Here is a 44,908-nt window from a genome sequence, read left to right as displayed (position 1 = left end):
TTAACCCCTGTCAGCTCTAGTATCTCTTTTGTTGTCTTTCCTTCAATTTTCAATTCAATTACTTTCTCTTTGACTTCAAGAGAATACGCCATTTTTTTCTTCATCAAAAGCACCTCCGCTAAATTTATTATATAAAATAAATTCAACGGAGGTGCCTCTTTTTTATATTCTCATTCTTGGGGGTCAGTGCCAAAGTGTTTAGCTTCGAGAACCAAGTAGGTACTGTTCAACATCAGCTCATCCCTCGCTGTGTTTCACAGCAATAAGACGGATTATCCGGAAATTATCAAGAAACACTACGAGGGAACCGAGTAGATGTTGATTGATACCTACCTGGAGCTTTTCATATTTTTGAGATTGTTCGGCTTATTTCCGAGAACTTCAACTCTTAGTGCTTTTAGCACTTAGAAGTTGATGCTATCGGAACGAAGTGTAGTGAGCTTGCTGTCTCTACGAGTCTAGCGATTCTCGAGACAAAGCATTAGGTTCCTACAAGCTTGTCTACGGTTCTCACTCTGTTGCGATCTTCGAAGCATACAAAGACTGGAACGCCGTTTATTCGGATTTTATAGAAAGAAGAGTTCGGGCAGTTACTTATGTCCCAAACTCAGTTATTCCAAGTCTTACGATTTTATTCAATTGCTTGTCTTCTCAAAACAGGCAGAAGTAGAATTGAAAATCAGGGATTGAGCTCATTTTGAAGGCGTTTAAAGAGCTGCGTGGTTTTTTCGGACTCTTTATTTGTGTAGTAATACGTGTAATCTAGGGTTTCTATTTTTAAAAGAGGCTGCTGATTTTTGTACACTAGTAAGTATGCCGGTCTGTCAGCAATACGAAATTCACCAGTCAGATAATGTTCAGTTGCTGATCCATAAATACGGATACTATTTTCCGGCAGCTTATCTACTAATTGGACTGAGCGGATATCTGTTACAGGAATCTCACGAGTCCGTGTAAAAGGGGCAGTCATGGTTACTTCTGTTTTTGAAATTGCTAATTGAAACGGATCATTAGAAAAATCGTTGATTAATAAAGGGACACAGGAAATAATCAAAGCACCCACAATAATAATACCTGTTAAAATCATCGCAGCTTTTCCAGCTGGTCTGCCCAGATTTACGGACATGTTCATTCCTAATCGATCAGGAATGATAATCCGGGGATCATCTGGATTAATGTAAATTCCGTATCGCCAGTACTGATCTTCATCGCCATAGCGGTAATCAGAAGCCTGCATAATCAAATTATCTTGGGTTTTACGCAGCCGGAACAGTATAAAGAAAATGAAGCCGATATACGCAAACAATAAAACAAAGTAGGCAATCACAAGATATAAGGTTTTCTCGTAAGCTGCTTGAGTTGACAGGGCAGGGAGAAAGGACAGCGGGCTAAAAACAAGCACTGATGAAATCAAGAGCAGGGACCAATAGTAGCGCATGGCATCGTTAACTTGCTGGTTAATTTGCTCATCATCCGTCATTGGCTTTACTGGCAAACGTCTGATTAAATAATAGGAATAAATAAATATACCTAAAGTAATCAGTGAAATTCCACCAAAGATAATGACTTCAATGGCACTATTCAATATAAAAAAAGTATATAGGCAGCCAGCAAATGAAATAACTATTCCAGGAATAAACCAATAGGGCTTAATCAGCCGACGGTTTTTATTTTGAATCAGTTTGGTATCAATTAAAAGAGGCTTGGTTGGCAGTATCCAGTTATTTTTAATTTTGACGTCTGTCATTCTTCTAACGTAAAGAACCTGCATAAAATACATCACGCCGATTAAACCGAATATGGAGAGCAGAAAAAACAACATAGCCAGAGAATCATATGGGAGAAATAAAATCAAAAGATCAGCAAGAGAAAAAAGCAATGCGGTCTGAATCAGGCGCAGCTTATAAGTTTGACGTACTTGGGTCACCTGGGAATCCTGTAAATGTTCTTTAGGTAAAGTTGTTTCTAAAATAATATTTTTATGGGGATTGGCAACAATACGTCCAATCACAGCCATTAGAAGATTCATACTTAAAAGAATTAATAGAAAAATTAAATTCATACTCACGAGTAACACATCCTTTAGTTTTTAAAATTTGTGGAAATTTGGGTGACAATAGCATGGATGTCCAAATCATCCAGCTGATGAATCACTGCCTCTGCTAAAACCAGTTCTAATGAAGTGTACAGCTGCTTCATAAACTCTGGAGTAGCCTGAGGCAGCTCAGCCACTTTGGTACCGTTGCGCCGGTCGGTGACAATATAGCCCTCCGTTTTTAGAGCATTGTAGGCTTTAGATACAGTCATCATGTTAATTCCTATCTCATCTGCCATTTGTCTGACAGACGGCAACGGTTCATTCGGCAATAGCTTTCCGGCAGCTATTCCTAAAATTACTTGATTACGAATTTGCTGATAAATAGGTATATCACTTTTCATATCGATTTCCATTAGCATAAAAGACACCTCTTTTTATATCATTTGTATTAGTTAGTATAATACAAAAATCGGCAGTTGGCAATAATCTTTAGTTGTGGGATTTTGAATCGAAGCATATAATAAAAAAGAAGTGCTAGAGGGAAGGATGAAAAAAATGTCAGAAATCAAAAATGAAACAACTAAAGAATTTCGAACAGCTTTTGCTGAAAATAGAAAACAGCGTGCAGTACAAAATAGTGTAGTCAAAAACGGCATCACGCAGTCGGCAGAAACACAAGCTGCTAAAGTAGAAAATGTACAGGTGTTTTCTGTCGATTTGTCTACCGGAAGAGTAGCTAATCAGAAGCAAAGCGGACGCTGCTGGATGTTTGCTGCTTTGAATACATTTCGTCATAAAATGATTAACAGCTTTCAATTGAAGGATTTTGAATTGTCCCAAAACTATACATTTTTCTGGGATAAATATGAAAAATCAAATTATTTTTATGAAAATATCATTGCTACTGCTGCTCAGGAGCTGGATTCCCGGAAGGTTGCATTCCTGCTGGCAACCCCTCAACAGGATGGCGGTCAATGGGATATGATTGTCTCTTTATTCAAAAAATATGGTGTAGTGCCAAAAACAGCTATGCCGGAAAGTAAAAACAGTTCAAATTCCAGAGATTTGAATAATTATCTGAATAAAAAACTGCGCAAAGATGCTGTCATACTTAGAAAACTGATTGAAGCTGGGAAAACAACAGCTGAGGTACAAAAGGCAAAAACAAAGATGCTAGAGGAAATTTACAACTTTTTAGCTATCTCTTTAGGCACGCCACCGGAAAGCTTTGATTTTGAATACCGTGATGAAGAAAAAAACTATCATTTAGACAAAGACCTGACACCACAGAGCTTTTATGCTAAATACGTAGGTGTGGATTTAGATGAGTACGTCAGCATTATTAATGCACCCACACAGGATAAGCCTTACGAAAAAACCTATACTGTGGAAATGCTGGGAAATGTAGTAGGCGGCAAACCTGTAAAATATTTAAATGTTGATATGAGTACCTTTAAAGAGTTGGCAGCTAAGCAGCTGGAGCAGGGAGAATCGGTCTGGTTTGGCTGTGATGTAGGTCAATCTTCAACACGTGAGAGCGGGATTATGGCGTTGAATGCTTATGAAATCGATGAATTATTTGATATTGATTTTACAATGACTAAAGCAGAACGTTTAGATTATGGTGAGAGTCTGATGACTCATGCTATGGTCTTGACAGGTGTGGATGTCATTGATGGCAAAACAGTGAAATGGAAAGTGGAAAACAGCTGGGGAGAAAAGGTCGGCGAGAAAGGTTTCTTTGTTATGAGTGATGCCTGGATGGATGAGTACACTTACCAAATCGTTGTACGTAAAGAATATTTAAGTGACAAATTGCTAAAGGCATGGGAAGAAGAACCTAAAATGCTGGCACCCTGGGATCCGATGGGGGCATTGGCATAAGAGCAGATGTTTTAAAAGCAGAGGAAAGTGCATTTTACTATGCATTATCCTCTGTTTTTTAAAATAGAAGCGGGGCTTAATACACTCTTGCCTTATGAGTCATGGGTATTTAAGTAGACTCATTTCCTTACTAAGAAAATGGGTGGAAATAAATCTTGACTAAAAGAACATATGTTCTTATAATTGAAAGTGATAACAAAAGAAAGGATGGGGTACGATGATTGATCATTTCTCAATTACTGTTAAGGATATTGAAAGGAGTAAAGACTTCTATAAAAAAGTTTTAGCGCCTTTGCATGGAGAACTAAAACTGGCTTTTGACGGTGCAGCAAACTTCGGAAAAATAGATGAAGCGGGAGGACCGTTCTGGCTGGCACAAGGAGAGCCAAAACCAAATCATTTCGCATTTCGTGCGGATTCTAAAGAAGAGGTTGCTGCATTTTATACAGCTGGTTTAGAGGCTGGTGGAACAGACAATGGGAGACCAGGCTTAAGACCGGAATACCATGAAAAGTATTATGCTGCCTTTATCATTGATCCTGACGGATATAATATAGAGGCTGTTTACTATGGTGAGTAAGGAATAGTGCGCTAGTAATAAAGCCGGGTTCAGACATTGGAGGAAAATAGTCTGAACCCGGTTTCGTTCACATCGATAGATTATTGAACGTTCACATCAATGGCTTGATAGAATGCGTTGGTTGTGTCATAGACATTCCAGACAGCGTAGATGACATGGTAGCCAGTTCTATTGGAAGGAACAGTAACGGTATGGTTAACTGCTGAACCTGGGATTGTACCATTATCGTTCACTTGACCAATCAATTCAAAATCATTGATATTTAACGGCATGCTGGAGTCCCAGCCTTGTTTTGTCATGTAGTAATCCCAGGTAGATGTACGATGACGGGCGGTCAATGTCCAGGTAAGTGCTAGAGGACCTGTAGGAATTGTTGTTTTATGCCATCTGGTTGGAGACTGTTCGTCTAACGGGTCGAAGCCGCCAACACCAGCGCTTGCCAGTTTTCCAGGAATAAAGGTACCTTTCGCTGCTTCAATGCTTTGTGGTTCCCATTCTGCACGACCGACATTTGTATTAACTTTTCCACCGGCTGCGCTGCCGAAATAGGCTCTGCTTCCAGGACTGGAAACATATCCATGTGCTTCTGAAACGGTTGCTGCTGTTACTGTACCTACTGTGAATAACCCAAGTGCCAAGACTGCTTTCAACAATACTTTCTTCATTGTGTTGCCTCCTAGTAGTTTTTTTGTAGCGCTTACAATGACAACTTAACATGAATATTTCTTAAGTTCAAAAGATATGCTTTTATAATGTTTCGGATGGCTAATTTTAGCATAATAAGGACTTTAATTGATTTTCTGTTATATAAAATAGCTAAAGGATTAATGATACGGTTATCATGACTTTACTCTATTATGTGGGAAGACTGATAGATGGTACAGCTGAGGTTTAGAGTTTTGCTTGGAGAGTGTAATTTTTTTTATAAAACCTAAGTTATTTCCAAGCCTCTTAATATTTATATATTTCATACATATGTTATAATAGAAAAATGAGTTTTGAACTGAAAATGGCGTGAAGGAGAGAGAGCTATGGGAAAAAAATATGCAATGCCTTATGAGGTTGCTTATTATGACTGCGATATTACAAAGAGAATGACTTTGCCTTCGTTGTTGGCGGTCGTTATAAAGACATCGGAAGAACAAAGTGCTTTATTAAATAGAAGTGCTGATTTTGTGGCTGGCTTTGGCTTAGGCTGGGTAATTACCAATTATGAGCTGACAATCACGCGGTTGCCTAAAGTAGGAGAAAAGCTGACAGTTACTACGCAGGCAATTTCTTATAATAAATATTTTTGTTACCGGAATTTCTGGATACATGATGAAGCAGGTGAAGAGTGCGTCTTTATCCAATCAACCTTTGTGTTGATGAATACTGAAAATCGTAAGATGAGCAGTGTGCTTGAAGAGATTATCGCTCCTTATGAAAGCGAAAAAATCAAAAAAATTCATCGAAGTGAAAAAATTGAAAAAGTTGAAAATGGACAATCCGCCGTTTACCGTGTCCGCTATTTTGATATAGACGGTAACCAACATGTGAATAATGCGATCTATTTTAATTGGCTGCTGGATGTTTTGGGATATGATTTTCTTTCCCAGAACCAACCTGTTCGGGTTAACGTTAAATTTGATAAAGAAGTCGAATACGGACATGAAGTAGAAAGCCACTACGAGGTAATCGAAACAGAGAAAGGTCTGTTGTCCCGGCATGAAATTCGAATCGGTGATCAGTTATATTGTGAAGCAAATATTCACTGGGAAAAAGATTAATTCAGCCAGAAAAAGATAACAGAATTCTTTTTTGTTTACTTTTTATTATTTCTGAATAGTATAAAAGGATAAGGTTTAAACAAACGATAAAGGAGACAATAATGATTCGTTTAGGCTTGACTTCATTTAGCGAGCATGAAACATTAACTGGGAAAAAGCGAGCTTCCCTTTTTGAGTACGCTGGTCATTTACCTTTAGTGGAAATGGATACAGCTTATTATGGTATTCCAAAACAGGAATCAGTCCGCAACTGGACGGAATCAGTTCCAGCGAGCTTCCGATTTGTTATTAAAGCATACAGCGGGATTAGCTGCCAGGGAGACTGGAAGACCTATTATCAAAGTGAAGAAGAGATGGTAGAAGCCTTTCTTAATAGTATGAGACCAATGGTTGAGAGCGGCAAGCTGTTTGCTTTTCTAATTCAATTTTCTGCCAGCTTCGGCTGTACAAAGGAAAATGTGCAGTACCTTGAGAAAATTCGGTCATGGTTTGCAGATTATCCAGTAGCAATAGAGTTGAGAAACGGCAGCTGGTATCAGGCGGACTATGTGAAGCAGACACTGGCATTCATGAAGGCCCGACAATTTTCTTTAGTGATTGTTGACGAACCCCAAATTCCTACGAATCCAATTCCTTTTTATCCATTTATTACAAATGATCAGTTTGTACTTTTCCGTTTTCATGGCAGAAATGCTGCCGGCTGGCTGGCGAATGATAAGGAGTGGCGGAAAAAGCGAACTCTTTACCGATATAACCAAACGGAAATTGCGGAATTAAGTAAAGCTGTAGAAGAAATAGCATCCCAAGTAAAGGAAACGGCTGTTATTTTCAATAATAACTCCGGCGGGGATGCAGCTGACAATGCCTTAGCAATGAAAGCAGCACTTGGTATAGAGTATGAGGAACTAAATCCAACACAGATAGATTTGTTTTAAGGAGATTTATGATTAAGATAATTTTCTTTGATATTGACGGTACACTAGTAACAAAACATGCACGAGCACTTGATTCTACCAAGCGGGCGATTGCACTGGCCCAGAGTCAGGGGATTTTGTGCGGCGTAGCTACGGGAAGAGGACCTGTCCATTTGAGCGAACAAATTGATTCTTTAAACTTAGATGTTTTTTTAACTTATAATGGGCAGTTGGTTTATACAAATGAACAGACGATTTACGAACGGGCTTTTTCTAAAGAAATAGTTGAGGAGCTAGTTGATTTTGCCGATGAGGGCCGGCGGCAGATGATGTTTGGCGGACGTACACGAATGGAAGGTAGTTCATTGATGAGGTTTGGACAGAATCGGCTGGCGAAAAAGCTGGCCCGTTTTATTCCAAGCTGGTTTCCGGTAGAGTCCTTTAAAAATTTAATGGTTGGGTTAAAACCGAAAAAGGACCAATGCCGCTATCATGAAATGGATATTCTGAAAGAGAAGATTTATCAATGCGTGCTACTTAGTCCAGAAGAGGAGCTAGGGGACTTGAAGCAGCAGCTTTCCAATTGTACAATTACCCGTTCCAATCCATATGTTGTTGATATTATTCCTAAAGGCGGTTCGAAGCTCAAAGGGATTAAGAAATGTATCGAACATTTCGGCTTTTCGCTGGACGAGGTAATGGTGTTTGGAGATAATTGGAACGATGTGGAAATGCTTGAAGGTGCAGGTATTGGTGTTGCTATGGGAAATGCTCCGGAGGGAGTAAAATCATCCGCTGATTTTGTGACAAATACAAATGAAGCTCATGGCATCTATGAAGCTTTACGCCATTATAATGTGATTAAGGAGACAGCTGATGAAAATTGATAATCCATTTGATAAAACGGAAGAGTTTCATCAAACATTTGATAACCGCCGACCGCAAAAGCCGACGGCTTTTAGCAGCAAAGATGCTTCAGCACGCGCCGGCTTTAAAGCAGAAGAGCTGGTCGAGTTTTTATATGCATCAGCAGGCAACGATAAAGAAGCATTTCATCAGTTGGTGGAACAGCTGAAGCAGGATGTGGATGCAGCGGAAAAAAAGAAGGAGCAGAAGAAAAAGAAGGTTGAAGATCCTTTAGTTGATCAGGTAGATGCCTTGCTTGATTTACTGTATTTTACCTATGGTTCATTTTCTTTGCTGGGCGTGGATCCGACGAAGCTGTTTTCAATCGTTCATGAAGCAAATATGGGTAAGCTGTTTGCTGACGGAAAGCCCCGTTATCATGAAGTGACACATAAAGTTCTGAAACCAGAAGACTGGGAGGCAAATTACGCGCCGGAGCCTAAAATAAAGGCAGAACTGGAGCGCCAGATAGCTTATAAGCTAAAAAAACGAGACGGAGCAGACTAGTTAAGCCTAGTGAGCCGTCTCGTTTTCCTATCTATCTATTTATTTATTGAAAAATGTATTATAAAGCGCTCGAATAGCCTGTTTCTCCTGATCTTTCCGAATACCAAACATGATGCTGACCTCAGAGGAGCCTTGGTTAATCATTTCCAGATTGATTTCGTTTTCAGCTAATGCCATCGTACTATCTGCTGTAACCCCGATTCGCTGACGCATTCCTTCGCCGACAATCATAATCATGGATAACCCGCGGGTAATTCTCAACTCGTCAGGTTTTAAGACCTGATCCAGCTTTTGAATCAATGCTTCCTCAATCTCCGGGGATAATTGTCGTTCTCTCAGAATAATTGAAATATCATCAATTCCAGAAGGCATGTGTTCATAGCTGAGACCCATCTCTTCCAGTATCTGAAGAACCTTTCGTCCAAAGCCAAGTTCCCGGTTCATCAAATATTTACTAATATAAATATTGGCAAAGTTCTGATCGCTGGCAATCCCCACAACCGGTTCACTAGAAGTATCGCGTTTGGTGGTAATCAACGTACCTGGATGAGAAGGATTGTTAGTATTCTTAATAACAACAGGGATATGTGCTTTGTAGGCGGGCATCAATGCTTCATCATGGAGTACAGCAAAGCCTGCATAAGCCAGCTCACGCATTTCCCGATACGTCAGCGCCTTAATCGTTTTAGGCTGGCGAACAATTCCCGGATGGGCAACAAAGATGCCATCCACATCTGTAAAGTTCTCATAGAGGTCTGCTTGAACACCGGCTGCTACGATTGAACCAGTAATATCTGAGCCGCCTCGAGAGAATGTACAGATATCCCCTGCTTCGGTATAACCAAAAAAACCAGGGATTACAAATATTTCTTCTGTGTTTTTAAATTCTGCTATTTTATCGTAAGAAGAAGGCAGAATTCTAGCATTCCCCGGTTCATCTGAGACAATGATACCCAAATCCTGAGGGTTTTTATAAACGGCTGCCAAGCCCTGATCCTTGAAATAAGCTGCAACCAGCTTAGCATTGTTGTTTTCACCGCTAGCTAAAAAAGCATCAAACAAATGAGGGTTGTTCTCCTTTGGAAGCTGTGATAATGCAGTGATGGCACGACGAATATCACTCAATACTGCTTTGTTCATCTCTAATTCATTCATGATGTCCTCGTAGCGGGCAACAATTTTGTCTGCAATTTTTTGTGTTGCCTCGTTATTCAGGTATTTTTCATAATAATTAATCAGCAGATCGGTTACTTTGATGTCTTCACCGGAGCGCTTGCCGGGAGCGGAAACAACGACAAACTTTCGGCTTGCGTCATCTTTCACTATATTAAGTACCTTTTGCAGCTGCACTGCTGAAGCTAACGAGCTTCCGCCAAATTTAATCACTTTCACTATTCCCACTCCTTTGTTGTCAGTCCAATATTATTTCCACGATTATTTTAGCATGTATTAAAAAACAAGGAAGAACAAAGTGTTCATTTCTCATTGTTTTATAATATTAGTAGTAAAAGAATACCTAAAATCCTGATGAAAAGCAACAGCAAAAATAATTTGCCTATTCTTTCTTCAAGGATTTGATAAATCACTTCATTTTTCCCGTAAATTTTGATAAACTGGGAATAGTGAAATTTAGTAGGTACGAGTCATGTAGAAAATCGACAGAGTAATCTACAGCAAGTTAGAGGCAGAAATAATTTTCTTGTAAATCCTCATTTAAATTAGTGCTTGCGGGGCTGCTTTGTGATATAATTTTCTACAGTTGTTTTTTTTACGAAAATGATAAAGAATTTGTTTCAGTCTTTCAAGTAGTAATCCAGTTATTATTCATTGAGAGCTGCGTAATTTCTATTTATAAATGCTGAATAAACGGAGGAAATAATAATGAAGAACAATTTGATTATTATCGTGGTTCTAGTGATAATCATCGTTGCGGCTATCTTATATCTGATTGGACACTTCATGCGAAGGCAGAATCAAAGCAAGCTGAAAAGTCTTGAAAAAAGAAAAGAAGAGCTGTTTGACTTGCCTGTTATTGAAGAAGTCGATGAGATTAAGAAGATGCACATGGTTGGTCAAAGCCAGAACACCTTCCGTGAATGGAACCAGCGCTGGGCGGATATCTCAACACGTTCATTTGCTGAACTGGAAAGCCAGATTTTTGAAGTCGAGGAACTAAATGATTCCTTCCGTTATATGAAAGCAAAACGTGCGGTGAGTGAAGCCGAACAAACCATGGATGACATGGAATCTGAAGTGGAAGAAATCCGCAAAGGGTTGAAAGAACTTCGTGAAAGTGAAGAACGCAACTCGCTGGAAGTTCAAAAAGCATTGGATATCTATGAGGAAATCAGCAACCTTCTTCAGGAAGAAAAAGAAGGATTTGGCAGTGCCTATTCAGAACTGCAGAAGCAAGTGAAAAATATTGAAATTGAATTTACTCAGTTCGTCACATTAAATACATCCGGCGATCCTGTGGAAGCAAGAGAAGTGCTGGAAAGTGCGGAACGTCATACCTACGAACTGGATGATGTTATGAAACGGATTCCGCCGCTGCATGATGAATTAACTCGCGTATTCCCAGATCAGATTAAAGAAATCGAAGAAGGCTACAAACGTCTGTTGGATGATCACTTCGTATTTCCTGAACAGAACTTTTCAGACGAATTGAACCGCGTGAAGAAACGTGTAAAAAATTCTACTGTTGATTTAGAAAAAGCCGAGGTGGCAGCTGTAGAGGTGGCTAACAGAGATACCGCAGCAGCAATCGACGGATTGTATGAAATCATGGAAAGAGAAATCAATTCCAGAAAATATGTTGTTAATAACCGTAAGACAATCGGTGATTACATCGCCCATGTCCTTCGGAATAACCGTCAGCTGATGATTGAGCTGGATCATACATCCCAAAGCTATACCTTGAATCACAATGAATTGGGGCGTTCAAGAGGCTTCCAGTCAGAGATTGAAGAGTTGATTCGCCGATATGAAGATTATGAACCAAAGATGGAAGAGCATACTGTACCGTATTCTGAAGTACAAGCATTCTTCAAAGACTGTTACCGTGTACTTGCTGATATTGAGAATCAGCAGATGGAAATTGATTTATCTCTGAAAGAGCTTCGTAAAGAAGAAAAAATTGCACAGGAAAAAGTGGATCAATATGAATTCCGCCTGCGCAATCTAAAACGGTTTGTTGAGAAGAAACGTCTGCCGGGTTTACCTGCTGATTATCTTGAGTTCTTCTTTATGGCGACTGACCGAATTGAAGAGCTAAGTAAATCATTGAACCGAATTCGTATTAATATCGAAGAGATCAATAAGCTATCAGATCTTTGTAAAGAAGATTTGGATTTATTAGATAAGAAAACCAATGATTTGGTAAACTCTGCTGCATTGACTGAGCAAATGATGCAGTATGCGAACCGCTACCGTCATACAAATGAAGCAATCAATGAGGCGATGGAGCGAACTTTAGAGTTATTTTCTAAAGATTATCGCTATCAGGATGCATTGGACGTTATAGGAACTGCTCTTGAACGGGTAGAGCCAGGTGCGTTCAGACGTATTGAAGATATTTACTTTAAGAATTTGGATGCCGTTTAGTCTAAGCAATATGAAAACAGGACAAGTATGTTGTCCTGTTTTTTTATACAACAAAGTTAGGTGGAGAGAATGAAAAGAAAAGTAATGTTGGTATTTCTTTGTTTTATCGGGTTATTTTTTTCTGGTTCTAAAACTGGAAATACAAAGATGACAACCTTAACAATAGGACATACTAGCCACGCAGAAACCGATCTACATGCAGCTGCAGAATCTGTAAAGAAAAAATTTAGTGATTTTAGAGGCTGTACGTTAACAGAGCTTGTCTACGAAGAAGAGAAAGCCGTCGCTGAAATAAAGACTTACTTGAAATCCGGAGGCGGATCAGGGAGCGGTTTGTCATCTAAAGATATTATCGTTTTTACTTCAACGTTTGAAGTGGATGGAGATGGTGCAGAGAATACATTGAATCCTAATTCCACTTATACAAACTGGTTGTGGTTTGTTGTGAAAGCTAAAAACAGCGGCAAGTGGGAGGTCCAGGATTTTGGTTACTGAAATTCACGGCAGACTGTAAAACATTGAAGAATAGAAGGAAACAAGCTATAATGAGAAAGAATTTTTTGGAAGAAGGGTAATGAAATGATTTATTTTGATAATAGTGCGACAACCGTAATTGACCCGCAGGCGTTAGATGCTTATGTGAAGACCAGTCAGCGGATTATAGGGAATCCTTCTAGTCTGCATGACTTGGGAAATCAAGCCTATCGGTTACTTGAGCAAGCAAGAAAGCAAGTTGGCGATATATTAGGGGTAGAATCAGAGGAAATTTATTTTACCGGCAGCGGAACAGAAGGCGATAACTGGGTGCTGAAAGGAACAGCAATTGAAAAAGCTGCTTTTGGAAAGCATATCATCATTTCAGGAATCGAACATCCAGCTGTTGCAGAAACAGCAAGGCAATTAGAAAAGCTGGGCTTTGAACTGTCTATTGCTCCTGTAGATAAGCGGGGGATTTTACAAGTTGATAAATTTGAAAGCTTGATTCGCCAAGATACTATCCTCGTATCGGTTATGGCAGTTAACAATGAAATTGGAAGCATTCAGCCAATTCAGGCAATTAGTAAGATTTTAACAGAGTATCCTAAAATTCATTTTCATGTAGATGCAGTTCAAGCAATTGCTAAAGTACCAAAAGAAAGATGGCTGACTCCTAGAGTGGATTTTGCTGTTTTTTCAGCACATAAATTTCACGGACCTAAAGGTGTAGGGGTTATCTACTGGAAAAAAGGCCGTAAGTTAGCCCCGCTTTTAACTGGCGGTGGTCAGGAAAAGAATCAGCGGAGCAGTACAGAAAATATTGCCGGAATCGTTGCAGGGGCTAAAGCGTTACGATTATCTACAGAGAGGAATCTGGCAAGAGAAAACTATGTTCAGACTTTGCGAAATTCTTTGATTGATAGTCTCGCAAACTATGGGCAGGTTGTTGTTTTTTCAGAAAAAACAACAGATTTTGCTCCCCATATCCTGTGCTTTGGATTAAAAGGGATTCGTGGAGAAGTGCTTGTTCATGCGATGGAAGAGAAGCAAATCTTTATTTCCACAACGAGTGCCTGTTCTAGCCGTAAAAAAATTGGCAGCAGTACATTAGGCGCTATGAATGTGCCGGAACATCTAGCTACTTCTGCTGTACGCATCAGTCTTGATGAGAACAACACAATGGCGGAAGCTGAACAATTTATGGTAGTCTTTAATCAGTTGTATAAAAAGTTTCTGAAAGTAAGTGATTTGTAAGTCAGACTGAGAAGTAGCTTTGGAGAATTTTAAAAAAATTAGGTATTTGTCCTAGTACTTTCGAAGTTCCCCGCTTCAGCTCAGTTTTTTATTTCATATGCAGCAGGTATCACTGAAGAACTATTGTGACTACAGGCCTTAATGAACGTTTGAGTAATCTCTGAGCAATATCTCGGCGATTGCTTATTTAAACTGTAGATAAACTATGGTATAGTAAGACGTATTTTGTTGAAGCAATGGGAGTAGACAAAGCGTACATACAGTCCGTTAAGTAAGAATATTAGATAGTAGCAGCTAAGAAAGGATTTTGGATATTTTGAACTATACAGAAATAATGATTAGATATGGTGAGTTATCCACCAAAGGAAAAAACCGTAAAGCGTTTATTATGCAGCTTGCAGCCAATGTAAAGCGTGTGCTGGATGAGTTTCCCGCGGTGAAGATTCATGCAGATAGAGATCGGATGCACCTGTTGCTTAACGGAGAGGATAGCCGTCAAATTCTTCCCCGTCTGGAAAAGGTGTTTGGAATTCAGAGCTTCTCGCCAAGTGTTCGGATTGAGAAAAACTTTCCCGCGCTTCGGACAGCCGTTCAAGAAATAATGCGAGATATTTATCAAGCGGGAATGACATTTAAGATTACCTCAAAGCGCTCAGATCATGATTTTGAAATGGACTCTAATGAGTTGAACAGAGAATTAGGAGGAGCCGTTTTTGAGATTTATCCAGACATTCAGGTACAGATGAAGAAGCCGGATATTAATATTCGAGTTGAAATTCGCAGAGAAGGCGCCTATTTATCATATGAAACCTTGCTGGGAGCCGGAGGTTTGCCAGTTGGTACCGGAGGTCGAGGCATGCTGATGCTATCTGGAGGTATCGATTCTCCAGTTGCCGGCTATCTATCGATGAAACGCGGTGTAGAAGTTGAGGCAGTCCATTTTGCCAGTCCACCTTATACAAGTGAGCAGGCATTGCAGAAAGCAAAAGATTTAGCTGGAAAGTTGGCTCCTTATTCTGGGAGTGTTCAGTTTATTGAAGTGCCTTTTACTGAAATACAGGAAGAGATTAAACGGGTTGTACCTCAAGGCTATCTAATGACAGTTACCAGACGCCTAATGCTGCGTCTGACAGATATCCTTCGTGAACAGAGAAATGGTCTGGTTATTATCAATGGGGAATCATTAGGACAGGTTGCTTCTCAAACGTTACAAAGCATGGTTGCCATCAATGATGTGACTAATACCCCGATTATTCGACCTGTTGTTTCCATGGATAAGAATGAGATTATAGAAATTGCTGAAAAAATTGATACCTTTGAATTAGCTATTCAACCTTTTGAGGATTGCTGTACAATCTTTGCGCCGCCTCAGCCCAAGACCAGACCGAAGCTTGATAAAACCCGACAATATGAAGCTAGACTAGATTTGGAAGGCTTGATGGAACGGGCTTTAGCAGGTATCAAAGTTAGTGAAATAACAACGGCTGAATCCGATGAAAAAGTAGAGGACTTTTCTGATTTATTGTAGCAGCTAGGAGCTCAAAGTAAATCGTAGAAGTCAGAAAAATGCAATAAATTGTGATTACAGCGGTAAGTGAAACCTGCTTTATCTACTTCAGCTTGATAAAGGGAATTAAACGTTTTTAAAAGCTGATTGTTAAAACTTAAACTAAATACCAGAACATGGTCCGTTGCGTGGTCCATGTTCTTTTTTGTCTTCCGATTATGGCTTTATGAGAGAATGCTTAATAAATTCTGCATTTTTGTAAAGAAGTTCACTTATTTTCACAAAGTTATTGCTGTATTTTATAGAGGGTGTTAAACTAGAATGTGAAAAGAGTAACAAAGGAGAACTAGAATGGAAATTTTAGCAAATGAGAAGAAAATACCAAAAGCTACAGCTAAACGCCTGCCTTTATATTTGCGCTATTTGAAAATGCTGGATGACTCGGGAATGATCCGGATTAAGTCTAGAGAATTTAGTGAAATTGTTCAAATTCCTCCAGCAACGATTCGCCGGGATTTTTCTCACTTAGGTGAATTAGGCAGAAGCGGGTACGGCTATGATGTTCCCTACCTGATTGAAGTGTTTAATAACATTTTAAATACTCAGGAAGAAAAGAAAATTGCTTTGATTGGCTGCGGAAACCTTGGTAAAGCACTGATAAAAAATAATTTTAGAAGAAATGAAAATCTGAATATTGTCTGCGCATTTGATGTGAACGAGGAAATCATTGGTGAGCAAATCAATGATGTTTGTGTACAGCCGATGAATCAGCTGACTGAAATGGTTGAAGCACAAGATGTAACGGTTGCTATTTCCACCGTTCCCAGTAAATATGCGCAAAAAGCAATCGATGAAATCGTTGCGGCTGGAGTAACAGCGATTCTGAATTTTGCGCCGGATAGAGTAACGGTTCCCAGTCATGTTAATGTACAGTATATCGACCTGACGACCGAACTCCAGACATTGATTTACTTTGATACTGCCTTTTCAAAGTAGGCACTTCCTTTGAGTTCTGAAAACAGTTCCTCTATACTTGAATAGAATAAGTAAAGGAGGAAGTTTAATGATTGTAACAAGAAAAGGTACTGAGGTCGAGTTGGCTGGTGTGCAGCCTGTAGTAGGCGCTAAAGCACCTGATTTTTCATTGGAAAATTTGTCAGACAAGAAGATTAATCTCAGCGATTTAAAAGGACAGCCTGTGTTGATTAGTGTGGTGCCGGATATCGATACCAGAATTTGTTCTCTTCAGACAAAACGCTTTAATCAGGAGGCAGGTGCGGTTGAGGGTGTGGCCTTTTTGACTATTTCCAACAACACAAAAGACGAGCAGAAAAACTGGTGTGCAGCTGAAGGTGTCGATATGGAAATGCTTCGTGATGTAGACAACTCATTTGGTGAGGCATACGGTCTATTTATTCCAGAGATGGGCCGTTTGGCTCGTGCTATTTTCGTTATCGATTCAACTGGTGTGCTGGCTTATGAAAAGATTAGTCAGGAAATATCTGAAGAACCAAATTATCAGGAAGCGCTGGATAAAGCGAAAGCACTACGATAATCGATTTCAAATTGACATTCAAAAGTGTTCGTTGTAGAATGTCCCTACAGGAAGACAATAAATCAGAATGCTTTAAAGAGCTCTAGCTACAGGTTAGAGGTCTAACGATAGAACAATACAACAATACAACAGAAGAAAGACAAAGAGCAAGAGGAGTACTGTTAACCGCCGTTTTAGAGAGAAAATCATTTGGTGAAAGATTTTTACTGCATTAACAGGAAGGTAGCTTGTGAGTCGATAATTTGAATTTTATGGTAGAATTATCCGAGTAGTGACCGTTAGTTCACTAATGACAGAGAGGTGTTGGAGTTCGTAATTCCAGCACAAATTAGGTGGTACCGCGTAAATTTACGTCCTAAAGCAGTTTAACTGCTTTAGGGCTTTTTTTATTTTTTGGTAGTAAAAGCACACAGATAAAGCTGTGGTCGAATGAACATGAAAGAAGGAGATACATATGACGGAAGAAAATAACTTACCCACAAAATATCAACCGACAGAAGTAGAAGCAGGTCGTTACCAGAAATGGCTGGATCAGGAGCTGTTCAAGCCAAACGGGAACAAAGAGGCCAAGCCATACTCTATTGTTATTCCACCGCCAAATGTTACAGGAAAGCTGCATTTAGGTCATGCCTGGGATACTGCACTTCAAGATATTATCATTCGCCAGAAAAGAATGCAGGGCTATGATACTTTATGGCTGCCGGGAATGGATCATGCTGGTATTGCTACACAAGCAAAAGTAGAGGAAAAGCTAGCTGAACAAGGAATTTCACGCTATGATTTGGGCCGGGAAAAATTTGTAGAACAGGTATGGGACTGGAAAGAAGAGTACGCCTCTCACATTAGAGAACAGTGGGCAAAGCTGGGCTTGTCTCTGGATTATAGCCGTGAACGCTTCACATTAGATGATGGCTTGTCTAAAGCTGTGCGGACTGTTTTTGTAAAGCTGTATGAGAAAGATCTGATTTATCGCGGTGAATATATTATTAATTGGGATCCGAAAGCAAGAACGGCTCTATCCGACATTGAAGTTATTCACAAGGATATTGAGGGAGCTTTCTATCATATGAGTTATCCGCTGGCTGATGGTTCTGGATCAGTGGAAATTGCGACAACTCGACCAGAAACTATGCTGGGAGATACAGCGGTTGCTGTTCATCCGGATGATGCGCGCTATCAGTCGTTAATCGGCAAAATGGTTGTACTGCCGCTGATGGACAAAGAGATTCCGATTATTGCAGATGACTATGTAGATATGGAATTTGGTACTGGCGTGGTGAAAATTACACCAGCTCATGACCCAAATGATTTTGAGGTTGGTAATCGCCATAAACTGCCAAGAGTTAATGTAATGAATGAAGACGGTTCAATGAATGAGCTAGCTGGAAAATATCAGGGAATGGATCGTTTTGCAGCCCGCAAGCTGATTGTCTCTGATTTAAAAGAGCTGGGCCACTTAATAAAAATCGAAAAAATGAATCATAGTGTAGGACATTCAGAGCGGACAGGCGTTGTTGTTGAACCTCGGTTGTCTACACAGTGGTTTGTAAAAATGCAGCCTCTGGCAGAAGAAGCCATTAAAAATCAGCAGTCAGATAATGCGGTTGAATTTTTCCCCGATCGTTTTAACCAAACCTTTATTCGCTGGATGGAGAATGTTCATGACTGGGTTATTTCCCGTCAGTTATGGTGGGGTCATCAAATACCAGCTTGGTATCATAATGAAACTGGGGAAATGTATGTTGGAATGGAAGCACCGTCAGATCCAGAGAACTGGACACAGGATAACGATGTATTAGATACCTGGTTTAGCTCAGCCCTATGGCCGTTTTCAACGATGGGCTGGCCGAATGAAGCAAGTAGTGACTATCAGCGTTATTTCCCTACCAGCACGTTGGTAACCGCCTATGACATTATTTTCTTCTGGGTTAGCAGAATGATTTTCCAAAGTTTGGAATTCACTGGCGAGCGGCCGTTCCAGCATGCCTTGATTCACGGCTTGATTCGGGATGAAGAAGGACGCAAAATGAGTAAGTCGCTTGGAAATGGTATTGATCCAATGGATGTCATCGAAAAATATGGTGCAGATGCTCTTCGCTGGTTCTTATCTAACGGTTCCGCTCCAGGTCAGGATGTCCGCTTTAGTTATGAAAAAATGGATGCAGCCTGGAACTTTATCAATAAAATCTGGAATGCCAGTCGTTTTGTTATCATGAATATTGAAGGTATGACTGTAGAAGATATTGATTTTAGTGGTGAAAAAACTGTAGCTGACCGCTGGATACTGACTCGTTTGAATGAGACGATTGAACGGGTTACTGAGTTGTTTGACCGTTTTGAATTTGGGGAGGCCGGTCGCCAGCTGTACAATTTCATCTGGGATGACTTCTGTGACTGGTACATTGAAATGAGTAAAGAAATTCTTTATGGAGAGAATGAGGGAGCAAAACAGACAACAAAGAGTATTCTTGTCTATACACTAGATAGTATTCTTCGTCTGCTGCATCCAATTATGCCGTTCGTAACGGAAGAAATCTGGGAAAAAATTCCTCATGTAGGAACTTCGCTGGTAGTCGCAGAATATCCGCTTGTTCGCCAGGAGTTATCAGATGCTCAAGCAGCAACAGGAATGGAAGTACTGAAGGAAGTGATCCGTGCTGTAAGAAACATCCGTGCGGAAGTAAATACACCTCTGTCTAAACCCATTACATTATTGATTAAGACAACAGATGAAGCGACAGATCAGTTTCTGATTGCAAATAAGAGCTATATTGAACGCTTCTGTAATCCAGAAGAATTGACGATTAGTGGAAATATCACTCCTCCAGAGCTGGCAATGTCTGCAATTTTATCTGGAGTAGAAATTTACTTGCCGCTGGCAGGTTTAATCAATATTGAAGAAGAGATTGCCCGTTTGGAAAAAGAACTAGGAAAATGGGATCAGGAAGTGAAACGGGTACAAGGTAAGCTATCAAATGAGCGTTTTGTTTCAAATGCACCGGAGGATGTTGTGCAGGCGGAAAAAGAAAAAGAAAAAGACTATCTGGAAAAACAAAAAACCGTTCGCGACAGAATAGAACAGTTGAAAACAATTGAATAAATAAAAAACAAGCGGAGCTTCTAGTGCCCCGCTTGTTTTTTATTTAGCAGCTTTGCAGCTCCCGCTTTTTCTTGATATGAATCCAATAACGAAAAATCAGAAAACCAATAATAGTGGTTAAAGTAATCAGTCCGCCGGCATAGAAGCTCATGGAACGGTATACCATAGCGATGGAATAGGTTCCCTCATCTAAAGGAATCGCCATCATATTGCCCGCCACAGCTACCTGTTTTACTTTTTTTCCGTTGGCTTTAATCAGCCAGTTATCGTCGTAAGGAACAGATAGATATAGTAGTTGATTTTCTTTTTTTACCGAAATATTGCCGAAAAGCTCGCCTTTTTTTGTCCACCGTAAATCTATTGCTTGTTTTTTCTTAGCAGCAGTCAGGGTGGTGAACAGCTGCTGATCCAGTGTCGCCAGCTCTAGCCCCTTGAGGGTTAGTTGTTTGCTGCTGCTTAGCTCTAAAACAACCAGTTCATTTTTTGAAAAATAACCTAAGTTAAACAGTTGATTTGTATGAATGAACATCGATGGACTGATTTTTTTACCATTAACAGTCAGGCTTTCTATTTTTGACCAGTTGATATTTGGTAAATAAAAATACAGTTCGCCGTCTGAAACAGGATTAATCTCCAAGTGATAGCTTTTCTTATCTTTAGAAATAATTTCAGCCGCTTTTTTTGTTGTTTTAAAATAAGGTTCCTCATTTTTTTGAATTGCCTGAAGCAGGTTTTCCTGATTCACTAATGGCTTGTTGGCAGCTAGGTGGACCTTTTCGAAGCTTTCAGGCACTAAAAAACCTAAGCCAACAGCTTCCTGATTTTGGTAAACAAAGGTTTGGTTATTTTCTGACAGCAATTCTCTTTCATCAGTTTTTATTGGGGTTACCTGATGAGTGACATTAAACAGGAAGTTCACTACCTGGGAATCATCCACATAACCAATCCGGCGGTCATTTTTTTGGAAAAGACCAAGAGCGGCTAATGTATCCTGAGTGTCTGAATGCAGTGTGGAAGTATAGCTGGAAATGCCGGAATAGCCATAAAGAATTGAATCGTTATAGCCATTATTCTTTTCTTGATAGCCTGCCTTTTTAGAATCAACAGTATGCTTGATTCGTGAAAGGTTCTCACCTTCAATCGTACTAAGCACCTTAGCCTGTTCTTTGTAATTTTGTTCAAAGGCCTGCTGATTACCAAAAGGAATTTCCTTCAAGGAAATCCAATAGTTACCACCCAGCTCTGCAAAAATCGTGAAGACCATAAAGGCCGCTGCTGTAGTTTTCAGCCAGCGTGATTTCGCTGTTAGCTGAATATAGTTAAACAAGAAATAATAACACCAAACAAGGACTAAACTAATTGCTGGGTAACTATAAGACAGCAAAAACTCTCGGTTGAATAAGTAAAGAGCCGCATAACCTACAATCAAACCCGTCGAAAAAATAACGGGTGCTTTTACAGGTATTTTTTCTTTCGATCGTATTCTTAGGAAGGCTTCATAAGCAAATTTGACCATGATAAAACTAAAAATAAACGTATTGCGGTATGGGAATCCTGCTGGACTCTGAAACATATGCCAAAAAGTATTAAAAAGCTCAATCCAAAAACTTAAAAATAAAAGGATTGTTAGGTAGAGAGCAAGTCGTTTTTCTTTTTTTGAGATTGACGGCAATAAAAAGTAAGTCAAAAACAAAAGAACAATTAATAGACCAGAAAAAACAGTCGGCAAATGATCCAGTCGTAAATTGAAGTCTACATTGCCGATACCAAACTGTGAAAAGAAAGAAAGACCAAATTTAGGGTAAGGCAGAAACGTCAGCAGACTGAAAGCAGTTTTCTTTGTCTGAAGCATACCTTCCAGTGCAGGTAGTAGAATAAAGCTGGTAGACAGACCTGAAAGAATGGAGGCAATAAAAAATACTTTTCCTTCACGGACAAAACCTAAAAATGAAGGTGCAGCATTTTGTTTTAAATACAAATAAATACTGTAGCCAACGGCAAAAATACAAACCATGTAACCTAGATAGTAATTTGTAAAAATAGTTAGAAAAAGTATAATAACATACATTGTAACGCGTTTATCGTACCAGAGCTTCTGTAAACCTAAAGCGAGCAAAGGAAACAGAATCAATGCATCCAGCCACATAAAGTTAATGCTGTAAGCAGCTGTAAAGCCGCAGAGACTATAAGCAGTAGAAAAAATCCAGGTATAGGATGAAATATCTGTATATGTTCTTTTCAAATAGTAGAACATAGCGCTGCCAATACAGGAAATTTTTAAAGTAATAATCCAAACAACTGCTATCGGCAGCTGCTCATAGGGAAACAAAAGTGCTAAGAAATTGAACGGACTTAGCAAATAATACGAGCTTAGTGGGAAAATTGTATCACCAAGACCATTAGAGAAAGAATAGAAGGTCATGTTGCCTTCTTCAACAAATCGTTTGAAATTACTTAAAAATGGTAAATACTGACTGCCAAGATCGCTTGCCAGTAAGTTATTGTTTCCAAATGGTGCAACTCCTAAAATAATCCAAAGTATAATAACAATAGTAAACGGAAGTAAAAAACTACCAAGAATCAACCCTTTTTCCTTTAACTTCATCTATTTTTCACCTCAATCAAACAGTTAGTTAAGTCATCAATTACCTAGTTTATTTGATCATACTGACATCTAGTGTAGCATGGGAACAAAAATTTCTGCAAAAATTATGAAACAGTTGAGAATAAATATGAAATAAATCATTTTTGCATTAAGAAGGATACTTATTACTAGACTTAACAGTTGTTATTTTATCACAGCTCTGTTTTATCCATGAGGATATTTAGACAGATTTGCTTTTTTTTAGAGAACTTAAGTAATTCTTTAAAAATTCTGATAATTTTTTGCTTATTATTGTTTCGCGGATAATAAATGTCGTTGAGAAAATTTTTCAGTAAATTTTCTTTATTAGTGAAATCATTGGAGGCTTTCGCTATAATAAGAGGTGCGAGGTGGCGAAAATATGTCAATAAAAATAGAAGAAGCTATAGCATGGATTCATAGTCGGCTGCCCTTTGGCTCACGTCCAGGTTTGGAACGTGTAAATGGGCTGTTGGAGCGTGTTGGAAATCCGCAGAAAAAAGTCTCTACGATTCATATTGCAGGAACGAATGGTAAAGGCTCTACAGTAACCTATTTAAGGTGTTTGCTGGAGGAAGCTGGCTTGAAGGTCGGTACGTTTACTTCTCCTTATATAGAAACATTCAATGAACGAATTGCTATTGATGGAATAGGAATACCTGATAATCAGCTCATTACTTATGTAGAAAAATATCAGCCGATTGTTGTAGCGATGGATGAAATACCTGAAATCAGCGGTATTACAGAATTTGAAACACTAACGGCAATGGCCTTTGACTATTTTTTAAATGAGCAGGTGGATGTTGCTATTATTGAAGTTGGCCTAGGCGGATTAATGGATAGTACGAACGTTGTTGAGCCTTTGCTCACAGGGATTACAACCATTGGTATGGATCACACGGATATCTTAGGAGATACATTGGAGAAAATTGCCTTTCAAAAGGCGGGAATCATAAAAAAAGGCATCCCTGTTGTCACTGGAAAAATTGAAGCACCCGCTTTAGCTGTTATTGAAGAGCAGGCTGAGCAACAAGATGCAGCTATCTATCGTTTTGGGGCTGCCTATGACGTTATGTATCAGCATCTAGATAAAGAATGGGGCGAGGTTTTTACCTTTCAAGATCAAAATGGGAAAATTAAAGATTTAAAAACGCCTTTATTAGGCCGTCATCAGACAGAAAACGCCGGCATGGCAATTGAACTGTTTGCAATCTTTTGCCAGCTGACTAAGCAGCCCTTTCAAACGCGAACTATTCGCCAAGGGCTGATGAAGGCCATTTGGCCTGCCCGTATGGAGCGAGTTAGTGAAGAGCCGATGATTGTATTGGATGGGGCACATAATGATCATGCCATTCGCCGGCTGGTAGAGAATCTGGAGAAGGAGTTTAAAGATCGGTCAATTCATGCGCTGTTCTCATCCTTATCAACCAAAAATGTAGATCAGATGATTCGACTGCTGCAGCAAGTACCGAATATCCATATTTATTTAACTACATTTGAATATCCCAAAGCTGTCAATCTTTCAGCACTTGAGCACTTTACTGATGAAAAAACCGAGATTGTCTCTCTTTGGCAATTTGGGCTAGGAGAAATTCTCGAAAAGATGACAAATGAAGACATGCTGCTGGTCACTGGGTCACTTTATTTCGTATCACAGGTACGGGATTTATTAATGACAATAGGAGGAAAGAATGAAAAAATTTGACGGTGTTATTTTTGATATGGATGGTCTTTTGTTTGATACTGAAATGATTTATTATCAATCCTCACAAAAGATTGCCGACATTATGGGGTTCACTTATACAAAGGAGCTATACCTTGAGTTTTTGGGTGTTTCCGACGAAGAGGTTCAGGAGAACTACCATCGTATTTTTGAAGCACACGGTAAAGAAAAAGTAGAAGAATTTATTCAGCGTTCGTATGCAGATACGTTAGCTGCATTCAAAGCCGGTCAGGTACCAATGAAGCCTGGTGTAATCGAATTGTTGGATTACCTTGAAGAAAACAATATTCCGAAGATTGTTGCTTCAAGCAACGTTCGGCCTGCCATTGAGCTTTTGCTTGAAAATGCCGGTATCAGTGACCGATTTCAACAGATTGTATCCGCTGAAGATGTTAGCCGGGCGAAGCCAGATCCTGAGATTTTTCAAAAGGCAGCCGGGTTACTCGGTACTAAACTGGAAAAAACACTGGTTCTTGAGGATTCATCTCATGGTGTGAACGCCGCTTACGCCGCAGGTATACCGGTAATTATGATTCCTGATTTGCTGCAGCCTGATGAGGAGTTAAAAGTGAAAACACTAAAAGTATTGAACAGTCTGAATGATGTACCAACCTATCTAAGCATCTGATAGAAAAAACAGCTCCTTTGCGTATCTTTTATTAGAGTACGAAAAGGAGCTGTTTTATGGAAAAGAAACTATTTATTCACGAAATGCCAGAGGATTGTCTGCCGAGAGAGCGGTTGGAAGCTGTCGGTGAAAAAGCATTATCCAATCAAGAGCTCTTGGCGATTCTGTTGAGAACCGGTTCAAGAGAGAAAAATGTGATGGAACTGGCATCTATTATTTTGAAGCATTTTAAACATCTGTATGAACTAAAAAATGCGTCACTTCACGAGATGATGTCTATCAAAGGAATTGGCAAGGTTAAGGCAATCGAGCTAAGAGCTGCTGTTGAGTTCGGTTATCGACTACAGCAGAGCAGTCCGGTGAAAATGGGTAAGATTTCATCCAGCTATCAAATTGCCCAGGAGCTGATTTATGAGATGAGAGATTTTCAACAGGAGCATCTGGTCTGTCTCTACCTGAACACAAAAAATGAAGTGATTCGACAGGATACTGTGTTCAAAGGCTCGCTAAATCAGAGTATCGCTCATCCTAGAGAGATATTTAAAGGAGCAGTAAAGTATTCAGCAGCCCGAATTGTTTTAGCCCATAATCATCCGAGTGGAAATCCTACACCTTCTCAAAGTGATATCCTGTTTACACGGAGAATGCAGGAGTGCGGAGAAATGATGGGAATTGAGCTGCTGGATCATATTATTGTCGGTCACAGCGGATACATTAGTATGCGGGAAGAAAATTTTTTGAGGGGTAACTAATTACATTTCTTGCAAAAATAAAAAAGCGCGTGTAGAATAAACTTGTAATCTTGTTTGGGACAGTATAGAAGTTTTTATTGATTAAAATCCTCTATCGTAAACGGGCAAAGTTACAATTATTTCAGTGCTTAAGCACGAGGAGGAACAGGTAATGGAACAAGGAACAGTAAAATGGTTTAACGCAGAAAAAGGGTTTGGCTTTATCTCTCGTGAAGATGGAAGCGATGTATTTGTTCATTTTTCAGCAATTCAAGGTGACGGCTTCAAAACTTTAGAAGAAGGTCAAGCAGTAACTTTTGATGTTGAAGATTCAGATCGCGGACCTCAAGCGGTAAACGTTGAAAAACAATAATATGTCCATTCGAAACACCTGATGTTCATTCAGGTGTTTTTTTGTAGAAGAAAAAGGGTACATGCTAAATTGCGGGAAAATAATCATTATAGAACCAAAAAATACCGCGGACTCGACCTTTCAGTTGAGTTCGTGGTATTTAAAATTTCTAATCATTAACTGTCATAATCATTGGTAAAATCATTGGGTGACGTTCTGTTTTTTCAAAGAGATAAGGCTGTAATGTAGCCGTAATCGCTTCGCATAGCTTAGCTTCTGTACAGTTACTGTCTTTCAGCGCTTCACGAAGTGCATGGAACAAGAGCCGCTGTCCTTCATTAATCATGTCTCCGGATTCACGCATATAGACAAAGCCGCGGGACAGAATATCAGGACCAGCCTGAATGATTTTATTTTTGATATCAACTGTGGCAACGGCTAGGACAAGGCCTTCTTCAGAAAGAATACGTCTGTCTCTCAAGACGATATTTCCGATATCGCCAACACCATTTCCATCTACATAAACATCGCTGGCATTAAAGTGACCAGCTGAATGAGCACTCTCCGCAGTTAAGGCAAGAACATCCCCGTTTTCCATAATAAAACAGTTTTCTTCGGGAACTCCCACATCCATTGCTAAGGAAGCATGGATTTTCAACATTCTAAATTCACCATGAACAGGAACAAAAAATTTAGGCTTCATAAGGCGAAGCATGAGCTTTTGCTCTTCCTGACCGCCGTGACCAGAAGTATGGATATTATTGATTTTACCGTGAATCACTTTTGCACCAGCTTCTGAAAGTAGGTTAATCAGCCGGTTAACACTAGTTGTATTTCCGGGAATAGGCGAGCTGGAGAAGACAACCGTATCTCCTGGCTGTACAGAAATCTGCCGATGAGTTCCGTTGGCAATACGGCTCAGAGCAGCCATAGGCTCTCCTTGAGACCCAGTACATAGAATCATTGTTTCATTTGCTGGAAGCTGATTAATCTTAGAGGCTTCCACAAATGTACCGTTGGGCACATTGATATATCCCAGACGTTCGCCATTCACAATGGCATTTTCCATACTACGCCCAAATACAGCGATTTTTCTACCAGTTCGGACAGCAGCTTCAGCAGCCTGTTGTAAACGAAAAATATTTGAAGCAAAGCTGGCAAAGATAATTCTACCTTCAATCTTTTCAAAAATTCTCATGATTGAAGTACCGATTGTTTTCTCGGATTTTGTAAATGTTGGGATTTCAGCATTTGTACTATCGGAAAGCAGACATAGAACACCTTCTTCACCGATTTTCGCCATACGATGGAGATTGGCTGGTTCTCCTACAGGCGTGAAGTCAAACTTGAAATCTCCTGTGGCAACGATATTTCCCGGAGGTGTTTTCACAACAATTCCCAAAGCATCCGGAATACTATGAGTTGTTCTAAAGAAGCTAACTGATGTTTTTCTGAAACGAATCACGCTGTCTTCGTTAATTTCATGAAGCTCTGCATCACGGAGTAATCCGTGTTCGTCCAGCTTATTGGTAATCAATGCTAAAGCAAGAGGTCCAGCATAAATAGGAATATTCGCCTGTTTTAACAGGAAAGGAACACCGCCAATATGATCTTCGTGTCCGTGGGTGATAACTAATGCCTTTACTTTTGTCAGATTTTGGATGATATAGCTGTAATCAGGGATAACATAATCAATTCCCAACAAATCATCCTCAGGAAATTTGATTCCTGCATCAATCAGGATAATCTCATCCTGAAACTGTACACCGTAAGTGTTTTTGCCGATTTCGCCAAGACCGCCGATACCGAATACACCCGTCTCATTGTTTTTTATATTCACTCTCATAGGTTAAAACTCCGTTAATTTAAACTCAGCATGCTCTTGCTCATAAGTTAAATGATTTCCTTCAAGAAGCTGAATAAATTCAATGTTGTACAGGGTATTATCTTCGACTAGCTGACGCACTGCCACTTCACTTTCGCCTTCAACGTAAATAGACAATGTATCTTCTCTTTTTGGGTTTCTTGTTTTAGTTTCCTGGTAATAAACTTTAAAAATCATAATTATATTCTCCTCCATACATGCTTATGCATGCTTAATTTATTATTTTTAGTATCTATAAAATTTCGACACAACAAAACGAGGTGGTCCTCCACCCTATTCAGTATTTGCCATCAAAAACATTGAGTTGATGATGAATGGAGTCTAGCCTTACTCCATTATATGTAGAAGAAATTCAACCGTCCTGTGTGTTGTGGGTACAACAATTATTGATATTTTATCATAGAACAATTAAGAAGTATAGAAAGGACGATTATTTTATAGAGAATTTAAAAAAGGCAGCAAGCGATGTCTAAGAACTATGACTGTAGATATTTTCCTAATCTCACTGAAACGTGAAAAGCTGTGTTAGAAAAATTAAAAAAACAAACGATAAAGGAGTAAATCATTTGTTTTAAATATGAAGATTTACCATTGGGTTCTTTTTGTGCTATAGTGAAAGCACTGACCTAAAATTTGAATAAGGAGATGATTATTTGAAATTGATGTGGCGCTACACGATGAGATATAAGAAGCTTTTGCTTGCAGATTTCATTTGTGTATTTGGGTTTATATTGATTGAATTGGGGCTGCCGACAATCTTAGCACGCATGATTGATAACGGAATACAAAAGAACGATTTTGATTATGTAAAGCAGCAGGGACTGCTAATGATTATTATTACTGTTGTCGGTGTGATTATGAATATCATGCTGGGTTATTTTGGGGCGAGGATTACAACCAATATCATTCAGGATATTCGAAATGATCTTTTTGAAAAAATTCAGTCATTCTCACATAGGGAATATGAAACGTTGGGTGTTTCTTCATTAATTACCCGAACAACCAATGATGCATACCAGATTATGCTTTTTATGGGCAATGTTCTGCGAATCGGTTTTATGACACCGATGATGTTTGTTGTCAGCCTAGTTATGGTGATCCGTACAAGTCCATCGCTTGGTATTTTTGTTTTAGGAGCATTACCGATTCTGCTTTTGGCCGTAGTTATGATTGCTAAGGTCTCTGAACCTTTATCTAACAAGCAGCAGAAAAATCTAGATGGAATTAATAGTATCCTTCGGGAAAACTTGTCTGGGCTGCGTGTGGTTCGAGCCTTTGTGAATGAAAAGTTCGAAGAGTCCCGCTTTAAAAAAGTCAATGAAAACTACACCAGCAGTTCGAAGAGTCTCTTCCGGTTAATGGCTGCTGCTCAGCCGGGCTTTTTCTTTCTATTTAATATCGTAATGGTATTAATTATTTGGAATGGGACACTTCAAATTGATGCCGGCAGCTTAGCGGTGGGTGATTTGATAGCCTTTATTGAATATATCTTTCATGCACTGTTTTCTTTTATGTTGTTTGCCAGCATGTTCATGATGTATCCTCGGGCTGCGGTATCTGCTCGAAGAATACAAGAAGCATTTGATATGGATCCTGATATCAAGGAAAATCCTAAAGGAGTTACTGAAACACAGCAAAAAGGCTACGTAGAATTTAAAAACGTAACCTTTGCTTATCCAGGCCATGCGCAAAGTCCGGTTATTCGGGATGTGAGCTTTACAGCGTCCCCTGGCGAAACCGTTGCCTTCATTGGAAGTACAGGGAGTGGGAAATCAACCTTGGTTCAATTGATTCCAAGGTTTTATGATATTTCTGAAGGTCAAGTGCTGATTGATGGTGTAGATGTGCGGGAGTATAATTTAGCTGCATTGAGAGAAAAAATTGGTTATATTCCGCAAAAAGCACTTCTTTTCACTGGAACAATTGCTGAAAACCTTCGTTATGGTAAGGAAGATGCGACGATGGAAGAGATGGAGCGTGCAGCGGATATTGCCCAGGCTTCTGATTTTATTTCGCAAAAACAACTAGGCTTTGACGAGCTGCTGTCAGAAGGCGGCGCAAATTTCTCTGGCGGACAGAAGCAGCGGTTATCAATTGCTCGTGCCGTTATCAGAAATCCTGAAATCTATATATTTGATGATAGTTTTTCTGCGCTGGACTATCAGACTGACGCTAAATTGCGTGCCCGTTTGAAAAAAGAAACAAAAGAATCTACGGTTCTGATTGTTGCCCAACGTGTGGGAACAATTATGCATGCCGATAAGATCATCGTATTAGATGAAGGAAACATCGTGGGAATGGGAACCCACAAGGAATTACTTGAGAACTGTCCTATTTATTATGATATTGCAGCTTCTCAATTGTCAGAGGAGGAATTGGCATGAAAAATGGGCTTTCTTCCGTTAAACGTTTAGGGAAATATATAGGACCTTATAAAACGCATTTTATTTTGGTCATTATTTTTACAGTCTTAACAGTCGCATTAAACGCGGCAATGCCATATGTTTCAGGGCTTCCGACAACGGAAATAGCTAAAAATATTTCCAATGGCGAATCGATTAACTTCGAGTATATCAAGCAGTGTCTGGTTTGGATTTTGATTGTGGGACTTGGCTATTGTATAACACAGTTTTTATCAGGCTACCTGATGACTAATGTTGTACAGCATTCGATGAGGGATTTACGGCGGGATATCGATGAAAAAATTAATCGTCTGCCGGTTTCATATTTTGATAAAAATCAGCAGGGGAATATTCTTTCACGTGTAACGAATGATGTGGATGCAGTTAGCAACGCCTTCCAACAAAGCTTCATCAATATTATTTCTGCTGTACTAGGAATTGTTATGGCGGCATCAATGATGTTTTATATCAATATTCGTCTAGCGTTGATTTCTATGATTATGATTCCATTATCTATCTTCATATCACAGACAATCGTTAAAATTTCACAGAAATACTTCCAAAACATGCAGAATGCTTTGGGTGATATGAATGGTTATGTACAGGAAAATATGACTGGCTTTAGTATCTTAAAGCTTTATGGCCGGGAAAAGAAAACCCTTGAAGGATTCAAGGAAGTAAATGCAACTTTACAGAATTATGGGTTTAAAGCAACGTTTATTTCTGGGCTGATGATGCCGCTGGTTCAACTGACAGCTTATGCAACGTATATTGTGATTGCTGTTCTGGGAAGTCGGGATGTTATTTTGGAGATTATTGCTGTTGGTCAACTACAGGCAATGATTCAATACATCTGGCAAATCAGCCAGCCTATGGGAAATATCACACAATTATCGGCTGCGCTGCAAAGTGCCTCAGCGGCGACCAAGCGTGTGTTCGAGATTCTTGATGAACCAGAGGAAATCGTAAATTCTCAGGATGTTCCTCTGCCAGCTTCAGTAGAAGGCGATGTGTTGTTTGAAAATGTTAGCTTTAGCTATGATCCGAAAAAACCATTAATTCGTGACTTAAATTTTGAAGTGAAGGCTGGACAGACAGTTGCTATCGTTGGGCCAACAGGTGCTGGGAAAACTACCCTAATTAATCTGTTGATGCGCTTCTATGATGTGAATGAAGGGGCTATAAAAATTGATGGTGTGGATACGAAGCAGATGAATCGCAGCGATGTCCGCTCTGTTTTTGGCATGGTTCTCCAAGATGCCTGGCTTTATCAGGGAACAATTGCGGACAACATTCGTTTCGGAAAGCTGGATGCAACTGATTATGAAGTTGTTGATGCAGCAGAGACGGCCAATGTAGATCATTTTATTCGTACAATGCCTGACGGCTACGATATGGAAATCAATGCAGAGGGAGATAATGTCTCACTAGGGCAGAAGCAGCTGCTTACGATTGCCCGCGCAGTAATTTCTGATCCGAAAATCTTAATCTTGGATGAAGCGACCAGTTCCGTGGATACGCGATTAGAAGCGTTGATTCAAAAAGCTATGGATAAGGTTATGCAAGGACGTACTAGTTTTGTAATAGCTCACCGCTTATCTACAATTAGAGGAGCAGATTTGATTCTCGTAATGAATCAAGGAGAAATTATAGAAAAAGGTACCCATGAAGAATTGCTAACACAAGGTGGTTTTTATGAAAAACTGTATAACAGTCAGTTTGCAGAAGACGGTGATTATGATTAAAGAATAGAAAAAAAGGTCGCTAAGGTAATCGCACTATCTGGTAAAGCTAAGGTGGTTACCACAAACCTTCGAAGAATAGAGAAGATTCAAAATCCCATTTATGCGGTGCTAAGGACTGAAGTCTAGTCATTTTGACTAGACTTCAGTCCTTTTTTATTTAGAAAGCAAGTCTGGAATTTGCTATACTAGAGTGAAAGAAAGAAGGGAAAATGATGACGAAAAAACAAGGTTTCATTGCAGAAAGTGCAGATGTTTACGGTGATGTTCGGCTGGCAGAAGATGTGAGTATTTGGTATCAAACAGTATTGCGGGGAGATAATCAGACAATTGAGATAGGAAAAGGCAGCAACATTCAGGACGGCACAATCATTCATGTGGATCCGCAGGCAGCGGTGACCATTGGAAGCTATGTAACAATCGGACATCAGTGTATTATTCATGGCTGTGAGATAAAAAGCGGAGCACTTATAGGTATGGGTAGTATTTTATTAAATCACTCTGTCATCGGTGAAAACAGTTTGATTGGGGCCGGGTCACTAGTAACAGAAGGGACTGTGATTCCGCCAAATGTTCTAGCTTTGGGACGTCCTGCAACAGTCATTCGTCCGTTGACGAAAGAGGAGATTGCTAAAAACAAAAGGAATGCGGATCACTATATTGAATTGGGAAAGAAGCATCAAAATGGGGAGTTTCAAGCAGTCAGGAACTAAAAAGATAGGATTGATGCAAACAGAAGCAGACTAATCGGAGAATTTAGGAATAGGTGTTAAAATGGAAGCAGAAGGAGAGGGTAGCGATGTATCTAAAAATTACAGACCAGGCACAGAAAAAACTTTCCAGCTATGTAAACGAAAATACAATAGTCATTCTAGACATGGATGATGGGGCCGGTGAATATTCCAAAGTTGGTTTTTGTTCTTTAGACATGAGCTTTCGCATTCTGATTTTAAATTCTTCACAGTCTAAGAAGGACTATGATGCGTTGGTGGAAAGCAGTATTGGGGATATCTATATAAAAGATTATTCTAAGCGCTATCTTGACGAGGGAATGACACTGGATTTCGATCAGCGGCTGCATACGCTGAATCTTAAAACGCCTAGCGGAACATTGGACAGTAGTGTGCAGATTGTTGACTTACGGCCAGAACGAACAACAGGCTAACAGGACAAAGTGCATGGTGTCTATCATTAGAATATTTATCTCCGCATTTTTTAGCTTATCTTGCGGTAATAGTACCATGTGAAGCGAGTGGGACATGACCTCAATGAGTTATATCCTACTCACATGGAATCCGGATAAACAGTGGGAGCAGTAGCACATACCAGCATTAAACTGCGACGAGTAACCGCAGGAGCACATGCCATACTACCATCTGCGACGAGTAACCGCAGGAGCAAGACCTCTGGAAATAAGCCGAAACTCACAAAAATTTGGAGAACACCAGATAGGAATCAGTCGACATCGACTAGCTCACATTCGTGTTTCCTGTCATTTTCGTGAATTTCTTCTTATTTTCTAGGGACTAAACACTTCTGTCCCATCCGCCTATTGAAAAAAGATGTGCCATTTATCGAACGGATAATGGCGCATCTTTTTTAGTTTTATAATAAGCTGTTGTCCAATAACGGGCTAGTACATTTATTATTCAGGTCTAGTTAAGTCAAAAATAGTGCCCATTTGTGTATAGGAATTGCCAGCCAAGCGGGCAACTGGTCGAAATGTCTCCGGCAGGATATACTCGGATTCTTTATCAAAAATTGTCTGATCAAAGTAAAAGTCCGTAACCTCAGCAATAATCATATCAGTCACGATAGTGCCTGTATGATTTTGCAAAGGAATATGCTGATGCAGCCGGGCCTCCATCCTTAACTTGGCTTTTTTGATTGCTGGCACGGAGACCGACTGACTAGGGATTGTGTCAAGCGCATTTACGACCACTTCACTTTGATCAACAGGCAACGAAGCAGCAGTTTGATTCATCACTTCAACGATTTCCTCATCAACAAGATGAATAACTAACTCATGGTTTTCAAGAATATTTCTCGCTGTGTCCTTCATCAGTCCGTTTTTTCTTAGAATAGCCAGACTAATGAGCGGGATATCCGAAGCGGCGGCATTAAAAAAACTGAAAGGAGCTGCATTAACTACATTATTGTCCTGATTCAGCGTTGTTACCCAGGCAATTGGTCTGGGAATAATACTGCCGGATAAAAACTTATATTGTTGCTTTTTTGAAAGCTGATTACTAGAATAATGCAGCATGCGTTTCACCCTTTCGGCTTTATCTTTGTTCGTTGGCATCTGTAGTATCAAAAGGACGGACGAAAGCTTCAATCTCTTTTCTTTTTGGTTCTAGAAATGGTGGAAGGGAAAGCTTTTCACCGGCATTTTCATACGTTTCATCCTGTAAAAATCCGGGGCCGTCAGTAGCAAGCTCAAATAGAACATGTGGTGCGGCCATAAAGTATTCAGATTCAAAATAAAAACGCTCAACAAAGCCAGAGTTTGGAAATTCTAGTTTATTAATTTGGTCAATCCAAAAACGCAGAGCTTCTTCATCAGCAACACGCAGTGCCAAGTGATGCACGTTTCCAAAGCCTTCAGAAGCTTTAGGCAAATCATCACGGTGCTCTACGATAATGCTGGCACCATTGCCGCCTTCACCAATTTCGAATAGATGAAAACTGCCCTCAGCATCGATTAAATGAAAGCCTAAAACCTCAGTCAGAACCAGCTGCATATGCTCAAAATTTTCAACAGTGACAAAGACGGGTCCTAAACCAACAATTGCGTGTTCAGCTGGAACATTACTGTTTTTCCAAGGAACACCAGCAGCTACACCGGTATTCTTTTCATCTGAAATCAGCTGGTAACGCTGACCGTCAAAATCTTCAAACTCTACATAGCTTTTTCCAAAACGCTCCTGAATTTCTCCATGATCAATTTCATGTTGATTAAGGCGATCAATCCAATAAGTCAAGGAAGCATCATTTTTTACACGGAATGAGGTTCTGGAAATGGAGTCTGTTCCTTTAGTTCCTTTAGGGATTCCAGGGAAATCAAAGAAAGTCATATCTGTTCCTGCACTCCCCAAGTCGTCTGTGAAATATAAATGATAGGTTTCAATATCATCCTGATTTACTGTCTTCTTTATCAAGCGCAAACCGAGAATATCAGTAAAGAAGCGATAAATTTTTTCAGCACTAGATGTCATTGCTGTTACATGGTGAATTCCTCTAATTTGTGTATCCATAAATAGTACCTCCAACTGGTTCGATTTTTTCAACTTACTAAAAGTAAGTATAGTGGCAAATGAAAATAAAAGCAATAGATAGGTCTTGGCTATTTTATTTCTCGTTAACAAGAAATAAGTGTGCTACGATAAGGATAACAATTGGAGGGATAAAGATGAGATATAGCGCACTCTTGTTTGATTTGGATGGTACGATTACTGATTCTGGTAAGGGGATTATCAATTCTGTTACCTACGCATTGAAGAAAATGAAGGTAGCAGTTTCACCGCAGGATAATCTGCGTTCTTTTATAGGGCCGCCTTTAAAAGATTCTTTTATGACGAACTATGATTTGGACGAAACTGCTGCTGAGAAAGCTGTAGCCTATTATAGGGAGTATTACAGGGAAACAGGAATCTACGAGAATACTGTTTATGAAGGAATTCCAGAGGTTTTAAAGCAATTGAAACAAGCAGGCTGCCAACTCTATATAGCAACGTCCAAGCCTGAGCATTTTGCACGCCAGATAGCAGATTACTTTCAGCTCACCGATTTTTTTGAAGGAATCTATGGAGCAAGTATGGACGGTATACGTTCGAAAAAAGGAGATGTGATTCGCTATGCGCTGAATAACGGGAATATTAATCCGGCAGAGGCAGTAATGATAGGGGATAGAGAGCATGACATATTAGGTGCAGCGGAAAATAATCTTCCAGCAGTCGGCGTATTGTATGGCTATGGCAGCAAAGAAGAATTGACAGTAGCTGGGGCATATAAAATACTCTCTAAGCCTGTTGAACTAGCTGATTTGCTTATCTGAGTATTATAGACAAAAATCCTGAAAGATAATCTCAGGTTTTTTTTATGTTCAATAAAATCACATTCGTTATTTTTTGGAAGTGTTAATTTTTGAATACTTAATAGAAAAAATAGAATTTTTTTGACAGTAGTGGAGCCTTGCTTACGTAAGCGTAACCAATAGTTTGCTCACTAATTCTCAATTTTTTCGATAAAATCTCGATATTTTGATAAAAGTAATCCCTTACATTGAGTTATAATAGAATAACAACCTTTAACATGAAATGGAGGAATTTTTTTAATGACAAAAACAGTTATTGTCGGTACCAATCACGCAGGTATTGCAGCAGCAAACACGTTATTAGACACGTACAAGGATCAAGAGGTCGTAATGATTGATAAAAATACGAACTTGAGCTATTTAGGATGTGGAACTGCTCTTTGGGTAGGACGTCAGATTGATTCTTACGAAAATCTTTTCTACACAAAGAAAGAAGATTTTGAAGCTAAAGGTGCAACTATTCACATGGAAACAGTAGTTGATCACATTGACTTTGAACAAAAGATTGTTCATTGTAAAAAGCAAGACGGAGCAGAATTTTCTGAGACTTATGACAAGCTGATTTTAGCAACTGGGTCGGCTCCTATCTCTCCTGATATTCCAGGAAAAGAGTTGAAAAATGTTGAGTTCCTGAAGCTTTTCCAAGATGGTCAGGCCGTGGATGCAGCAATGGCTCAGCCAGGTGTGGAAACAGTAGCAGTTATCGGTGCAGGCTACATTGGTGTGGAAATTGCTGAAGCAGCGAAACGCCGTGGCAAAAACGTTCTGCTTTTTGATGCAGCAGACCGCTGCCTGCCGAACTATTATGATAAATGGTTTACTGATGATATGGATAGGGTATTATCAGATAACGGTGTGGAGCTTCATTACAATGAACTGGCCAAAGAATATAAAGGCTCAGAGAAAGTAGAAGCTATTGTGACGGATAAAGGGGAATATCCAGTAGATTTAGTAATTAACGCTATTGGCTTCCGTCCAAATAATGAACTTGGCAAGGATCATTTGAAATTATTTACTAATGGTGCCTATTTAGTAGACAATCATCAACAAACAAGTGATCCAGATGTTTACGCAGTAGGAGATTGTGCAACCATTTATTCTAATGCTGTACAAGCAACAACTTATATCGCTTTAGCAACAAATGCGGTTCGTTCAGGGATTGTCGGTGCTCACAATGTCGGCGGTACACCGTTGGAAGCAATTGGTGTTCAGGGATCAAATGGTATTTCAATTTTTGGTTATAATATGGTTTCAACAGGGTTAACTGTGCAAGAAGCTGAAAAAGCTGGCTTTAAAGTGAAATATACAGAATTTGAAGATACACAAAAGCCTGGCTTTATGAAAGAAAACAATAAAGTGAAAATTCGGATTGTTTATGAAGAAGAGTCACGTCGAGTGATTGGTGCTCAGCTGGCATCCTATGAAGATATTTCAATGGGAATTCACATGTTCTCACTGGCAATTGAGGAAAGTGTAACAATTGATAAGCTGAAATTGCTGGATATTTTCTTCCTGCCTCACTTCAACCAGCCGTATAACTATATAACAATGGCAGCATTAAGTGCAGAATAGGAACAGATAAAAAGCGGGAGATTATCCCGCTTTTTTATCTGCCCTGTAAAAAAGAATGTTAAAACCGTTTTTTCTTTATATGGTGAGAGTAGACAGTAGGATATTCAGAAGCTTTTTATTTCGAGTTTGGGACATAAGTAAATGCCTGAACTCTTCTTTCTCTAAAATCCGAATAAACGGCGTTCCAGTCTTTGTATGCTTCGAGGATCGCAACAGAGTGAGAACCGTAGACAAGCTTGTAGGAACCTAATGCTTTGTCTCGAGAATCGCTAGACTCGTAGAGACAGCAAGCTCACTACACTTTGTTCCGATAGCATCAACTTCTAAGTGCTAAAAGCACTAAGAGTTGAAGTTCTCGGAAATAAGCCGAACGATCTCAAAAATATGAAAAGCTCCAGGTAGGTATCAATCAACAGCTGCTCGGTTCCCTTGTAGTGTTTCTTGACAATTTTCGGATAATCCGTCTTATTGCTGTGAAACACAGCGAGGGATGAGCTGATGTTGAACAGTACCTACTTGGTTCTCGGAGCTAAACACTTTTGTCTCGACCTCGGTTGAAAGGCTTTGCGTAAATAGGAGTAAGCACTTATTAGCTGCCGTTTTTTGTAATTTTACAGGTTTGAAAAATGAGAAATATTACTTAAGCGATGGAAGAAACTGCGCCCGCTCTCCTCATAGTTTCACTAAAAGAATCTTAATTTAGAGCTCTTTTACCTAAAAAAGTTTAAATTTCAAAAACTTTCATGTATAATGGTTGGAGTTATAGAAGTTATTTAAAAAGCAAGGAGGATTAATTTTGGCAAACGATAACCAAAATAATCAAGATCATTCTGATTCTTCCTTTAAAGATCAGGTACTGCGTTCTTTGAGAGGTGACAATGTTGAGAATGACAATACATCTTCTTCTGGAAACAACTATCATAGTGAAGAAACTAATACGCATACTGATTATACTGATAACTCATCAGAGTGGGAGTCCCGGCAGGAAGCTCCCGAAAGCTATTCCCGATCAGCGGCTCACGATACCCGCAGCGGCGGCTATCAATCAGAAAATACAAATGAGAGTGGGGATGAAGTACACCGCACTTCAGAAAATAGAGCAGGTTCTAAAGAAGAGTTTAGACGAACTCGAAAGAAAGAAGACAGAATTGTTAATAAAATAGCATTATTAGTTATTTCTGTTTTGATTCTGGTGATTGCTATTTTCGGTTTTACCTTATACAAGTATGTTGATGATGGATTGAAACCATTGGATAAAAGTGATTCTAATCTAGTTCAGGTTCATATTCCTGAGGGATCTTCTAATAAGGAGATTGGGGCCATACTAGAGGAATCAAAAGTTATTAAAAGCGGTATGGTGTTCAACTACTATATTAAATTTAAAAATCTGACGGATTTTCAGGCAGGCTATTATCAGATGTCTCCTGATATGACCTTGGACGATGTGGGCGAGATGCTCAAAGCTGGAGGAACAGCTGAGCCAACTCAAATTGCGGATGGAAAAGTAACGATTCCTGAAGGGTATGATATTGATAAAATCGGAGATGCAATCAAAGAAAATACTTCGTTTAAAAAAGACGATTTTATTGCATTGATGAAAAATCAAGATTATTTTAACTCGCTTCAAGCGAAATACCCTGACTTGTTGGAAACTGCGGCAACTGCAGAAGGGGTTCGTTATCGTTTGGAAGGCTATCTATTCCCGGCAACCTATGATTACTACAAAGATATTACACTGGAAGATTTTGTAGAACAAATGGTAGCTAAGTCAAACAGTGTAATGGAGCAATTCAAGCCAACAATTCATGCAAAAGGAATGTCTAATCAGCAGGTGTTGACACTAGCTTCCCTCGTGGAAAAAGAAGGAGTCGAAGAAAGCGACCGAAGAAACATTGCGCAGGTCTTCTTCAACCGATTGGCTGCTAATATGCCACTGCAGTCCGATATTTCAATACTTTACGCATTAGGAGAACATAAGGAACTGGTAACCTATGAGGATCTGGAAGTTGATTCTCCATACAATCTCTATAAAAATGCCGGATATGGACCTGGACCTCTAGACAGTCCGAGTGAACAGGCGATTTCCGCAGTGCTGAATCCTGAAGAGAACAATTATCTGTACTTTGTAGCGGATATCACTACTGGAAAAGTTTACTTTGCTGAAACATATGAAGAGCATCAGGTTTTAGTAGACAAATATGTGAATAATACAGAAGAAAATAGTGATTAAGTATAATTTTAGAGTAATTTGTTACGAGCCAAACTATTTACGGTGAGGCTCGTTTCGCTTTGATAAATTTATGAAAGCGGTAGATTTTTTAGAAACGAAAAAAATAAAAATACACAATTCTTATTTACAATTTTTGGAAACCGTGGTAATCTTTTGTGGATTACAAATGCTGTATATTGTTAGAAACAAATACATAACAAATTGTAGTAAGTTAGTAAGGGAGAATCATTATGGTGGAAAAAGTATTTCCTATGACACTTGAAGGAAAAGAAAAGTTAGAGCAGGAATTAGAAGAATTAAAAACAGTTAAACGAAAAGAAATTGTAGAGCGTATTAAGATTGCCCGTAGTTTTGGAGACTTGTCTGAAAACTCTGAGTATGAATCTGCTAAAGACGAACAGGCTTTCGTTGAAGGACGGATCACTACATTGGAAAATATGATTCGTTTTGCTGAAATTATCGATAACGGCGGAGTTGATTCAGATGAAGTTTCTATTGGAAAAACGGTTGCGTTTATGGAACTGCCAGATGGAGACGAAGAAGAGTATACAATCGTAGGAAGTGCTGAAGCGGATCCGTTTTCAGGGAAAATTTCCAATGATTCACCAATTGCACAGGCTTTGATTGGCAAATACTTAGGTGATGAGGTTGCGATTGCAACACCGGGCGGCGATATGCAGGTAAAAATTACCCGTGTAGGCTAAAGAATAGATGAAGATGATAACCGAGGATAGGAGAAATAACTCTCCCATCCTCGTTTTGTTGAAAACTCAGGCTTAAGACCTATAGCAAAATCGTACTAAAGCAACTAATATTATTGTGAGAGACAAGGTATACTAATGACAGAAAGAAAGGGGGAGTAAGAATGAATAATCCATGGAGATTTTTTATTATTGTAGAGGCATTATTATTTGTTTGTGCTTTATGGCAGGTTATACATAACACACCTCTTCTCATCCTGTTGATACTAGGCGTTTTAAGTGTGGTCTTTTCTACAAGAAGACCGCGTAGAAATAACTTTAACAGTTTTTTACTTATAATGGGGGTTATCCTGATTCTAATTGGGGTAATTAACAGTCCGGCTGTTTGGCTGATGGTTGTCTTTGCTATTTTATTTATTGGTTTAAAAGGTGTGGAAGTTGCCGGCATTGATATTACACAGCGGGCTCCTTGGAAGAAAAAGCAAATGATGATTATTGAGACAACGAATGTTGAAAGTAAAAATGGCCGCCGCTTCAAACGTCCCTGGTTTGCCAATGAGCGGATTGGCAGCAATGTGTATGAGTGGGATGATATCAACATCAACGTTCTTTCAGGCGACACAATTGTTGATTTAGGAAATACCTTGTTGCCGAAGGATGACAATGTTATTATTGTAAGAAAAGGTTTTGGCCGCACAAGGATACTTGTTCCTTTGGGCGTAGCAGTTCTGTTGGAGCACTCCACATTTTTCGGCAGTGTGACATTTGAAGACGAGAAGTATCATTTGAAAAATGAATCCTTCAAAATTTACAGCGACAGCTATGATGATAATCCGAGAAGGCTGAAAATCATTACAAATACTTTGTTAGGAGATGTTGAGGTGATCCGTGTATGATAGGTGAGAAGATTTCCCGACAGATGCTGGCAATTTATGCTTCGCTCAGTACATTTTTAGTTGTAGTATTTACGCTGTTTTCCTACTTCTATTCAACAAGACAAAAAGATTGGCTGTTGGAGCTTTTCCGTAGAAAAGTTTTCTACATCCCTTTCTTTTTTCATATTTTACTGATTTCTTTGTTGGTGGGTTTGATTACTTTTCTATTGATTTCTATTGTGCAAAAAGCGCAATATGGTAAAATTGAAGAAAAGCTGCGTTTGTTGGCAGCTGGGAACTATGACAGTCCTCTGCTGGCTAAGCGAATCCCCCATCCGGAAAGCGATGCATATGTTGGCGAAATTGACACGGATATGGGAAAGATTCGGGCTAAATTGCTGGAGATGTCGAAAGAACTTCAGTTGTTAAACAGTCGTCCGCAGATTGTAGATGGCGAAACGAGAGAAGAGATTTTAGAAGCAGAACGTCATCGTCTGGCCAGAGAACTGCATGATTCAGTGAGTCAGCAGCTCTTTGGTGCGATGATGTTGATTTCTGCACTAAATGAGCAGGCTCAAAAATCAGAGGCGCCTGAAATGGCAATGTTCAAGAAACAACTGGCGATTGTCGGTGATATTATCAATGCTTCTCAATCTGAAATGAGAGCCCTACTGCTGCATTTACGTCCAGTAAGTCTGGAAGGAAAGAGTTTGAAAAAGGGGATTGAACAGCTTCTAAAAGAACTGCAGACAAAAATTAAGATTGAACTGACGTGGGATGTAGAAGATGTTTGTCTGAACAACAGTATTGAAGATCATCTGTTTCGGATTGTTCAGGAGCTCCTATCGAATACGCTGCGTCATGCGAAAGCCCATGAGCTAGAAGTATACATGCATCAAGTTAATGATAGCGTCCTTTTGCGACTGGTTGATGACGGTGTGGGCTTTGATACAAATGAAAACGAGAACAAAGCCGGCAGCTACGGCTTGAAGAACATTCGGGAACGAGTAGCCGGTATGGGCGGTACAATCAAGATTATCAGCTTTAAAGACCAAGGAACGAGTGTAGAAATAAAAGTACCTGTGATAAAGGAGGAGCTTGTAGATGATCAAAGTAATGCTGGTGGATGACCATGAAATGGTGCGCTTAGGTGTTTCTTCCTACCTGTCTATTCAAGAAGATATTGAAGTAATTGGCGAAGCTGAGAATGGAAAAATTGGCTACGAAAAAGCATTAGAGTTAAGACCGGATGTTATTCTGATGGATTTGGTTATGGACGAAATGGATGGGATAGAATCTACACAAGCGATATTGAAAGACTGGCCAGAAGCCAAGATTATTATCGTAACAAGTTTTATTGATGACGAAAAGGTATATCCTGCTATTGAAGCTGGCGCTGCCGGCTATTTATTGAAAACATCTACAGCTCATGAAATTGCCGATGCTATTCGGGCAACTTATCGTGGGGAACGTGTACTTGAACCAGAGGTTACAACAAAAATGATGGAGCGGCTGACAAAGAAACAGGAGCCGGTTCTTCATGATGATTTAACAAATAGAGAATTTGAAATTCTTTTGCTGATTGCGAAAGGGAAAAGTAATCAGGAAATCGCTGATGAGCTGTTTATTACATTAAAAACAGTAAAAACCCATGTTTCCAATATTTTAGCAAAGCTTGACGTAGATGATCGGACACAGGCGACGATTTATGCTTTTCAGCATCAGCTAACAGAGTAGTGATAAAATTGTATAACATTTAAAAGCAGAAGTGCATGGAGGAATAATAACCCCCTATTGTGCTTTTGCTAAATTCATTTATAGGAGCATTGAATATTATGAAGCAGAACTTTGCGGTTATTGGATTGGGAAGGTTTGGAGGCAGTATTTGTCAAACGCTGGCTGAGGCAGGACAAGAAGTCCTTGCAATTGACAGCAGTGAAGATCGGGTAAATGAGTACATGAATATTGCTACTCATGCAGTAGTTGCTAATGCGCAGGATGAGATGACCCTGCGTTCTTTAGGTATCCGCAATTTTGATCATGTAGTTGTTGCGATTGGCGAGGACATTCAGGCAAGCATCTTGGTCACATTGATGGTGAAGGAAATGGGTGTACCTAACGTTCTAGCGAAGGCTGTGAACTCTTATCATGCTAGAGTATTAGAGAAAATAGGAGCAGATACAGTGGTTCACCCGGAACGGGATATGGGGGTCAGACTGGCACACAAGCTTGTATCAAAAAATATTTTAGATTATATTGAGCTGTCAAATGAGTTTTCCTTAGCAGAGGTTCGTGTATCTAATCCAAAGTTTTATAACAAAACACTTGCTGATTTAAATTTCCGTCAGCGGTTCGGCTTGACCGTAGTTGCTATTCGTCGATCTAAAACAGAAGTTATTGCTTCTCCTGCTGCAGAAGAAATCGTTCGGGAGAATGATAACCTGTTAGTAATTGGTGATACGGACGATGTTGACTTATTGGACGAGAAAATGAGTCAATAAGCATTTTTCCATGAAACTACTGTGCCGTATGCTACAATGGTTTGGTAGGGAGGAATGATGATGAAACTGACGATAACACCTCGTGCTCAGAAATGGTTTGAAGGGGAAATCGATGTTGCCTCAGGGATGGGGATTCGCTTTTATGGGAAGGTCTACGGGAAAACCGATGTCCATGAAGGTTTTTCAGTTGGGATGTCTGTTGATACCCCAGAGACGCCGCTAATAGAGGTTAATGAAGCAGGCAGACTATACTTTGTTGAAGAAACCGATGATTGGTTCTTTAAAGGCTATGACTTGCTTGTAGACTATAATGAAAAAATGGACGAACCGAGCTACCATTTTGAAAAAAATGATGATTTTGAAGGGTAAGTAGGTATCTATTCTTGCGGACGATTGATTTTCTATTTTGAATAGATGTTAATTCACTTCATTTCAGATACAGAAAATGAGAATGCAAAAAATATAAAGCTCCGAGATTAAACTGGAATTATCCGAAAATAGCTGCTGCTATTTTTGATTGATTCCTGCTTAATCCCACGGAGCTTGCTTTGCTGTCTATGCTTCTTACGACAGTACGTTTCAGGAATATAAGAACAATGAAACGCTATTTAATATTTTTTAGGGAGTGGGACATAATCCACTCTCAAAAAGAAAACAAGCTCGATTTTGATGATGAATGTCAAAATCGGGCTTGTTTTTTCTTCTTCCCTTCTCTTTCTCTCCATATATTTTCCTAATTTTCTTAGATTTAGT

Annotated in this window: 39 protein-coding genes and 1 other annotated feature; of the genes, 30 read left to right on the top strand and 9 right to left on the bottom strand. The window is 39.4% G+C overall.

What is annotated here, in order from left to right; genetic code table 11:
- Positions 1-679: 679 nt before the first annotated feature.
- Both AC1Z3K_RS17910 and AC1Z3K_RS17905 read right to left on the bottom strand, forming a co-directional pair.
- Positions 680-2,062, bottom strand: a complete 1,383-nt coding sequence (locus AC1Z3K_RS17910; RefSeq protein WP_461733490.1) for a DUF5808 domain-containing protein — start codon at positions 2,060-2,062, stop codon at positions 680-682.
- Positions 2,063-2,082: 20 nt separating this feature from the next.
- Positions 2,083-2,457: a GntR family transcriptional regulator gene (locus tag AC1Z3K_RS17905; protein WP_461733489.1), complete on the bottom strand. Its 375-nt coding sequence runs from the start codon at positions 2,455-2,457 to the stop codon at positions 2,083-2,085.
- Between the two features lie 136 nt (positions 2,458-2,593).
- On the opposite strand from AC1Z3K_RS17905, the gene AC1Z3K_RS17900 reads away from it, so the two are divergent.
- Together AC1Z3K_RS17900 and AC1Z3K_RS17895 are read left to right on the top strand one after the other, a co-directional pair.
- The gene (locus tag AC1Z3K_RS17900; RefSeq protein WP_426084124.1) at positions 2,594-3,922 is read left to right on the top strand and encodes a C1 family peptidase; all 1,329 of its coding nucleotides are present in this window, start codon (positions 2,594-2,596) and stop codon (positions 3,920-3,922) included.
- 217 nt (positions 3,923-4,139) lie between these two features.
- Positions 4,140-4,502 carry a VOC family protein gene (locus tag AC1Z3K_RS17895; protein WP_461733488.1) on the top strand — a complete coding sequence of 121 codons (363 nt, stop codon included), beginning with the start codon at positions 4,140-4,142 and terminating at the stop codon, positions 4,500-4,502.
- Positions 4,503-4,582: 80 nt separating this feature from the next.
- Here the strand turns inward: AC1Z3K_RS17895 and AC1Z3K_RS17890 are convergent, their stop codons facing one another.
- The gene (locus AC1Z3K_RS17890; protein ID WP_426084122.1) at positions 4,583-5,167 is read right to left on the bottom strand and encodes a lytic polysaccharide monooxygenase; all 585 of its coding nucleotides are present in this window, start codon (positions 5,165-5,167) and stop codon (positions 4,583-4,585) included.
- Between the two features lie 366 nt (positions 5,168-5,533).
- Between AC1Z3K_RS17890 and AC1Z3K_RS17885 the strand changes: the two genes are divergently transcribed.
- From AC1Z3K_RS17885 to AC1Z3K_RS17870, 4 genes are all read left to right on the top strand, one after another.
- Positions 5,534-6,271: an acyl-ACP thioesterase domain-containing protein gene (locus AC1Z3K_RS17885; protein ID WP_461733487.1), complete on the top strand. Its 738-nt coding sequence runs from the start codon at positions 5,534-5,536 to the stop codon at positions 6,269-6,271.
- A 101-nt stretch (positions 6,272-6,372) separates the two neighbouring features.
- The gene (locus AC1Z3K_RS17880; RefSeq protein WP_426084120.1) at positions 6,373-7,206 is read left to right on the top strand and encodes a DUF72 domain-containing protein; all 834 of its coding nucleotides are present in this window, start codon (positions 6,373-6,375) and stop codon (positions 7,204-7,206) included.
- An 8-nt stretch (positions 7,207-7,214) separates the two neighbouring features.
- On the top strand, positions 7,215-8,072 hold the full coding sequence (locus AC1Z3K_RS17875; protein WP_461733486.1) for a Cof-type HAD-IIB family hydrolase: 858 nt from the start codon (positions 7,215-7,217) through the stop codon (positions 8,070-8,072).
- On the top strand, positions 8,062-8,598 hold the full coding sequence (locus AC1Z3K_RS17870) for a pyrophosphohydrolase domain-containing protein (protein WP_461733485.1): 537 nt from the start codon (positions 8,062-8,064) through the stop codon (positions 8,596-8,598). The genes AC1Z3K_RS17875 and AC1Z3K_RS17870 overlap by 11 nt, the downstream gene beginning before the upstream one ends.
- A 39-nt stretch (positions 8,599-8,637) precedes the next feature.
- Here the strand turns inward: AC1Z3K_RS17870 and AC1Z3K_RS17865 are convergent, their stop codons facing one another.
- The gene (locus tag AC1Z3K_RS17865; RefSeq protein WP_461733484.1) at positions 8,638-9,990 is read right to left on the bottom strand and encodes an aspartate kinase; all 1,353 of its coding nucleotides are present in this window, start codon (positions 9,988-9,990) and stop codon (positions 8,638-8,640) included.
- Between the two features lie 489 nt (positions 9,991-10,479).
- Between AC1Z3K_RS17865 and ezrA the strand changes: the two genes are divergently transcribed.
- The 7 genes from ezrA (at position 10,480) to AC1Z3K_RS17830 (ending at position 20,094) form a co-directional block, all read left to right on the top strand.
- The gene (ezrA, locus tag AC1Z3K_RS17860) at positions 10,480-12,201 is read left to right on the top strand and encodes a septation ring formation regulator EzrA (protein ID WP_426084116.1); all 1,722 of its coding nucleotides are present in this window, start codon (positions 10,480-10,482) and stop codon (positions 12,199-12,201) included.
- Between the two features lie 69 nt (positions 12,202-12,270).
- The gene (locus AC1Z3K_RS17855) at positions 12,271-12,696 is read left to right on the top strand and encodes a DUF4829 domain-containing protein (RefSeq protein WP_426084115.1); all 426 of its coding nucleotides are present in this window, start codon (positions 12,271-12,273) and stop codon (positions 12,694-12,696) included.
- An 84-nt stretch (positions 12,697-12,780) separates the two neighbouring features.
- Positions 12,781-13,932: a cysteine desulfurase family protein gene (locus AC1Z3K_RS17850; protein ID WP_461733483.1), complete on the top strand. Its 1,152-nt coding sequence runs from the start codon at positions 12,781-12,783 to the stop codon at positions 13,930-13,932.
- Between the two features lie 316 nt (positions 13,933-14,248).
- Positions 14,249-15,460, top strand: a complete 1,212-nt coding sequence (thiI, locus tag AC1Z3K_RS17845; RefSeq protein WP_461733482.1) for a tRNA uracil 4-sulfurtransferase ThiI — start codon at positions 14,249-14,251, stop codon at positions 15,458-15,460.
- A 330-nt stretch (positions 15,461-15,790) separates the two neighbouring features.
- The gene (locus AC1Z3K_RS17840) at positions 15,791-16,435 is read left to right on the top strand and encodes a redox-sensing transcriptional repressor Rex (protein WP_426084112.1); all 645 of its coding nucleotides are present in this window, start codon (positions 15,791-15,793) and stop codon (positions 16,433-16,435) included.
- A gap of 67 nt (positions 16,436-16,502) precedes the next feature.
- Positions 16,503-16,994: a thiol peroxidase gene (gene tpx, locus AC1Z3K_RS17835; protein ID WP_426084111.1), complete on the top strand. Its 492-nt coding sequence runs from the start codon at positions 16,503-16,505 to the stop codon at positions 16,992-16,994.
- Positions 16,995-17,127: 133 nt separating this feature from the next.
- Positions 17,128-17,355, top strand: a binding site (T-box leader).
- Positions 17,356-17,448: 93 nt separating this feature from the next.
- A complete protein-coding gene (locus AC1Z3K_RS17830; protein WP_461733481.1) occupies positions 17,449-20,094 on the top strand; it encodes a valine--tRNA ligase in 2,646 nt (881 codons plus the stop codon).
- A gap of 43 nt (positions 20,095-20,137) precedes the next feature.
- Here AC1Z3K_RS17830 and AC1Z3K_RS17825 read toward each other — a convergent pair whose 3' ends face one another.
- Complete coding sequence (locus AC1Z3K_RS17825) at positions 20,138-22,699, bottom strand: YfhO family protein (protein WP_461733480.1); 2,562 nt, start codon at positions 22,697-22,699, stop codon at positions 20,138-20,140.
- A gap of 400 nt (positions 22,700-23,099) precedes the next feature.
- Here AC1Z3K_RS17825 and AC1Z3K_RS17820 point away from each other — a divergent pair, with 400 nt between their 5' ends.
- From AC1Z3K_RS17820 to AC1Z3K_RS17805, 4 genes are all read left to right on the top strand, one after another.
- Entirely contained in the window at positions 23,100-24,422 is a 1,323-nt protein-coding gene (locus AC1Z3K_RS17820; RefSeq protein ID WP_461733479.1) for a bifunctional folylpolyglutamate synthase/dihydrofolate synthase, read from the top strand.
- Positions 24,409-25,068, top strand: a complete 660-nt coding sequence (locus AC1Z3K_RS17815; RefSeq protein WP_461733478.1) for an HAD family hydrolase — start codon at positions 24,409-24,411, stop codon at positions 25,066-25,068. The genes AC1Z3K_RS17820 and AC1Z3K_RS17815 overlap by 14 nt, the downstream gene beginning before the upstream one ends.
- A 56-nt stretch (positions 25,069-25,124) precedes the next feature.
- Positions 25,125-25,820 (top strand): RadC family protein, encoded by a 696-nt coding sequence (gene radC, locus AC1Z3K_RS17810; RefSeq protein WP_426084106.1) that lies wholly within the window; start codon positions 25,125-25,127, stop codon positions 25,818-25,820.
- Positions 25,821-25,971: 151 nt separating this feature from the next.
- On the top strand, positions 25,972-26,172 hold the full coding sequence (locus AC1Z3K_RS17805) for a cold-shock protein (RefSeq protein ID WP_202066772.1): 201 nt from the start codon (positions 25,972-25,974) through the stop codon (positions 26,170-26,172).
- 148 nt (positions 26,173-26,320) lie between these two features.
- Here AC1Z3K_RS17805 and rnjA read toward each other — a convergent pair whose 3' ends face one another.
- Together rnjA and AC1Z3K_RS17795 are read right to left on the bottom strand one after the other, a co-directional pair.
- Positions 26,321-27,997, bottom strand: coding sequence for a ribonuclease J1 (rnjA, locus tag AC1Z3K_RS17800; protein ID WP_426084105.1), 1,677 nt, complete (start codon positions 27,995-27,997; stop codon positions 26,321-26,323).
- A 3-nt stretch (positions 27,998-28,000) separates the two neighbouring features.
- Entirely contained in the window at positions 28,001-28,213 is a 213-nt protein-coding gene (locus AC1Z3K_RS17795; protein WP_426084104.1) for a DNA-directed RNA polymerase subunit epsilon, read from the bottom strand.
- Positions 28,214-28,689: 476 nt separating this feature from the next.
- On the opposite strand from AC1Z3K_RS17795, the gene AC1Z3K_RS17790 reads away from it, so the two are divergent.
- The 4 genes from AC1Z3K_RS17790 (at position 28,690) to AC1Z3K_RS17775 (ending at position 33,345) form a co-directional block, all read left to right on the top strand.
- On the top strand, positions 28,690-30,420 hold the full coding sequence (locus AC1Z3K_RS17790) for an ABC transporter ATP-binding protein (protein ID WP_461733477.1): 1,731 nt from the start codon (positions 28,690-28,692) through the stop codon (positions 30,418-30,420).
- A complete protein-coding gene (locus tag AC1Z3K_RS17785; protein WP_461733476.1) occupies positions 30,417-32,183 on the top strand; it encodes an ABC transporter ATP-binding protein in 1,767 nt (588 codons plus the stop codon). Before AC1Z3K_RS17790 ends, AC1Z3K_RS17785 begins: the two co-directional genes overlap by 4 nt.
- Positions 32,184-32,395: 212 nt before the next feature.
- Positions 32,396-32,893, top strand: a complete 498-nt coding sequence (locus AC1Z3K_RS17780; protein ID WP_461733475.1) for a gamma carbonic anhydrase family protein — start codon at positions 32,396-32,398, stop codon at positions 32,891-32,893.
- Positions 32,894-32,979: 86 nt separating this feature from the next.
- On the top strand, positions 32,980-33,345 hold the full coding sequence (locus AC1Z3K_RS17775; RefSeq protein ID WP_461733474.1) for an iron-sulfur cluster biosynthesis family protein: 366 nt from the start codon (positions 32,980-32,982) through the stop codon (positions 33,343-33,345).
- 480 nt (positions 33,346-33,825) lie between these two features.
- Here AC1Z3K_RS17775 and AC1Z3K_RS17770 read toward each other — a convergent pair whose 3' ends face one another.
- The gene (locus tag AC1Z3K_RS17770; RefSeq protein ID WP_426084099.1) at positions 33,826-34,446 is read right to left on the bottom strand and encodes a flavin reductase family protein; all 621 of its coding nucleotides are present in this window, start codon (positions 34,444-34,446) and stop codon (positions 33,826-33,828) included.
- Positions 34,447-34,465: 19 nt separating this feature from the next.
- Entirely contained in the window at positions 34,466-35,437 is a 972-nt protein-coding gene (locus tag AC1Z3K_RS17765; protein ID WP_426084098.1) for a ring-cleaving dioxygenase, read from the bottom strand.
- 155 nt (positions 35,438-35,592) lie between these two features.
- Here AC1Z3K_RS17765 and AC1Z3K_RS17760 point away from each other — a divergent pair, with 155 nt between their 5' ends.
- The 9 genes from AC1Z3K_RS17760 to AC1Z3K_RS17720 all read left to right on the top strand — a co-directional run bounded on the left by AC1Z3K_RS17760 (position 35,593) and on the right by AC1Z3K_RS17720 (position 44,524).
- Entirely contained in the window at positions 35,593-36,237 is a 645-nt protein-coding gene (locus AC1Z3K_RS17760; protein ID WP_461733473.1) for an HAD family hydrolase, read from the top strand.
- Between the two features lie 279 nt (positions 36,238-36,516).
- Positions 36,517-37,848 carry a H2O-forming NADH oxidase gene (nox, locus tag AC1Z3K_RS17755; RefSeq protein WP_426084096.1) on the top strand — a complete coding sequence of 444 codons (1,332 nt, stop codon included), beginning with the start codon at positions 36,517-36,519 and terminating at the stop codon, positions 37,846-37,848.
- Between the two features lie 796 nt (positions 37,849-38,644).
- On the top strand, positions 38,645-40,078 hold the full coding sequence (mltG, locus tag AC1Z3K_RS17750) for an endolytic transglycosylase MltG (RefSeq protein WP_426084095.1): 1,434 nt from the start codon (positions 38,645-38,647) through the stop codon (positions 40,076-40,078).
- A gap of 230 nt (positions 40,079-40,308) precedes the next feature.
- Complete coding sequence (gene greA, locus AC1Z3K_RS17745; protein WP_426084094.1) at positions 40,309-40,782, top strand: transcription elongation factor GreA; 474 nt, start codon at positions 40,309-40,311, stop codon at positions 40,780-40,782.
- 161 nt (positions 40,783-40,943) lie between these two features.
- Positions 40,944-41,675, top strand: coding sequence for a cell wall-active antibiotics response protein LiaF (liaF, locus tag AC1Z3K_RS17740; protein ID WP_426084093.1), 732 nt, complete (start codon positions 40,944-40,946; stop codon positions 41,673-41,675).
- Positions 41,672-42,784 (top strand): sensor histidine kinase, encoded by a 1,113-nt coding sequence (locus AC1Z3K_RS17735; protein WP_426084092.1) that lies wholly within the window; start codon positions 41,672-41,674, stop codon positions 42,782-42,784. The genes liaF and AC1Z3K_RS17735 overlap by 4 nt, the downstream gene beginning before the upstream one ends.
- Positions 42,759-43,391: a response regulator gene (locus AC1Z3K_RS17730; protein ID WP_426084091.1), complete on the top strand. Its 633-nt coding sequence runs from the start codon at positions 42,759-42,761 to the stop codon at positions 43,389-43,391. Before AC1Z3K_RS17735 ends, AC1Z3K_RS17730 begins: the two co-directional genes overlap by 26 nt.
- A 98-nt stretch (positions 43,392-43,489) precedes the next feature.
- Complete coding sequence (locus tag AC1Z3K_RS17725) at positions 43,490-44,155, top strand: potassium channel family protein (protein ID WP_426084090.1); 666 nt, start codon at positions 43,490-43,492, stop codon at positions 44,153-44,155.
- A gap of 60 nt (positions 44,156-44,215) precedes the next feature.
- Positions 44,216-44,524 (top strand): HesB/YadR/YfhF family protein, encoded by a 309-nt coding sequence (locus AC1Z3K_RS17720; RefSeq protein ID WP_461733472.1) that lies wholly within the window; start codon positions 44,216-44,218, stop codon positions 44,522-44,524.
- The last annotated feature ends 384 nt before the right edge of the window (positions 44,525-44,908 follow it).

It is taken from the genome of Enterococcus sp. LJL128, from assembly GCF_056924295.1.
The sequence above is the reverse complement of the archived record's forward strand: the minus strand, read 5'-3'. Positions and strand labels throughout refer to the sequence as shown.

Bases quoted from the DNA above. Each gene is read 5' to 3' on its own strand.
- radC (WP_426084106.1), top strand. From the start codon at position 25,125: ATGGAAAAGAAACTATTTATTCACGAAATGCCAGAGGATTGTCTGCCG.
- AC1Z3K_RS17875 (WP_461733486.1), top strand. From the start codon at position 7,215: ATGATTAAGATAATTTTCTTTGATATTGACGGTACACTAGTAACAAAA.
- AC1Z3K_RS17720 (WP_461733472.1), top strand. From the start codon at position 44,216: ATGAAACTGACGATAACACCTCGTGCTCAGAAATGGTTTGAAGGGGAA.
- AC1Z3K_RS17830 (WP_461733481.1), top strand. From the start codon at position 17,449: ATGACGGAAGAAAATAACTTACCCACAAAATATCAACCGACAGAAGTA.
- AC1Z3K_RS17815 (WP_461733478.1), top strand. From the start codon at position 24,409: ATGAAAAAATTTGACGGTGTTATTTTTGATATGGATGGTCTTTTGTTT.
- AC1Z3K_RS17820 (WP_461733479.1), top strand. From the start codon at position 23,100: ATGTCAATAAAAATAGAAGAAGCTATAGCATGGATTCATAGTCGGCTG.
- AC1Z3K_RS17910 (WP_461733490.1), bottom strand. From the start codon at position 2,062: ATGAATTTAATTTTTCTATTAATTCTTTTAAGTATGAATCTTCTAATG.
- AC1Z3K_RS17885 (WP_461733487.1), top strand. From the start codon at position 5,534: ATGGGAAAAAAATATGCAATGCCTTATGAGGTTGCTTATTATGACTGC.
- AC1Z3K_RS17850 (WP_461733483.1), top strand. From the start codon at position 12,781: ATGATTTATTTTGATAATAGTGCGACAACCGTAATTGACCCGCAGGCG.
- AC1Z3K_RS17730 (WP_426084091.1), top strand. From the start codon at position 42,759: ATGATCAAAGTAATGCTGGTGGATGACCATGAAATGGTGCGCTTAGGT.
- AC1Z3K_RS17795 (WP_426084104.1), bottom strand. From the start codon at position 28,213: ATGATTTTTAAAGTTTATTACCAGGAAACTAAAACAAGAAACCCAAAA.
- AC1Z3K_RS17780 (WP_461733475.1), top strand. From the start codon at position 32,396: ATGACGAAAAAACAAGGTTTCATTGCAGAAAGTGCAGATGTTTACGGT.
- AC1Z3K_RS17890 (WP_426084122.1), bottom strand. From the start codon at position 5,167: ATGAAGAAAGTATTGTTGAAAGCAGTCTTGGCACTTGGGTTATTCACA.
- AC1Z3K_RS17905 (WP_461733489.1), bottom strand. From the start codon at position 2,457: ATGCTAATGGAAATCGATATGAAAAGTGATATACCTATTTATCAGCAA.
- AC1Z3K_RS17775 (WP_461733474.1), top strand. From the start codon at position 32,980: ATGTATCTAAAAATTACAGACCAGGCACAGAAAAAACTTTCCAGCTAT.
- tpx (WP_426084111.1), top strand. From the start codon at position 16,503: ATGATTGTAACAAGAAAAGGTACTGAGGTCGAGTTGGCTGGTGTGCAG.
- AC1Z3K_RS17825 (WP_461733480.1), bottom strand. From the start codon at position 22,699: ATGAAGTTAAAGGAAAAAGGGTTGATTCTTGGTAGTTTTTTACTTCCG.
- AC1Z3K_RS17765 (WP_426084098.1), bottom strand. From the start codon at position 35,437: ATGGATACACAAATTAGAGGAATTCACCATGTAACAGCAATGACATCT.
- AC1Z3K_RS17880 (WP_426084120.1), top strand. From the start codon at position 6,373: ATGATTCGTTTAGGCTTGACTTCATTTAGCGAGCATGAAACATTAACT.
- AC1Z3K_RS17895 (WP_461733488.1), top strand. From the start codon at position 4,140: ATGATTGATCATTTCTCAATTACTGTTAAGGATATTGAAAGGAGTAAA.
- liaF (WP_426084093.1), top strand. From the start codon at position 40,944: ATGAATAATCCATGGAGATTTTTTATTATTGTAGAGGCATTATTATTT.
- AC1Z3K_RS17870 (WP_461733485.1), top strand. From the start codon at position 8,062: ATGAAAATTGATAATCCATTTGATAAAACGGAAGAGTTTCATCAAACA.
- AC1Z3K_RS17785 (WP_461733476.1), top strand. From the start codon at position 30,417: ATGAAAAATGGGCTTTCTTCCGTTAAACGTTTAGGGAAATATATAGGA.
- AC1Z3K_RS17840 (WP_426084112.1), top strand. From the start codon at position 15,791: ATGGAAATTTTAGCAAATGAGAAGAAAATACCAAAAGCTACAGCTAAA.
- rnjA (WP_426084105.1), bottom strand. From the start codon at position 27,997: ATGAGAGTGAATATAAAAAACAATGAGACGGGTGTATTCGGTATCGGC.
- ezrA (WP_426084116.1), top strand. From the start codon at position 10,480: ATGAAGAACAATTTGATTATTATCGTGGTTCTAGTGATAATCATCGTT.
- AC1Z3K_RS17900 (WP_426084124.1), top strand. From the start codon at position 2,594: ATGTCAGAAATCAAAAATGAAACAACTAAAGAATTTCGAACAGCTTTT.
- AC1Z3K_RS17760 (WP_461733473.1), top strand. From the start codon at position 35,593: ATGAGATATAGCGCACTCTTGTTTGATTTGGATGGTACGATTACTGAT.
- nox (WP_426084096.1), top strand. From the start codon at position 36,517: ATGACAAAAACAGTTATTGTCGGTACCAATCACGCAGGTATTGCAGCA.
- AC1Z3K_RS17855 (WP_426084115.1), top strand. From the start codon at position 12,271: ATGAAAAGAAAAGTAATGTTGGTATTTCTTTGTTTTATCGGGTTATTT.
- AC1Z3K_RS17805 (WP_202066772.1), top strand. From the start codon at position 25,972: ATGGAACAAGGAACAGTAAAATGGTTTAACGCAGAAAAAGGGTTTGGC.
- AC1Z3K_RS17770 (WP_426084099.1), bottom strand. From the start codon at position 34,446: ATGCTGCATTATTCTAGTAATCAGCTTTCAAAAAAGCAACAATATAAG.
- AC1Z3K_RS17735 (WP_426084092.1), top strand. From the start codon at position 41,672: ATGATAGGTGAGAAGATTTCCCGACAGATGCTGGCAATTTATGCTTCG.
- AC1Z3K_RS17725 (WP_426084090.1), top strand. From the start codon at position 43,490: ATGAAGCAGAACTTTGCGGTTATTGGATTGGGAAGGTTTGGAGGCAGT.
- greA (WP_426084094.1), top strand. From the start codon at position 40,309: ATGGTGGAAAAAGTATTTCCTATGACACTTGAAGGAAAAGAAAAGTTA.